General features: G+C 70.1%; 36 protein-coding genes and 1 pseudogene. 19 read left to right on the top strand and 18 right to left on the bottom strand.

Going from position 1 to position 45,946, the window contains the following annotated elements:
- Nucleotides 1-234: pseudogene (locus tag AB0B91_RS04920) on the top strand (penicillin-binding protein); the annotation flags it as partial.
- A gap of 4 nt (nt 235-238) precedes the next feature.
- Nucleotides 239-1,081: a PhzF family phenazine biosynthesis protein gene (locus AB0B91_RS04915; protein WP_358315645.1), complete on the top strand. Its 843-nt coding sequence runs from the start codon at nt 239-241 to the stop codon at nt 1,079-1,081.
- On the opposite strand, the gene AB0B91_RS04910 is transcribed toward AB0B91_RS04915, so the two are convergent.
- The 5 genes from AB0B91_RS04910 to AB0B91_RS04890 all read right to left on the bottom strand — a co-directional run bounded on the left by AB0B91_RS04910 (nt 1,059) and on the right by AB0B91_RS04890 (nt 5,242).
- The gene (locus AB0B91_RS04910; protein WP_358315643.1) at nt 1,059-1,925 is read right to left on the bottom strand and encodes a biotin-dependent carboxyltransferase family protein; all 867 of its coding nucleotides are present in this window, start codon (nt 1,923-1,925) and stop codon (nt 1,059-1,061) included. The two genes, AB0B91_RS04915 and AB0B91_RS04910, sit on opposite strands and share 23 nt — an antisense overlap.
- Nucleotides 1,922-2,545, bottom strand: a complete 624-nt coding sequence (locus AB0B91_RS04905) for an allophanate hydrolase subunit 1 (protein WP_358315641.1) — start codon at nt 2,543-2,545, stop codon at nt 1,922-1,924. The genes AB0B91_RS04910 and AB0B91_RS04905 overlap by 4 nt, the downstream gene beginning before the upstream one ends.
- Entirely contained in the window at nt 2,542-3,297 is a 756-nt protein-coding gene (locus AB0B91_RS04900) for a 5-oxoprolinase subunit PxpA (protein ID WP_358315639.1), read from the bottom strand. Before AB0B91_RS04900 ends, AB0B91_RS04905 begins: the two co-directional genes overlap by 4 nt.
- A gap of 64 nt (nt 3,298-3,361) precedes the next feature.
- Nucleotides 3,362-4,894: a hypothetical protein gene (locus tag AB0B91_RS04895; RefSeq protein ID WP_358315739.1), complete on the bottom strand. Its 1,533-nt coding sequence runs from the start codon at nt 4,892-4,894 to the stop codon at nt 3,362-3,364.
- A gap of 123 nt (nt 4,895-5,017) precedes the next feature.
- The gene (locus AB0B91_RS04890) at nt 5,018-5,242 is read right to left on the bottom strand and encodes a hypothetical protein (protein WP_214635673.1); all 225 of its coding nucleotides are present in this window, start codon (nt 5,240-5,242) and stop codon (nt 5,018-5,020) included.
- A gap of 155 nt (nt 5,243-5,397) precedes the next feature.
- Here AB0B91_RS04890 and AB0B91_RS04885 point away from each other — a divergent pair, with 155 nt between their 5' ends.
- The 3 genes from AB0B91_RS04885 to AB0B91_RS04875 all read left to right on the top strand — a co-directional run bounded on the left by AB0B91_RS04885 (nt 5,398) and on the right by AB0B91_RS04875 (nt 10,150).
- On the top strand, nt 5,398-5,967 hold the full coding sequence (locus AB0B91_RS04885) for an HhH-GPD-type base excision DNA repair protein (protein WP_358315636.1): 570 nt from the start codon (nt 5,398-5,400) through the stop codon (nt 5,965-5,967).
- A 194-nt stretch (nt 5,968-6,161) separates the two neighbouring features.
- Complete coding sequence (locus AB0B91_RS04880; protein ID WP_358315634.1) at nt 6,162-8,255, top strand: SpoIIE family protein phosphatase; 2,094 nt, start codon at nt 6,162-6,164, stop codon at nt 8,253-8,255.
- 242 nt (nt 8,256-8,497) lie between these two features.
- Nucleotides 8,498-10,150, top strand: a complete 1,653-nt coding sequence (locus AB0B91_RS04875) for an RNA polymerase sigma factor (RefSeq protein ID WP_358315632.1) — start codon at nt 8,498-8,500, stop codon at nt 10,148-10,150.
- 105 nt (nt 10,151-10,255) lie between these two features.
- Here AB0B91_RS04875 and AB0B91_RS04870 read toward each other — a convergent pair whose 3' ends face one another.
- A complete protein-coding gene (locus AB0B91_RS04870; protein ID WP_358315630.1) occupies nt 10,256-10,720 on the bottom strand; it encodes a MarR family transcriptional regulator in 465 nt (154 codons plus the stop codon).
- Between the two features lie 93 nt (nt 10,721-10,813).
- On the opposite strand from AB0B91_RS04870, the gene AB0B91_RS04865 reads away from it, so the two are divergent.
- Together AB0B91_RS04865 and AB0B91_RS04860 are read left to right on the top strand one after the other, a co-directional pair.
- A complete protein-coding gene (locus tag AB0B91_RS04865) occupies nt 10,814-12,544 on the top strand; it encodes an MFS transporter (protein WP_358315627.1) in 1,731 nt (576 codons plus the stop codon).
- A gap of 119 nt (nt 12,545-12,663) precedes the next feature.
- Nucleotides 12,664-13,485, top strand: a complete 822-nt coding sequence (locus AB0B91_RS04860) for an NAD(P)H-binding protein (RefSeq protein ID WP_358315625.1) — start codon at nt 12,664-12,666, stop codon at nt 13,483-13,485.
- Here the strand turns inward: AB0B91_RS04860 and AB0B91_RS04855 are convergent.
- Entirely contained in the window at nt 13,475-14,209 is a 735-nt protein-coding gene (locus tag AB0B91_RS04855; RefSeq protein WP_358315622.1) for a peroxide stress protein YaaA, read from the bottom strand. The genes AB0B91_RS04860 and AB0B91_RS04855 overlap by 11 nt on opposite strands.
- Before the next feature lie 519 nt (nt 14,210-14,728).
- Between AB0B91_RS04855 and AB0B91_RS04850 the strand changes: the two genes are divergently transcribed.
- Nucleotides 14,729-15,424, top strand: a complete 696-nt coding sequence (locus AB0B91_RS04850) for a GNAT family N-acetyltransferase (protein WP_358315620.1) — start codon at nt 14,729-14,731, stop codon at nt 15,422-15,424.
- Between the two features lie 127 nt (nt 15,425-15,551).
- Here the strand turns inward: AB0B91_RS04850 and AB0B91_RS04845 are convergent, their stop codons facing one another.
- Nucleotides 15,552-15,782: a hypothetical protein gene (locus AB0B91_RS04845; protein ID WP_308127153.1), complete on the bottom strand. Its 231-nt coding sequence runs from the start codon at nt 15,780-15,782 to the stop codon at nt 15,552-15,554.
- Between the two features lie 260 nt (nt 15,783-16,042).
- Here AB0B91_RS04845 and AB0B91_RS04840 point away from each other — a divergent pair, with 260 nt between their 5' ends.
- The 5 genes from AB0B91_RS04840 (at nt 16,043) to AB0B91_RS04820 (ending at nt 22,161) form a co-directional block, all read left to right on the top strand.
- Complete coding sequence (locus AB0B91_RS04840) at nt 16,043-18,109, top strand: DNA topoisomerase IV subunit B (RefSeq protein WP_358315617.1); 2,067 nt, start codon at nt 16,043-16,045, stop codon at nt 18,107-18,109.
- Nucleotides 18,110-18,209: 100 nt separating this feature from the next.
- On the top strand, nt 18,210-19,013 hold the full coding sequence (locus tag AB0B91_RS04835; RefSeq protein ID WP_358315614.1) for an AraC family transcriptional regulator: 804 nt from the start codon (nt 18,210-18,212) through the stop codon (nt 19,011-19,013).
- Nucleotides 19,014-19,166: 153 nt separating this feature from the next.
- Nucleotides 19,167-20,192: an aldo/keto reductase gene (locus tag AB0B91_RS04830; RefSeq protein ID WP_358315611.1), complete on the top strand. Its 1,026-nt coding sequence runs from the start codon at nt 19,167-19,169 to the stop codon at nt 20,190-20,192.
- Nucleotides 20,193-20,599: 407 nt separating this feature from the next.
- Nucleotides 20,600-21,166 carry an RNA polymerase sigma factor gene (locus tag AB0B91_RS04825; protein ID WP_358315737.1) on the top strand — a complete coding sequence of 189 codons (567 nt, stop codon included), beginning with the start codon at nt 20,600-20,602 and terminating at the stop codon, nt 21,164-21,166.
- Nucleotides 21,163-22,161, top strand: coding sequence for a CU044_5270 family protein (locus AB0B91_RS04820; RefSeq protein ID WP_358315608.1), 999 nt, complete (start codon nt 21,163-21,165; stop codon nt 22,159-22,161). Before AB0B91_RS04825 ends, AB0B91_RS04820 begins: the two co-directional genes overlap by 4 nt.
- A gap of 38 nt (nt 22,162-22,199) precedes the next feature.
- Here AB0B91_RS04820 and AB0B91_RS04815 read toward each other — a convergent pair whose 3' ends face one another.
- A complete protein-coding gene (locus AB0B91_RS04815) occupies nt 22,200-22,574 on the bottom strand; it encodes an ester cyclase (RefSeq protein ID WP_358315605.1) in 375 nt (124 codons plus the stop codon).
- Between the two features lie 87 nt (nt 22,575-22,661).
- Here AB0B91_RS04815 and AB0B91_RS04810 point away from each other — a divergent pair, with 87 nt between their 5' ends.
- On the top strand, nt 22,662-23,129 hold the full coding sequence (locus AB0B91_RS04810) for a MarR family transcriptional regulator (protein ID WP_358315602.1): 468 nt from the start codon (nt 22,662-22,664) through the stop codon (nt 23,127-23,129).
- A 94-nt stretch (nt 23,130-23,223) separates the two neighbouring features.
- Here AB0B91_RS04810 and AB0B91_RS04805 read toward each other — a convergent pair whose 3' ends face one another.
- Nucleotides 23,224-24,603, bottom strand: a complete 1,380-nt coding sequence (locus AB0B91_RS04805) for a DNRLRE domain-containing protein (RefSeq protein ID WP_358315599.1) — start codon at nt 24,601-24,603, stop codon at nt 23,224-23,226.
- 291 nt (nt 24,604-24,894) lie between these two features.
- On the bottom strand, nt 24,895-25,392 hold the full coding sequence (locus AB0B91_RS04800) for a carbonic anhydrase (RefSeq protein ID WP_358315596.1): 498 nt from the start codon (nt 25,390-25,392) through the stop codon (nt 24,895-24,897).
- A gap of 156 nt (nt 25,393-25,548) precedes the next feature.
- Here AB0B91_RS04800 and AB0B91_RS04795 point away from each other — a divergent pair, with 156 nt between their 5' ends.
- Nucleotides 25,549-25,860, top strand: a complete 312-nt coding sequence (locus tag AB0B91_RS04795) for a hypothetical protein (RefSeq protein ID WP_358315593.1) — start codon at nt 25,549-25,551, stop codon at nt 25,858-25,860.
- A 35-nt stretch (nt 25,861-25,895) separates the two neighbouring features.
- On the opposite strand, the gene AB0B91_RS04790 is transcribed toward AB0B91_RS04795, so the two are convergent.
- Nucleotides 25,896-26,459 carry a thioredoxin family protein gene (locus AB0B91_RS04790; RefSeq protein ID WP_358315590.1) on the bottom strand — a complete coding sequence of 188 codons (564 nt, stop codon included), beginning with the start codon at nt 26,457-26,459 and terminating at the stop codon, nt 25,896-25,898.
- Between the two features lie 83 nt (nt 26,460-26,542).
- Between AB0B91_RS04790 and AB0B91_RS04785 the strand changes: the two genes are divergently transcribed.
- Entirely contained in the window at nt 26,543-26,914 is a 372-nt protein-coding gene (locus AB0B91_RS04785) for a VOC family protein (RefSeq protein WP_358315587.1), read from the top strand.
- Nucleotides 26,915-26,967: 53 nt separating this feature from the next.
- On the opposite strand, the gene AB0B91_RS04780 is transcribed toward AB0B91_RS04785, so the two are convergent.
- Together AB0B91_RS04780 and AB0B91_RS04775 are read right to left on the bottom strand one after the other, a co-directional pair.
- Nucleotides 26,968-30,018: a glycoside hydrolase family 3 N-terminal domain-containing protein gene (locus AB0B91_RS04780; RefSeq protein WP_358315584.1), complete on the bottom strand. Its 3,051-nt coding sequence runs from the start codon at nt 30,016-30,018 to the stop codon at nt 26,968-26,970.
- A 163-nt stretch (nt 30,019-30,181) separates the two neighbouring features.
- Nucleotides 30,182-32,707, bottom strand: coding sequence for a DNA topoisomerase IV subunit A (locus tag AB0B91_RS04775; RefSeq protein ID WP_358315581.1), 2,526 nt, complete (start codon nt 32,705-32,707; stop codon nt 30,182-30,184).
- A 125-nt stretch (nt 32,708-32,832) separates the two neighbouring features.
- On the opposite strand from AB0B91_RS04775, the gene AB0B91_RS04770 reads away from it, so the two are divergent.
- Together AB0B91_RS04770 and AB0B91_RS04765 are read left to right on the top strand one after the other, a co-directional pair.
- Nucleotides 32,833-33,648, top strand: a complete 816-nt coding sequence (locus tag AB0B91_RS04770; protein ID WP_358315578.1) for a TauD/TfdA family dioxygenase — start codon at nt 32,833-32,835, stop codon at nt 33,646-33,648.
- Nucleotides 33,649-33,875: 227 nt separating this feature from the next.
- A complete protein-coding gene (locus tag AB0B91_RS04765; protein WP_358315576.1) occupies nt 33,876-35,963 on the top strand; it encodes a RecQ family ATP-dependent DNA helicase in 2,088 nt (695 codons plus the stop codon).
- On the opposite strand, the gene AB0B91_RS04760 is transcribed toward AB0B91_RS04765, so the two are convergent.
- Nucleotides 35,956-38,769 carry an ABC transporter substrate-binding protein gene (locus AB0B91_RS04760; protein ID WP_358315573.1) on the bottom strand — a complete coding sequence of 938 codons (2,814 nt, stop codon included), beginning with the start codon at nt 38,767-38,769 and terminating at the stop codon, nt 35,956-35,958. The genes AB0B91_RS04765 and AB0B91_RS04760 overlap by 8 nt on opposite strands.
- 59 nt (nt 38,770-38,828) lie before the next feature.
- Nucleotides 38,829-39,719 carry a sugar kinase gene (locus AB0B91_RS04755; RefSeq protein ID WP_358315570.1) on the bottom strand — a complete coding sequence of 297 codons (891 nt, stop codon included), beginning with the start codon at nt 39,717-39,719 and terminating at the stop codon, nt 38,829-38,831.
- 148 nt (nt 39,720-39,867) lie between these two features.
- Here AB0B91_RS04755 and AB0B91_RS04750 point away from each other — a divergent pair, with 148 nt between their 5' ends.
- Nucleotides 39,868-42,606, top strand: coding sequence for a GNAT family N-acetyltransferase (locus tag AB0B91_RS04750; RefSeq protein ID WP_358315566.1), 2,739 nt, complete (start codon nt 39,868-39,870; stop codon nt 42,604-42,606).
- A gap of 306 nt (nt 42,607-42,912) precedes the next feature.
- Here the strand turns inward: AB0B91_RS04750 and AB0B91_RS04745 are convergent, their stop codons facing one another.
- Both AB0B91_RS04745 and AB0B91_RS04740 read right to left on the bottom strand, forming a co-directional pair.
- Entirely contained in the window at nt 42,913-44,316 is a 1,404-nt protein-coding gene (locus AB0B91_RS04745) for an MFS transporter (protein ID WP_358315563.1), read from the bottom strand.
- Nucleotides 44,317-44,689: 373 nt separating this feature from the next.
- On the bottom strand, nt 44,690-45,775 hold the full coding sequence (locus AB0B91_RS04740; protein WP_358315560.1) for an NAD(P)/FAD-dependent oxidoreductase: 1,086 nt from the start codon (nt 45,773-45,775) through the stop codon (nt 44,690-44,692).
- Between the last annotated feature and the right edge of the window lie 171 nt (nt 45,776-45,946).

Here is a 45,946-nt window from a genome sequence, read left to right as displayed (position 1 = left end):
GACGACGACGGGAACGCGCACATGCGCTACGAGTTCGTCGACGGCATGAAGGACCTCTCCCCGCCCCTGGAGATGACCCTGGAGCCGGTCACGGACACGGTCTTCGCCGCCTCAGGCGCCGGCCCCTCCTTCAGCGAGGACTACATGCCCGTGGTCTTCTCCACCCTGGCCAACGGCACCGAGTGCGTGTACGTCGGCATGCGCGCCACCCCCAAGACCGCTCTGAGAGACTGAGCGCATGTTGCGCCCGTTCCGGCAAGTCGACGTCTTCACTGCCACGCCCTACCAGGGAAACCCCCTCGCGGTCGTCCTCGACGGCGAGGGCCTGAGCACCGAGGCGATGCAGCGGTTCGCCCACTGGACGAACCTGTCCGAAACCACCTTCGTCCTGCCTCCCACCGCGCCCGGCGCCGACTACCGGGTGCGGATCTTCACACCGACGACCGAGCTGCCCTTCGCCGGGCATCCGACGCTGGGCACCTGCCACGCCTGGCTGGAGGCCGGCGGCGTGCCGAAGGAGGCGGAGTCGGTCGTGCAGGAGTGCGGCGCCGGGCTGGTGACGCTGCGCAGGACGGACAGCGGGCTGGCGTTCGCCGCGCCGCCGCTGCTGCGGTCGGGGCCGGTGGACGAGCCGCTCGTCGAGCGCATCGCCGGCCTGCTGGGCATCGGCCGGGAGGAGATCGTCGACGCCGAGTGGGCCGACAACGGGCCCGGCTGGGTGGCGGTGCTGCTGCGGAGCGCGGACGACGTGCTCGCGCTGCGTCCCGGGCCGATCGACCTCGACCTGGGCGTGGTGGGCCCCTATCCGCAGGGGTCGCCGCTCGCGATCGAGCTGCGGGCGTTCTTCCCGCTCAACGGCAGCACGGTCGAGGACCCGGTGACCGGCAGCCTGAACGCCTCGGTCGCCCAGTGGCTGCTGCGCACCGGCCGCGTCACCGCCCCCTACATGGCCGGCCAGGGCACCGTGCTGGGCCGCGCCGGACGCGTCCACATCACCACCGGCCCCGAAAACGGTCAGGAACCCACGGTCTGGGTGGGCGGCTCCAGCGTCACGTGCGTCACCGGCCAGGTCGAACTGTGAACCGCACCAGGTCACCCGGCCGGAGCTGCGCGGCGATCGGCAGGTCCGCCGCCCGCACCACCCCGATCACCGGGTAGCCGCCGGTCGGCGGATGGTCGGCGAGGAAGATGATCGGCTGCCCGTTCGGCGGCACCTGCACCGCCCCCGTCACCATGCCCTCGCTGGGCAGCTCACCCGCCCGCGCCCGCGCCGGCTCCCGGCCGCGCAGGCGTACCCCCACGCGGTTGCTGTCCTGGCTCACCTCGTACGGCTGCGCGCAGAGCTCGGCCGGCGCGCCCGGCGCGAACCAGTCGTCGCGCGGCCCCGGCACGAGCCGCAGGACGGCGGGCGGCGGCTCCCCGGCGGGCGCCAGATCCACCGAGATCTCCACCAGGCTCCCCGAGTCACCCACCGGGAGCATGCTCCCCTGCCGCAGCGGCGCCGGGCCGAGCCCGGAGAGCGAGTCCGTCGACCGGCTGCCGAGCACCGGCTCGACCGCGATCCCGCCCCGCACGGCCAGGTAGGTCCGCAGCCCCCACTCAGGCGCCCCGAACCGCACCTCGGTCCCGGCCGGAACCCAGAACGGCACACCCACCCCGGCGCCCACGTACAGAGCCGACCGCACGGTCAGCGGACAGGGCGCGCCCGTGACCGCGACCCAGGCGCCCGCGTGGAAGACCAGCCGCGCCTGCCCGTAGGTCAGCTCGATCCCCGCCGCCTCCTGGGGGTTGCCGACGAGCCGGTTGCCCAGCCGCAGGCTCGCCTCGTCGGCCGCGCCGGAGCAGGGCACGCCCAGGTGCGCGTAGCCGTGCCGGCCCAGGTCCTGCACGGTCGCGTAGGGGCCCGGCGCGAGAATCTCGATCATGCCGGCTCGAACCGTACGCGGGTGCCCGGCCGGAACAGCGACGGCGGGTCGGCGTCGACGTCCCAGATCCGCGTCGACGTACGGCCCAGCAGCCGCCAGCCACCCGGCGAGGCGGTGGGATAGATCGCGGAGTAGGGTCCGGCGATCGCCACCGACCCGGCCGGCACCGACGTGCGCGGCGTCGCCAGCCGCGGCAGGTGGAGCACCGGATCCAGCCCGGTCAGGTAGGCGAACCCCGGCGCGAACCCCAGCCAGCCCACCACCAGCTCCCGCCCGGTGTGCCGCGCGATCACCTCGTCCACCGGGATCCCGGCCAGCCCGGCCACGGAATCGAGATCCTCCCCGTCATAGACGACGGGAATGACCACGGCCTGCCCGGCCCCGAGCGGAGCCTCGCGCTCCGGCCCCGACTCCAGCACCTCGCCGAGCAGCTCGTCCAGCCGCGCCCGCAACAGGCCCTGGTCCGCCCCCGGCGCCACCACCAGCACCGTCTCGGGCCCCGGCACGATCTCCACCACTCCCGCGGGCCGCGAGGCACGCAGGGCCGCGTCGAGCCGGTGCGACACCGCCAGCGACCCGGTCTCGACGAGCAGCCCGGCTTCGCCGGCCACCCGGATCATGCGAAGGCCTGCAGGACCACTCCCGCCTCCAGCAGCCCATCGCGTACGGCCTGCGCCAGGCGTACCGCGTCGGGCGTGTCGCCGTGCACGCAGATGGACCGGGCGGAGACCACCACCGGGCTGCCGTCCACAGCGGTCACCCGGCCCTCGACGGCCATCCGCACGGCGCGGGCGGAGACCGCGGCGACGTCGTGGATCACCGCCCCGGGCTCGCGCCGCGAGACCAGCGACCCGGCGGCCGTGTAGGCGCGGTCGGCGAACGCCTCGGCGATCGTCGCCACGCCCTCGGCGGCGGCCACGCCGTGCACCACCGAGCCGGGCAGCGTGAGCACCGGCAGCGAGGTGTCGTAGTCGGCCACGGCCTCGATCACCGCGGCCGCCTGGACCTCGTCGCGGCAGATGCGGTTGTAGAGCGCGCCGTGCGGCTTGACGTAGGAGACCCGGCCGCCCATGGCCCGCGCGATGCCGTCGACGGCCGCGAGCTGGTAGAGCACCTCGGCGCAGAGCTCCTCCGGCTCGACGTCCATCTCCCTGCGCCCGAAGTGGGCCAGGTCGCGGTAGGACACCTGCGCCCCGATGGCCACGCCGCGGTCCACGGCCGCCGCGCAGGTGCGCCTGATCGTCACCGGGTCGCCGGCGTGGAAACCGCAGGCGACGTTGGCGCTCGTGACGATGTCGAGCAGGGCCAGGTCGTCGCCCAGCCGCCACACGCCGAAGCCTTCGCCCAGATCAGCGTTGAGGTCGATCACCATGCTTCCCATCATGGCGGTAGCGGCCACCTCGGCGCGACGAACAGCGCCAGAGCCGGCCGCCGTACTAGATCTCGTCGGGGATGTCGGCGATGTCGTCGAGGGCGGAGGCGAGCTCGTCCGGGTCGCCGCCGATGCGCTCGGCGATCTCGATGAGCACGTGCAGCACGTCGTGGCGGTCATGGCCGAGGTCGAGCAGCCGCTGGGCCGCCTCCCACAGCTGCGGCGGGTCGCCGTCCCACAGCCGCGCGGCGATCTCCTCGTGCCAGGCCAGGTGCTCCTCGTCGATGGCGCCGACGTGGTCGATCTCCAGCAGGGTGCGCCGGTCGGCCTCGTCGGCCGGATTGAGCGCGTCGAGGTCGACACCGCCGTGCACGCCCTGCAGGAACGGGAACGCGAAGACCCGTCTGGCCAGCGCCGACAGGTCGCCGTCCGGCAGCAGCCGCTCCAGCAGCGGGCGGTCCAGGCCGAACGAGGTCGGATCCCGGTACGCCTCCGGGAACTTGCCGGTCGCCTCCCACACCGCGTCGAGCGTGGCCTTGAGCCCTCTTTCCGGCAGGCCGGTGCGGCGGGCGGCGAAGCGCACCCACGCGGACAGCACGTGCGGCATGGCCTCCTGTTCGGCCATGCTTAACATCACCTTGCGCGGCAGCCAGTCGAGCAGGAACGTCTCGCACTTGGTCGGGCTCACCCGCAGCGGCCGGTTGAAGTCCTGCTCGCAGCCGTAGTCGATGATGTGGTCGGCGCACCGCGAGGCCGCCGACGGGTCGGACAGGTGCTCGGCCGCGTCGGAGGCGAGGAACTCCGCGGCCAGCATCGCCCGCCGCTCGCGGCTGTAGGGGGCCTCGATGTGCAGGGGAGCGGGGCGCTTGCGGCCCGGCGGGAGGGCCTTGAGCCGGGCGCGGGCGAAGGCGTGGTAGGCGCTGTAGCTGTCGCTGACCGGCGGCGGGGTCTTCGGCTCCCTGGTGGCCTTCATGGCCGACTCAAGCAGCGCCCTGGCCTGCTGGGGCTCGATCTCCTCGAACAGCAGCATCGCGTTGCCGGCCGCCTCGGCGCGGGCCTTGTCCAGCAGCGTGTCGACCTGCGAGGACACCCAGGCGTCGCGCGCCATGCCCGACATGTTGTGATCGACGACCATGACCAGCGCGTGCCGGTCCTGCTCCTGCTCGACCACCGGCGCCGCGTCACCGGCCGCCGGATCCTCGCGGGCTCCGTCGCTCCAGCGATAGCCGAACGTGCAGATCACCGTGTCCTGGTCGCCGTAGGCGTCGCGGGAGACGTAGCAGCCGGTCGGCTTGACCGCGCCGACCCGCTCGGCCCAGCCGGGCCTGGCCACGCCCGACTCCATCATCGCCAGCGCCGCGCCCTCGGCCTTGGCGCCCTGGCGGGCCGTGCCGAGATAGGCCAGGCAGATGAGCAGCGTCAGCGACGCCGGAGTGCCGGCCTTGGCGGCGTAGTCGACCAGGCCCTCGCCGAGTACCTGTTCGACGTCACCACCCCGGACGCGCCTGCCCCACCAGGCCCCGATCATGTCGGAGACCATCAGCTCGGCGTCAAGGGGGCTGCGCACGGCCAGCAGCTCGCGAGCCGCCTGCACCATCTCCTTGAAGACATCGTCTGGCGGGGTGCTCTCCCGGGGATCTCGTCGGTGTCGGCGCACGCCCTCACTCTCTCGCATTCCAGGCTGAAACGGTGCGTAGAACGCGGCCTGGTGACCCCGATGTTATCGGGGAGTCCGGGGCGGTGGTGCGGAGTTGACGATCGCCAGCAGATGTTCGCGGGCGATGCGTTCGATGACATCGGGCGTCGGGGAGATGCCGAGATGCTGCGCGCAGGCGCAGACGTCGGCCACGCACCGGTCGATGGTGTCCACGGGTATGGTCAGGAACTCTTCGGCCAGCCTGAGACTGACCGGCTCCCTGAGGAAGCGTGTGGCCAGAGCGAGCATAGATGTGAGATTCCTCTGGAGACCCAGGGGCAAACCCCCCGGGAATGGTTGCAGGGCGACGTGCGCTCCCATTTCATCTTTTCTCGGCTGAGTGTCAAGCCTCCACAACGCTTGTGTTCGCTTCTTCGGAACCGCATTCGTGCGAAGCTGTTCCCATGCGCATCCAGCTCGCCCAGCGGACGGAGGCCGACGATCTTCTCGGCCGAAGTCCGCTTGCCCTGCTCGTCGGCATGCTGCTCGATCAGCAGATCCCGATGGAATGGGCGTTCACGGGGCCTCACACCATCTCCGAACGCCTCGGGCACGACCTCACCGCGGAGGAGATCGCGGCCCTCGACCCCGAGGAGTTCGCCGCGCTGCTGGCCGCGAAGCCGGCCGTGCACCGCTACCCGAAGTCGATGGCCGACAGGGTCCAGCAGTTGGCCGTCTACCTCGTGGAGCACTACGACGGCAAGCCCGAGGGCGTCTGGAGTGACGTCGCCGACGGCAAAGAGTTGCTCAACCGGCTTCTGGGACTTCCCGGCTTCGGCAAGCAGAAGGCTCAGATATTTTTGGCATTGCTCGGCAAGCAAATGGGGGTTCAGCCGCCAGGATGGCGCGAGGCGGCCGGACCCTATGGCGAGGAGGGGTCGTTGCGTTCGGTAGCGGATGTGGTCGACGCCGACACACTGGGTCGCGTTCGGGCCGCCAAGCAGGAGGCCAAGCGCGCGGCCAAGGCCAAGTAGCCTGATCTTGCTGCGCAACGTGGAGCGATTTTGACAGGATGCGTTGACCGTATGGCGGCCGGGGCTTCCGTCCGCGCCTGCCCATCGCCGATGATGTACTGCAGAATCCGGTCGCCCGGAGCTGCGCTACGCCGATACACAGTTATGGAGATGTGCCGCGTGGGAGACCCTGGCACGCGACGGAGGTGCCGACCATGAGCGCCGAGACCTCCGTTCCCCGTCCCCGGGAGTCGGATGTGGACATCTCAGACTCCGCCCTCTTCAAGGGCATGCTGTCGGAGGCCGAGTTCGCCTTCGCGTTCTTCGACGCCGCGGGCCACGTACAACTGGTCAACGACGTGTTCACCGACGTCGTCGGCGTGCCCGCCGAGCGGCTCGTCGGCCGCGCGCCCGTCGAGACGCTCACGGCCGATCTCAGCCAGCTCATCACCCATGCGGTCCAGGCCGTCACCGAGAGCGACGCACCGGTGACCGAGAGTCGCGTACGCGTGCGCTCGTCCGAGGGCGAGACCAGGCACTGGTCGCTGTCGTTCTCACCGGTGCACGACGACGCGGGCGAGCTGCGGGCGATCGCGCTCATCGGCCTCGACGTGACCGAGAGCCGCCAGATCGAAGAGGACCTGCGGCGCAGCGAGGAGCGCTACCGCTCGCTGGTCGAGGCGCAGTCGCAGCTGGTGTGGATCACCTCGCCGACCGGCACGGTGGTGGAGGACGCGCCGCAGTGGCGCGCGATCACCGGGCAGGGGCTGGAGGAATACCTGGCGGTCGGCTGGCTGGAGGCCGTCCATCCCGAGGAGCGCCAGCAGACCGAGGAAGCCTGGAAGGAGGCGCTGCGCGGCCGGACCATGTTCGAGTGGAACTACCGCGTACGCACCCGGGCCAGCGGTTTCCGCCACTTCGAGGTGCGGGCCGTCCCCATCATCAGGCATGGCAGGGTCGTCGAGTGGGTCGGCGCCAACACCGACGTGACCCCGCAGCGCGAGGCCGAGGAGATGCGCGGCAGGCTGACCGACCAGCTCGGCGCCGCGGCGCTGCGCACGGCGCGCCTGCAGGGCGCGACCGCGATGCTGGCCGAGGCGCTCACCGTCGAGCAGGTGGTGCAGGTCATCATCGACGTCGGCCGCACCGCCCTGGCCGCCGACCGTTCCGCGGTCGCGCTGCTCGACACCGACCGCGCCGCGCTCAAGCTGATCAACGGCGAGGGCGTCCCGGAAGCGTCGGGCATGTCCGGCGAGGAGATCCCGCTCTCCTCCTCCAGCGTGATGACCATGGCGGTCAACAGCCGCCGTCCGGTGTTCGCGGAGTCGCCCGACAGCCTGAAATCCCAGCTTCTCGAGGCCGGTGGCGACGAACAGGTGCTGGGCAATTATCTCACGCACAGTGACGAACGCGCCTGGGTCGGACTGCCGCTCCTGGCGGCCGGACGGGCCCTGGGCGCGCTGCGGTTCTCGTTCACCAGACCGCAGAAGATCTCCCAGGAGGACGGCGTCTTCCTGGAGGCGCTCGCCGGTCAGTGCGCGCTCGCCGTGGAGCGCGCCACGCTGTTCGAGCGCGAGCACAAGACCGCCGAGACGCTGCAGCGCAGCCTGCTGCCCGACCGCCTGCCGGTGGTCAAGGGCCTGGTGCTGGCCCAGCGGTTCCGCTCGGGCAGCCGCCACGTGCAGGTCGGCGGCGACTGGTACGACGCGTTCGTGCTGCAGGACGGCCGGGTCGCCGCGGTCGTCGGCGACGTCATGGGCAAGGGCGTCAAGGCCGCGGCGGGCATGGGGCGCATCCGCAACGCCATGCGCGCCCTCGCGCTGACCAACCCGCCGCCCGCGGCCGTGCTCACCGGTCTCGACCGGGTCTTCGACGCCACCGAAGAGGAGGAGCAGGTCACGACCCTCGCCTACATGGTGGTCGAGCCCGTCACCGGCGAGGGCACGCTGGCGCTCGCCGGCCATCCGCCGCCCGTCCTGGTCTCTCCGCAGGGCACGGCGATCCTCTGCGACGCCGAGCCCGGCACGCCGCTGGGCTGGCCGACCAGCCGCCGGCAGTTCCGGTTCGTGGTGCCGCCCGGTCACACCGCCGTGCTCTACTCCGACGGCATGGTGGAGAACCGGAAACGCGGTTTGGACGCAGGACTCGCAGAGCTTTGCAGTGTTGTGACCGAAGCGCCGCCTGAGGTCGTCAGTAGCCCGCATATGTTGCTGGACTTCCTGGTTGACCGCATGTTGTCGGGATATGAACAGGATGATGACGTTACCGCCCTGGCTATCCACGTGCCGCCCGCCACGAAGAGTGACTGAATGAATCAGTCATAAGGGTTGCTTTCGGGTATCAGTGCCGCGCTTACGTACGCACTACTGTCTGGGTCGGCCTAGGGTGGAAGTCAACCGCCGGGAGGTGGCCGTATGGAGTGCGTGGTCGTGCCAGAATGCTGGGCAGGTCCGTCGCGATCCGCACGGCCGCATCGTTCTCCGAGAGAGGCAACAGCCCCCCAGCGGGCATCTGGGTCCATTGTCGCCACGCGTTCGTTCGAGAGGTGTTCGTGTCGCCTGCAAGTTCGACTCGCTCGAAGCCACAAGAGCTGAACGAGCCCGTCATTCAGCGACTGCTCGAGCGTGGGCGCTCGCAGGGTTTCCTCGAGTCTGAGGATGTCCGTCAGGCCTTCGAGGAGGCGGACATCCCCATGTCTCACGCCGCCGCATTTTTGCGGAACCTCAGTAAAGAGGGCGTGACCGTGGTGGTGACCGCCGCGGATTCGGCTGCGCCGAAAAAGTCTCGTGGTCCAGCAAAGCGCCGTACCGCTGCCCCCGTCAAGACCAAGGCCGCAGCGGCCGCCAAAGAGCAGCAGCCTGAGACCGTGACCGCGGTCGTGGGCGCCGCCGAAGCCGAGCCCGCCCCCAAGAAGGCGGCTCCCGCCAAGAAGGCCGCTCCGGCGGCGAAGAAGGCGGCCGTGCCCGCCAAGAAGGCCGAGCCGAAGAGCGGTGGGCCTGCCGAGACCAAGCCGAAGAGCCCTGAGGGCGTCGACGACGACGAGGACATCGAGATCGAGGCGGATGTCGACCTCGAAGACCTCGAAGACATCGTGGTCGATGACGAGGAGATCGTCGCCGCGGACGACTCCGACACCGAGGACGCTCCCGAAACCGACGACGACACCGAGGAAGAGCCCAAGGCCGCCGACGTGGCCGCCGTGGCCGCCACGGAGAAGACCGAGGACGAGGTCCTCATCCTCTCCGACGACGACGATGACGCGCCGGTCGCGCAGGTGGCCGCCGCCGGCGCCACCGCCGACCCGGTCAAGGACTACCTCAAGCAGATCGGCAAGGTCCCCCTGCTCAACGCCGAGCAGGAGGTCGAGCTGGCCAAGCGCATCGAGGCGGGACTGTTCGCCGAGGAGCAGCTCGGCGGCGGCGAGACCGAGGTCCTGCCGGTCGACGTCCGGGCCGAGCTCGAGTGGATCGCCGAGGACGGCCGCCGAGCCAAGAACCACCTGCTGGAGGCCAACCTCCGACTGGTGGTCTCGCTGGCCAAGCGCTACACCGGGCGCGGCATGCTGTTCCTGGACCTGATCCAGGAGGGCAACCTCGGTCTGATCCGCGCGGTCGAGAAGTTCGACTACACCAAGGGCTACAAGTTCTCCACCTACGCCACGTGGTGGATCCGGCAGGCGATCACCAGGGCCATGGCCGACCAGGCGCGGACCATCCGCATCCCGGTCCACATGGTCGAAGTGATCAACAAGCTCGCCCGGGTTCAGCGGCAGATGCTGCAGGACCTCGGCCGCGAGCCCACGCCGGAAGAGCTGGCCCGCGAGCTGGACATGACCCCCGAGAAGGTGGTCGAGGTCCAGAAGTACGGTCGCGAGCCCATCTCGCTGCACACCCCCCTCGGCGAGGAGGGCGACAGCGAGTTCGGTGACCTCATCGAGGACTCCGAGGCCATCGTGCCGGCCGACGCCGTCAGCTTCACGCTGCTCCAGGAGCAGCTGCACTCCGTTCTCGACACGTTGTCGGAGCGGGAAGCGGGCGTCGTGTCGATGCGATTCGGTCTCACGGACGGGCAGCCGAAGACACTCGACGAGATCGGCAAGGTCTACGGGGTGACGCGCGAGCGCATCCGGCAGATCGAGTCGAAGACGATGTCCAAGCTGCGTCACCCGTCTCGGTCCCAGGTGCTCCGCGACTACCTGGACTAAAGCGCAAGTCTCGCTTCACCCCTGGCCCCGCACAGCGCTCGCTGTGCGGGGCCAGGTGCGTTTACGCCCCCTGCGCTTGCGCCCCTGAGTTCACGGCCCCTGAGTTCACGGCCCCTGAGTGAGGCGTTCCGCCTGGGCGCGGCCTACTGCGGTGGCTCGGCGCAGGTAGTCGGCGATCACGGCCAGCTCCGCGTCCGTGTACGCCTCCAGCACCTCGCCGAACGCCTTGCCCGGCGTATCCCAGGCTTCCCCGATCCTGGCCCGGGCCGTTGGGGCCAGGGCGACCAGTGCCCGCCTGCGGTCGGCGGGGTCGGCATGCCGTACGACCAGGCCGGCCTTCTCCAGCCGGTCCACCAGGCGGGTGGCGGAGCCGGGCGTCAGGCCGGTCAGCCGGGCGATCTCGCCGGTGCTCACCGGCCCGGACTCCACATCCAGCAGGGCCACGCACTGCAGGTCGGTGGGGTGAAGGCCCAAATGGTCAGCCAGCGCCTGATTGAACAGGACATATGCCGCATAGTGCCGCTGGCTCTCGTCGATGATCTGCTTCAGCGTTTCCGCTCGGTTTGACACCAGGCCGCTCCATGCCTCACATTTACTTGCGTCGCACAATGTTTGTGCGACGCACTCTTTGTGTCACGTACGCATTCTATCGAGGGGATCCCCATGTCCACACTCATCCGCGCCTCACCAGCCCGGGCGGACCGGCGGTGGGCCGTCCTGGCCGTCATCCTCGCCGCCGCCGTCCTGGACCTGCTCGACGCGACGATCACCAACGTCGCCGCCCCGACGATCGCGGCCGACCTCGGCGGGGGAGCGGCCCTCATCCAGTGGCTCGGCGCCTCCTACGCGCTGGCGCTCGGGGTCCTGCTGGTGGTCGGCGGGCGGCTCGGCGACCGGTACGGCCGTCGCCGGCTCTTCCTTCTCGGCATCACCGGCTTCACACTCGCCTCCGTCGCCTGCGGCCTGGCGGTCGACCCCGGCACGCTCATCGGTGCCCGGCTGGTGCAGGGCGGGTTCGGGGCGCTGATGATCCCCCAGGGCTTCGGGATCCTGGGGGCGGTCTTTCCGCGGGACCAGCTGGGCAAGGCCTTCAGCGTGTTCGCCCCTGGGCTCGGTGTCTCTTCGGTCGGGGGGCCGGTGCTGGCCGGCTTTCTGATCGAGGCCGATCTGGGTGGGCTGGGGTGGCGGGCGATGTTCCTGATCAACATCGTGCTCGGAGGCGCCGCCCTCCTGGCCGCCATCCGCCTCCTGCCCGCCGACGGCCCGCGTTCCGCGGATGCCTCTCGCTCCGCCGGGGCCGCGCGCTCTGCGGACGTCGCCAGCTCCGCTGGGGCCTCGCGTCTCGCTGACGGCCCGCGTTCCGCTGACGCCACACGTTCCGCTGGTGGCCCGCTTCCCGCTGACGGCTCGCGTCCTGCGGAGGTTTCCCGTCCCACCGGGGCCGCGGATTTCGCGGACAGCTCCCGCTCCTCCGAGGCCGCGTGCTCCCCTAGGACCCCCAGTTCCGGCGTGGTCTCTATTGCCGGCCGGGTTTCCGACGGCCGCGATCGCTCCGAGGGCCACTCCGCAGACCGTCTCCAGAGCCGCCCTGAGGGCCGTTCTGGGGCGGTTGCGGTGGACGGTGTGGGTGCCGGGGTGTTGGCGGTGGCCATGGTGGGCCTCCTGCACGGGCTGATCGACGGCTCGGCTCACGGGTGGACGCTCGTCCCGATCCTGTGTCTGGCCGGTGGGCTGGTGTTCTTCGGGCTGTTCTGCCTGCGCCAGCGCACCGCCGCCAGCCCGCTGATCGAGCCGTCGCTGCTGCGCAACCGCGGCTTCACCGCCGGCCTCGTGCTGGGCGTCGTCTTCTTCGCCGCCGTGTCCGGCCTGCTGTACGTGCTCGTGCTGTACATGCAGTACGGCCTGCGCTTCACGCCCGTGCGGGCGGCGCTCGGCCTGGCCCCGGTGGCGGTGGGGATCGTCATCGCCTCGATTGCCTGTCACCGGCTCATCGCCCGGCTCGGCCGCACTCTGATCGTCATCGGACTGGTCATCGGGCTGATCGGCACCGGCTGGCTGCTGGCCGTCGTCCGCGGCGTCGCCGACGGCGTCTGGCCGCTCGTTCTCGCCGCGCTCGTCATCGGGCTGGGCATGGGCACCTGCTTCGGCACCGTCTATGACGTCACCGTAGGCGACATCGACCCGCATGAGGCCGGCAGCGCCAGCGGGGCGCTCGCCGCGACCCAGCAACTGGCCAACGCCATCGGCGCCGCCGCCGTGACCACCGTCTACTTCCGTACCGGCGACCAGGCGCAGGCCGCAACCGGCAGCCTGCTCGTCGTGGTCGCCGCCACGATCGCCTGCTGCGGCCTGGTGTGGCTCCTGCCCCGCAAAGCCCAGCCCCACCACGGCTGAGCAGCAGCCCGCACAGCGCTCAGCTGTGCCGCTGAACCAAGGCTCAGCCGCACCACTGCTGAGCAGCCCGCACAAAACCCATCAAGACATGATTCATCACCAGAAAGGCACATCCCGATATGACCACCCTCGTTACCGGTGCTCGCGGCGCCGTGGCCACTGAGCTCATCGCCCTCCTGCGCCGACGCGGCCTGCCCGTCCGCCCGGCCTCCCGGCAGCCGGTCGACCCGTCGATCGCCACGTGCGATCTCAGCGACCCCGCGACGTTCCCCGCCGCACTGGCCGGCGTCACCTCGGTCTTCCTGTACGCCGAACCGTCGCACATCGACACCTTCGTCAAGGAGGCGACCGCGGCCGGAGTCGAGCACATCGTGCTGCTCTCGTCGTCGTCGGTTCTCGGGTCGGACGCCCAGGCCAGCCCTCTCGCCAAGTCCCATCTGGACGTGGAGCGCGCCGTGACCGCCGCGCCCGTCCGCGCCACGCTGCTGCGCCCGGGTACGTTCGCCGGCAACGCGCTGGCCTGGTCCTGGCCGGTCAAGGCCGGCAACCCGGTGAGCCTGCCCTTCCCGAACTCCTCCAACGACCCCATCCACGAGGCCGACATCGCCGAGGCGGCCGCCGCCGTGCTCACCGACCCGGCCCTGGCCGGCCGGCCGTACTGGCTGACCGGGCCTGAATCGATCACCTTCGCCGAGCAGATCGCCATCCTCAGCGACGTGACCGGCAGGGACATCGCCATCAAGAACGTCACGCGCGAGGAGTGGAAGGCGGAGATGGCCGACTACATCCCCGAACCCTTCGCCGACTCGTTGCTGGACTGGTGGCAGTCGAACGACGGCGTCCCGGCCGAGATCACCACGGACCTCGAGCGGTTGATCGGCCGCCCCGGCCGTACGTTCGCGACCTGGGCAGCGGACCACCTGGGTGACTTCAGAAGCTGACGTCCAAGGTCCAGGGACGGTTGGGGCGGGCGGGCTCGATCAGGTGGACCGCGTAGCCCTGGCTGGAGAGGAACTCGGCGAGTTCGCCGGGCGTGGCGGGATCTGCCCCGATCTCCAGCAGGGTGCGGGCGATCTCGCCACGGGTCGCCTTGGCCATGTGGCTGACCACCTTGCCCTCGCGGAACACCCGTACTGCCACAGAACGCTCCCCAGGCTGCCAGGCGCCGGCGTACGTGGCCGAACGCAGGTCGACCACCAGCCCGTCCAGGCGCTCCAGTTCCTTGGACACCTTGGGCCGCCAGAAGGCGGCCAGCCCGCCCAGCGCGGGCAGGTTCACCCCCATCGACAGCCGGTACGGGGGGATGCGGTCGATGATCCGCACCACGCCCCAAAGGCCGGAGAAGATGAGCACCGACTCCTCGGCCCGCTTCCTGGCCTCGTCCGTCAGGGTGCCGAGTCCGAGCTTCTCGTACAGGACACCGGTGTACAAATCGGAGGCCGGAAGGGCGGGGGCGGTTTGGAGTTCCAGGTTTTTGGCCAGCTCGCCGGCCAGGCCGGGCGACAGGCTGAGGACGTCGAGGGCGTCACGCCGTTTGGACGCTCTGATGAGCGCGGTCAGCACGCGTTTGCGCGGTCTGTCCAGGGCGGGGAACGAAAGCTCGCCCAAGGGGGGACCGCTGCCCTCCCCGGCCTTCCCCTCCGAGGGCGGCAACAAAATCAGCACGCCACAGCATAGTCAATGCCCGCCGCCCCTCGTGGGACCGCCCGGCGTGCTCCCTCCTCGGCGAAGGCCATCCGACGCCGAGGTGCCGCCCGCCGCGATGGCCCGCCGGTGCACGGCGCCGGCGTCGTCCACGTACAGGTGCGGGAACACGGGCGTCGGCCCCTTCTCGGAGAGGCCACCCGCTCTCGCCGGCGAGACGCCCGGCTCTCCGGCGGGAACACTCGCTCTCGCCGGGGAGACGCCCGTCCGGCGAGAATCACCTGCTCTCTCCGAGGAGGAGCCCCGCTCTCCGGTGAGAACCATCCGCCGCGATGAATGCCCGCCGTGCGTGGTCTCACGCTCTGTGTTGTCGCCGCTCTTTTCCCATCCTGTACGGCAAGCCCGGCCGGCCGCCACCCGCCGTCCGTGGCCGGGGGCCTCCAGGAATACGGCCGCTGAACCCGCACGTGGCCGGCCGCCGATACGACGCGTCCTTGGCCGCCTCCATGGCAGGTCCGGCTGGTTGGGTAGGGTGCGCGAATGGACTTTGACCTGCTTGTTCATGAAGCCTGGCCGGCCTATGAGCAGCGGACGCACGACGGTTGGATCCTTCGCTACGCCGGTGGCGTGACCAAGCGGGCGAACTCCGTGCTCGCCCTGGGACGGCCCGCCGATCTCGCCGGTGCGATCGAGGTGGCCGAGGCTTTCTATGCCGAAAAGGGGCAACGGAGTGTGTTCTCCGTTGGAGTGGGGGCCATGCCGGGGCTTGACGACGAGCTGGCCGCCCGGGGGTACGGGGTCGTCGATCCGACCGTGATCATGGTGGGGGGCGGCGTGCCGGAGCCGGTTCATCAGGTGCGGGTCGAGGAGCGGACCTGGCCGGAGTGGCTGGCGACCTGGTGGGCCGTGGACGGGCGGTACGCCGAGGGCGTGGCGGCGGCTGAGCGGATCTGCGAGGGGGTGCCCGCTCTGTATGCCGCGGTCGAGGAGGACGGCCGGGTCGTCGCCGTCGGGCGGGGTGTGCCGCAGGGGGAGACGCTCGGGATCTACTGCATGGCCACGTTGCCGCAGGCGCGACGCCGTGGGCTGGCCAGAAGTGTGCTGCGCGCCCTTGTACGGCGCGGTGGGGCGCGGTCGGCCTATCTGGTGACCACAGCGCCCAACGAGGCGGCTCAGGCCCTGTATCGAAGCGAGGGCTTCGAGGTGCGGGCCCGCTATCACTACCGGGTGAGATGAGGCCGCACGAGATGAGATCGGGCGGGATGAGCCCCGCTGAGACATGACGGAACGGCGGCCCCGGGCATACCAGGACCGCCGTTTCGCTTTGCGCAATATGTTGTTATGTCATCACGACCAGCGCGGGTTAGCGCTCGTCGTTGGGGGCCACTACTGGGGTTTCGCTGAGCCGAGCGGACTCGTCCAGGATGTCGGCGCCCTTCTCGCGAAGCGCCGCTATGTGCTGACGCCCGTGATGAGCGCAGAACAGCAGCTCCCCACCCACGGGCAGGGTCGCGCGAATGTATGCCTGGGCGCCGCAACGGTCGCAGCGGTCGAGGGCCGTCAGCGGCTTAACGGGGGCGAGAGCTCCAGTCACGTATCGCCTTTCGGGTCACCCCCGCCGAAGCGAGGATCTGGCGTCAGTCACTTGGACAACATCTAACCGGACGTGGACGTTCCCAATCACAGCCTCGCTACGCCGAGAGCAGAATGTGGCCGGAAGTAATGACGAGCAGCCGCCTGGTAACACCAAACCTGCCGTCATGGCAAGCTTGTACGCGTGCGTAGGGGAAGAACGATAGGCTACGCACACATGTTCGATGCTCGGATTCGACGCTTAGACGCAGGGGAGCCGGAGTGACGCTAGTGGAGGCGGGTTACACGGCTCGCCACCTGTCGGTGCTTGAGGGGCTGGAAGCGGTCCGCAAGCGCCCGGGCATGTATATCGGGTCGACCGACAGCCGCGGGCTCATGCACTGCCTCTGGGAGATCGTCGACAACGGCGTCGACGAGGCGCTCGCCGGGCACTGCACCCGCATCGAGGTGGAGCTCTATCCCGACGGCTCCATCGAGGTGCGTGACGACGGCCGCGGCATCCCCGTCGACATCGAGCCCAAGAGCGGCCTGGCCGGAGTCGAGCTCGTCTACACCAAGCTCCACGCGGGCGGTAAGTTCGGCGGCGGCTCCTATGGCGCGTCCGGCGGCCTGCACGGCGTGGGCGCCTCCGTGGTCAACGCCCTGTCCGAGCGCCTCGACGTCGAGGTCGACCGCGACGGCATGATCCACGAGATCAGCTTCCGCCGCGGCGTGCCCGGCGTCTTCGACGGCGACGGCCCGAAGGCCAAGTTCAAGAAGAAGTCCGGCCTGCGCGACGGCGGCAAGCTGCCCAAGCGGGTCACCGGCACCAGGGTGCGGTTCTGGGCCGACAAGCAGATCTTCCTGCCCGACGCCGAGGTCTCGCTCGACGAGATCCACGTCCGGCTCCGCCAGACCGCCTTCCTGGTGCCCGGCCTGACCCTGGCCGTGATCGACAGCAGGCACGAGGAGCGGGTCGAGGAGGAGTTCCACTTCGACGGCGGCATCTCCGAGTTCACCGAGTTCCTGGCCCGCGACGAGGCCGTCTGCGACGTGCTGCGCCTGCAGGGGGTCGGTCACTTCCACGAGACCGTCCCCGTGCTCGACGACCAGGGTCACATGACCTCCACCGAGGTGCAGCGCGAGCTCACCGTCGACGTGGCCGTGCGCTGGGGCAAGGGTTACGACTCGACCGTCCGCTCGTTCGTCAACGTCATCGCCACCCCCAAGGGCGGCACCCACCTCACCGGCTTCGAGCGCGGCCTGGTCCGCACGATCAACGAGCTGCTGCGCGAGTCCCGCCTGCTGAAGAACGGCGATGACCCGGTCAACAAGGAGGACATCTCCGAGGGCCTCACCGGGGTCGTCACGGTCCGGGTGCCGGAGCCGCAGTTCGAGGGCCAGACCAAGGAGGTGCTGGGCACCTCGGCGGCCACCCGCATCGTGTCCCACGTGGTCTCCCGCGAGATCAGAGAGCTGTTCGCCAACCCGCCGCGCGGCTACAAGCAGCCCCTGCGCGCCGTGCTGGAGAAGATCGTCACCGCGGCCAAGGCCCGCATCGCGGCCCGCGAGCACCGCGACAACCAGCGCCGCAAGAGCGCCCTGGAAAACTCCGCGCTCCCGGCCAAGCTCGTCGACTGCCGCAGCGACGACATCGACCGCAGCGAGCTGTTCATCGTCGAGGGCGACTCCGCCCTGGGCACCGCCAAGCTGGCCCGCGACTCGGAGTTCCAGGCACTGCTGCCGATCCGCGGCAAGATCCTCAACGTGCAGAAGGCGTCCGTGAGCGACATGCTCAAGAACGCCGAGTGCGCCGCGATCATCCAGGTGGTCGGCGCGGGCTCCGGCCGGTCCTTCGACATCGAGGCGGCCCGCTACGGCAAGGTCATCCTGATGGCCGACGCCGACGTCGACGGCGCCCACATCCGCTGCCTGCTGCTGACCCTGTTCCACCGCTACATGCGGCCCATGGTCGAGGCGGGCAGGGTGTTCGCCGCCGTCCCGCCGCTGCACCGCATCGAGCTCACCAACCCCGGCCGGGGCAAGGAGAAGTACATCTACTGCTACTCCGACGCCGAGTTGCACAAGGTGCTGCGCGACCTGGAGCGGCGTGGCCGGCGCTGGAAGGACCCCGTGCAGCGCTACAAGGGTCTGGGCGAGATGGACGCCGACCAGCTGGCTGAGACCACCATGGACCCCCGCCACCGCATCCTGCGCCGCGTCCGGATCGAGGACGCGGAGACGGCGGAGGGGATCTTCAGCCTGCTGATGGGGAGCGATGTGGCTCCACGTCGCGAGTTCATCGTCAACAGCGCGGCCGAGGTCGACCGCGATCACATCGACGCCTGAGCGCTGCTCGCCGACGCGGTGATCCAGTCGTGGGCTCGCTGGAAGCGGCGAGGCTAGGCTGGTGGCCGTGTCGGGTGTGGATCGGGCTGAGGTTCCATGGGTGTCCGACGACGTGCCGGACGTCGTCGTGGTGGATGGGCAGGCGCAGTCCTACAGCGGCAATGTCCATGAAGAGCTCAAACTGCTCCTCATGATCGACTCAGGTCTCACCTTGCGCAGACGCGGCACGACCTACCGGGCCGCTCCTGGGCAACTGGTCGCGCTCCACCCGGACGACGCGCATTCCGGGCAGCCGGACGATCTCGAGTCGGCGCGTTGGCTGATCATGTGTGTGTCGCCCTCCTTGATCGCCGAGGTCGCCACGCCTGAGGCGGTGCGCTACGGGGATCCGGTGATCCGGGACAGCGGGCTGGCGGCCCGTTTCCGGTCCGTACACGGCTCCCTCTACCGGCCTTCCGGGCAGCCCGGTTCGGCGCTGGGGCGGGAGACACAGATGCTGGAGTTCGTCTCCAGGCTGGCGCGGCAGTCCTACGGTGCCGAGGGCAGGAGGGACACGGCGCAGCGTGTCCCCGAGACTCTGCGTGCGTACCTGCGGGCGAACCTGTCCCGCAACGTGACGCTGGACGAGCTCAGCGCGGTGACGGAGCTCAGCAAGTACCGGCTCGTGCGCGTGTGCACCGCCTGGTTCGGTCTGCCGCCGCACAAGCTGCATCTGCGTCTTCGGCTCGATCGGGCCAGGCAACTGCTCCGGCGCGGTACCGGGATCGCCGAGGTCGCCTACGAGACGGGATTCCACGATCAACCCCACCTGACCCGGGTGTTCGCCCGGACCTACGGGATGACCCCCGCCCTGTACCAGTCGACATATCGCGGCACGGCGTGGACCGGCTGGACCGCACGCTGATCCAGGCGGGGCAAGAACGTGCAATACGGATGTCGACCCCGGCAGGTAGTTTCCTCGGCGACGCCAACTTGGTACGAGCGCGACGGAGATACGGCGAGTTGCACGACGACTGCCCTGTCCCTCGGGCTGTGTGCTTTTCGATGGGAGCATGTGATGCGTTACCGGCTGCTGGGCCGCACGGGGCTGCGGGTGTCCGAAGCGTTCCTGGGAACGATGACCTTCGGCGAGGACTGGGGGTGGGGCGCCTCGGTCGAGGAATGCCGCAAGATGTTCAGCGTCTACGCCGAAGCGGGCGGCAATGTGATCGACACCGCCAACCGGTACACCGAGGGCAGCAGTGAGCGGATCGTCGGGGACCTGCTCGGCTCCGACCGCGACCGTTTCGTGCTGTCCACGAAGTACACACTGACCATGGACGGCACCGACCCCAACGCCGGCGGCAACCACCGCAAGAACCTGGTCCGTTCGGTGGAGGCCAGCCTGCGGCGGCTGGGCACCGACTACATCGACCTGCTGTGGGTGCACATCTGGGACCCCAACACCCCGGTCGAGGAGACGATGCGAGCGCTGGACGATCTCGTACGGGCGGGCAAGGTGTTGTACGTCGGGATCTCCGATGCGCCCGCCTGGCTGATCTCCCGCGCGCAGACCATCGCCGAGTTCCGCGGGTGGACGCCGTTCGCCGGCCTGCAACTGCCCTACAGCCTGCTCAAGCGTGACATCGAGCGGGAGTTGCTGCCCATGGCCGCAGCTTCGGAACTGTCGGTGGCCGCGTGGTCGCCGCTGGCCGGCGGTGTCTTGTCGGGCAAGTTCACCCGCTCAGGAGCCGACGGCCCCTCCCGGGTTGACCGGGCAACCGTCTCCGAACGCGACCTGGGCATCGCGCGCACTGTGGACACCGTGGCCGACGAACTGGGCGTTTCCTCCTCGCAGGTGGCCATCGCGTGGACGCGAGCGCATCGTCCCTGGATCCACCCGATCCTCGGCGCCCGCAACCTGGACCAGTTGACCGACAACCTCGCCGCGATCGACCTGCGACTGCCCGACGAGGCGGTGCGCCGACTGGACGAGGCCAGCGCGATCGACCTGGGCTTCCCGATGGAGTTCATCATGGACACCACGACCGACTTCGTCTACGGGCCCAGCGGAAAGCAGGTCGACGGCCGCCGGGTCGGATGAACGCGGCGCCGACCCGTCCAAGGCCTCCCCCGAGGGCTTCCTCCCAGGCGTCAATCCGGGCGCTCAGGTCCTCGGGCAGCACGCCAAGACCCGATGCACACGCCCTGCCAAAGGCGAAAGATCCTTTTGGGAACCCCCTCAGGCCAACCGCCGCGATGCGTGCCTACGGCCCGCTGGACTCGCCGTAGACCAGGCCTCGGAGCCGTCATCGCCCCCGCACGGCCGATGGTTCTCCAGGGGCACACTCCTGCGGTGCGATGGGCTGGGCGCCGTGGCGTGCGTGCGGTTGGCTGTGGCTTCTGTGCGGTCAGGGGGCGGCGCGGTTCATGCGGTCAGGTCCGGCGTGAACACCTCCCGGTCGATCGGTGAAGGAGAGGTGTGAACCCAAGGACCGAGAGGTGACCGCGATGACACGGGCGTTACCCGCTCAAGCCGGGGACGCCGTGATCATCGAGCAGTCCTGGCGGGAGCCCGAACGTTTCGCCGCCATCTTCGACCGCTACTACTCCGAGATCCACGGCTACGCCTCACGCAGGCTGGGCGGCGGTCTGGCCGACGACGTCGCCGCGGAGACGTTCCTGATCGCCTTCGACAAGCGCGCCGGTTACGACGTCTCCCGCGCCGACGCGCGGCCCTGGCTGTACGGCATAGCCTCCAACCTGATCGCCCGGCGCCGTCGCGCCGAGGAGCGCCAGTACCGGGCGCTGGCCAAGGCCGGCCCGGAGAATCCCGTAGAGGATCACGCCGAGCGGGTCGCCGGAGAGGTGGACGCGGTCGCGCGCAGACCGGCGCTCGCCCAGGCTCTGGCCAAGATCGCCCACGGCGACAGGGACGTGCTGCTCCTGGTCGCCTGGGCCGAGCTCACCTCGGAGCAGGCGGGCCAGGCGCTCGGCATTCCGGCGGGTACGGCGCGCTCACGGCTGCACAGGGCCCGTAAGAAGATCCAGGACGCACTGGGAGGGGACCGATCATGAACGACGTGGAGACGCTGCGTGAGGCCTGGGACGGGCCGGAGCCTCCCTCACCGGCCGCGCAGGCGGCGGCCAGGGCCGCCCTCATGGCGCGAGCCGCCGGACGCCGTCCCAAGCGAAGGTGGGCGATGCGGGCGCTGGCGGTGGCCGCCTCGGCGGTGGTGATCGCGACGGGGGCGACCCTGGTGCAGTCTGTGGGCGGGGGAGAGCCGACGCTTCCCGCCGCCAACGCGCAGGTGGTGCTCACCAGGATCGCGGCGGCCGTACAGAAGAAGGACTTCACGCCGCCGCGCGACGATCAGTGGATCTACATCGAAGATCACACGCAGAGCCGTGGCAAGGGGTACGCGAGGGGCACGCGGTTCACCCCGCAGACGCCGTTGAAGAACACGGTGGACGAATTCTGGACTCGAGCCGACGGCAAGCGGGTCGGCTACATGGTGAACGGCAAGCTGATGACCACCAACCCTGGAGCCCGGACGCCGGAGAACACCTACGCCCTGGTGGCCGCGCTGCCCACCGATCCCGACAAACTGCTGGCCAGATTCCGCAAGATCAACGCCGTGAAGGACAAAGATCCGGATGGCTGGGTCTTCCAGCGGTTCGAGGTGACCCTGAACCAGAACATCGTCCCCCCGGCCCAGGAGGCGGCCATCTTCCAGGCGATGGCCAAGCTCCCCGGCGTGCAGGTGGACGAGTCGGCGGTGGACGTCGAGGGCCGTCCGGCGCTGTCGGTCTCCCGCATCCTCGACGGGTGGCGCAAGTTCGAGATCCTGCTGGACCCGGCGACCTACGCCTACCGGGGCCGGCGCGAGACCGCGATCACGGATCATGAGGAGCGATACCCGCAGCGGGGGATCGAGCAGTTCACCGTGAAGAACGGCAAGCGAGTTCCCGAGCCCCCCTACGTGGCGTGGAGCATCGAGAAGGGGACGGTCTGGATGATGTTCACCCGCGCCGCCGTCGGTGTGGTCGACAAGGCCGGGCAGAAGTTGTAACCATCCCCGGCTGAGGCGGAGGCGGAGGCGCGAAGAGACTAGGCGGGGCGCAAGGCGCTGGTGTCGAGGACCGGCCACAGGTTGGTGATCTGGTCGTCCCTGAGCTCGAAGATGACGCAGGCCCTGATCTCCACGGGCTGGTTCGTCGGCGGGACGCCGAAGAAGGTGCCGGTGTGCGTCCCCGTCAGGGTCCATCTGGTGGCAACCCTGTTGTCTTCTGCGATCATGTCCTGGACGTCGAAGTGCATGTCTGGGAGGGCTGAGCGGATGTGGGTGGAGATCTGCTTGACGCGCTCCGGGCCCGGTGGGTCGCCGGGAGCGGTGGAGAGGGTGCTGGCGATGATCTCGTCGGCCACGTCCAGCCTGCCCTGGTTGAGCACCTCGTCGTACAGGCGCATGACGACGTCCTTCATCGGTATATCCTTTCAGTTGGCTAGTAACTAGAAACAGATATTTCTAGTTTTCCTAGACACTTGGAACGTTAAGGAGTTTGGTGGGCGATGTCAAGACGTGCGGCGTTGGTGACCGCGTTGCTGGAAGCGCTGCGCAAGACCAACGTGCTGTCGGTCTCCATGAGTCAGGCGGCCGCGGTCCGCATCGGCATCAACACCACCGATCTCCACTGCCTCAACCTGTTGAGTGAAGGGCCGCTGACCGCCAGCGAGCTGGCGCGGCGAGCGGGGATCACCACCGCGTCCGTCACCGGCGTCATCGACCGGCTCGAATCCGTGGGGTATGTACGGCGGGAGCGGGACGACACCGATCGGCGGAAGGTCGTGGTGACGCTCGTACTGGAGCGGGCGGCGGTGGACGTGGCGCCGGTGTTCACGCCGCTGCTCAAGGCCTGGCGCGAATCGCTGAGTGAGTACAGCGATGAGCAGCTCGAAGTGATCACCGACTTCATGAGCAGGACACAGGCGGTGTTCCAGGACGAGGTCGAGCAGATGCGCGCCGGCCCGCCGAGCTGACCCGGCCAGGTCCGGACACGCGAAAGGGGGCCGGGATGTCCCGGCCCCCTTCGGTGTTTCAGCTGGTCAGCCCCGGTAGATGGCTGTCAGGTGGTCAGCGCCAGTAGATGACCGTCAGGGTCGGGGGCTTGACGCCCGCGTCCTTGTTCTCCGACGCGGCGAAGGCGCGCCAGTTGGTGGCCTCCGACTCGTTGGCGCCCTTCAACTGGACGCCGTAGTTGGCGGCGCCGGAGGCCCAGGCCTTGGCCATGGAGGTCACCGGCCACGACAGGTACCCGGCGCCCCCGGCGCACGGGGCGGTCCAGGTGCGGCCGCGGCCCTGCCGGTTCGTCACCTGGCCCGCCGTTGTGGTCGAGGGCTTGTTGTCCCAGTTCAGGTCGGTCTCGTCCCAGGCGCTGGTGATCCGCTGGGCGGTGAGGCCGGAGCCCACCACGAGGCCGCAGGCGTTCGTCTCCAGGTTCCACATCGCCATGTTGGCGAACAGGACCCGCTTGCCGGTCAGCTTGTGGGTGTCGAACTTGACCAGGCTGCGCATGACGTCGCCGCCCTGCCCGTTCTCCCACGGCATCGTGCCCGCGATGATCATCGGGTCACCGGGGTGCGAGGCCCAGGAGGTGGCGACGTCGGTGTCCGTCACACTCGGCAGCGTGATCACCGGGTCGACGGTCACCGGGTAGACGCGCGACGGGTCCGCCAGGAACTTGGCGTCCGGCTTGAGCACCAGGACCTTGGTCCCGTTCTGCGTCTCGACCGTGGTGTCGATCTTCGAGAGCGAGTCACCGCGGGGCTTGCCGTGGCCCTTGGAGTCCCACATGACCGGCTGCGGCGCCGCGGCGACCACCTTGTCGTCGGCCGTGCTGGTCAGGAGCAGGCGACCCTCGGCGGACTCGGACAGCTCCACGCCCTCGGTCTGCACCGGGATGCGGAGCTCCAGCGGGCCTGAGGGCTTCTCGCGCAGGACCACGTCGTGGCGGAACCCCGTGGGCAGGACGGTGACGACGAGGTCGGCCCCCGGACCGGCCGCGTCGGTGAAGGTGGCGACGTTCTCCTTGACGACCGGCTTGGGCAGCGCGGTCGGCCACTTGAGCGAGAACACGCGGCCGTCGTCGTCGGTCATCTTGGCCAGCGTGCCCTCGCCGCCGTTGGAGACCTCGACCTTGGCGCGCGAGGCGCGCGGCTTCAGGACCGCGCCGTCGGCGACGAGTGAGGTGTCGATGGGCACCCACTGGCCGTCCTGCTGGACCTGGGAGGGGCCCGAGGTGATGGTCGCGGTGAGGCTGCCGTCAGGGTTGGCGACGGTGGTGCTCGACTCGTCCGACAGGCTCGGCACGGGTACGGGCTGGCCGTCGGCGGCGGCCTGGGCCAGGGCGATCTCCTCGGCGCTCTGGCCGGTGGGGGTCGCGGCCGAGGCCGGGAAGGCCGTGGCGCCGGTGAGTACGGTCACGGCGCTCAGTCCGAGGGCCAGACGGCCCATGGAACGGTTGAGAGACTTACGCAAAATCTACGTCCTAACGATTCGGTGGATGCGGAGCAGCGCGCGAATGCGCTGACTTCAGGGCGTCGGCGGGGGTCTGGCCCCCGGCGACGATCACCGATCGTTAGGCGGTGCCGGATTGATCGTTAACATGACGTCCCCGTTTCTGTGGCGGCGAACAAGATCGCCGACGGGTCACAGGAATATCACAAGCGGCAGTCCGGCAATGCGAAAGATCGTTTTGGTGCGATATTTATCACAAAACGTAGAGTTATCGGGAAATACGGAAAGTCAGCTCAGAGCGACCGGCAGCAGCTTGCCCGTGTGCACGTCGTAGATCGCACCGCCCACCGGCAGTCCCGGGGGCAGGAAGGGCGAGGAGTTGATCCGCGTCAGGTCGTGGCGCAGGGCCGCGTCCTGGTCGGGGACGGTGTGGAACTCCAGGCTGCGGGTGTCGACGCCGTGCCGCTGGGTGAGCTCGTGCACGTCGGCGTCGGTGACCTTGGACATGCCGCAGTCGGTGTGCGGCATCACCAGGACCCGTTCGACGCCGAGCAGGTAGATGGCCAGGACGAGGGTACGCAGGACGTCGTCCGTCACGCGCGCGCCCGCGTTCCGCAGGATCTTGGCGTCGCCCGGCTTCAAGCCGAGCAGTCCCAGGGGGTCGATGCGGGAGTCCATGCAGGTCACCACGCCCAGCCCGCGAGCTGCCCGACCGGTCAGATCGGAATTTCGGAATTTAGCAGCATATTTAGCGTTGCCGGCAATCAGGTCGTCAAACGCACTCATGGGACAGATGATCCCTCATACCCGTTTCGTGGTGTTTCTCGGGGTGGCGACACGGCCGGAGTTGCTCAAGGTCCCACGCGCGACCCTCACTTTGCGTGATGATGTCGTAGCCCAACGTGTGAACTCTGCTCAGAACGTGATCGAAGAAGGTTTTTCGTGAGTAGGTCCGAATCGCTCGCCGCGTACCTGCGTACCCAGGCCAGGCGCCGCCTCGACCGTGTGGAGACCCGAGACGACGGCCGCAACGCGAAGTGCGCGCTGGCGCTCCTCGACGCGGCCGCCTACGCGAGCGGCCTCCCCGACGACGACCCGCTCCTCACGCTGCTCGACCAGGCAGGCTGCTTCGGTCCGCTGGGCTGTGACGACTTCGAGCCCGGAGAGGTCGGCTATCGGCTGATCCGGGAGTGGCAGGGCGAGCCCCACGAACTCCTGCTCGCCCTGCCGGCCGCCATCGCGACCACCGCCTGATCACCGCCTGATCACCGTCTGACCGCCGGCCGCCGTCAGACGGGGGCGTTGCCCGGCTTCCACTTGATGCCGCAGCCGAGTGACGGGTTCTGCTCCTCGCTCACCGGCTCGCCCGCCAGCAGGGCGTCGATCGCCGCGCGCAGCGCGGAGCCCGTCACCGGTACGGAGTTGCCGGGCCGGGCGTCGTCGAACTCACCGCGGTAGGCCAGCCGGAACGCGGCGTCGTACAGGAAGAAGTCGGGCGTGCACGCCGCCCGATACGCCTTGGCGGTCTCCTGCGTGTCGTCGAGCAGGTAGGGGAACGTGAAGCCTGCCCGCTTCGCCTGTTCTGCCAGGTGTGTCGGGTCGTCGTCGGGGTAGTTCACGCTGTCGTTGCTGCAGATGGCCACCATCGACAGCCTGGCCCCGTAGTCGGTGGCCAGGACCCCGAGGCCCTGCTCGATGTGGCGCACATAGGGGCAGTGGTTGGACAGGAACGCCACGAGGATGGCGGGCGAGTCCTTGAGATCCGCGAGCGAGACGCTGCCGCCCTGAATAGCGGTCAGGTGGAAATCGGGCGCTGGGGAACCGAGAGGGACCATGAAGGAGTTGGCAGCCATGGCATCTATTGTCGCCTGTACCTCCACGTAGGAACGGTTTCCTGTTGGTGGGCGGTAGTTAAAGGGATATCGGAGGAAAGTACATGAACGGCATCGCAGAGTTCCGCACGACGGTCCTCGACTGCACCGACACGATGGAGCTGGCCCAGTTCTACTCGCGGCTGCTCGGCTGGCCCGTCCTGGATGGGTCCGACGAGGAGTGGGCCGTCATCACCGATGGGGGCCCGCCCGCGCGGCTGGGCTTCCAGCGGGTCGCCGACTACCGGCCGCCGCTCTGGCCCGGTGCGGAGCACCCCCAGCAGGTGCACATCGATGTGACGGTCGACGACATGGACAAGGCCGAGGCCGCGGTGCTGGAGATCGGCGCCACCAAGCACGATTACCAGCCGAGTGAGGGCGACACCTTCCGCGTCTTCCTCGACCCGGCCGGCCACCCGTTCTGCCTCTGCAGATAACCAGCGGCGGATTCCGGCTCCTGGCGCGCCGGCGCCAGGAGCCGGTTTCTGCCTCAGCGAGCCGCCTGCGTCAGCAGGTCCACCGCCTTGCGTACGTTGCCGGCCGCCAGTTCGTGGTCGGCCGACGCCTGCAGATCGGGCCGCCTGCCGGTGGCCTGCGCGATGTCCCTGGCCACCGAGACGACGGCGTCGTCCTGGGCGTACGCGTCCGTGGCCGAACGGTCGAGCAGCGCGGCCGCGGTGCCGAGCGCTCCCAGCACGACGCGGGTGTTCCGCACTGAGCCGTCGGCGTTCCAGTTGTTGGCCGGCAACGCCACCAGCAGCGTCGCCGAAGCCGCCCTGGAGGCCCCGTCGCCGTCGGCGAGCCGGTCGTAGGCCGCCTTGAGCCGGTCGCGGGCCCTGTCGGTGCGCAGGCCCCAGCCGTACGGGTAGAGCGGGTCGTAGCTCGCGTCGCCCACGTTGATCGGCACCTGCTCCGCCGTACGGAACCAGGTGAACGGCAGCCGCCCGGTGTACGGCACGGCCCCGAACAGCGGGTCGGCCACGCCGGCGCCCTCGGTGCCGGGCAGCCACGACGCCACCAGCGCCTTGACCTTCGACAGGTCGCCCATCAGCAGCGGGCGGCCGGAGACGACCAGCACGGCGCACTTCATCGCCGCGCACACCCGGTCGATCGCCGCCCGGTCGGCTGCCGACAGGTCGAGCGTGTGCCCGTTGACGCCCACGTCGCCCATGCCCTCGGCGTACGGCTTCTCGCCCACCACCACGACCCCCACGTCGTGCCCGGTCAGCGGCGCGGAGGCGTCGGCCGAGTAGGTGACCGAGGCCGCCCGGCCGCGGATCGCCGACAGGATCGTGGTGCCCTGCGTGGTCGGACCGGACGAGCCCTGCCAGGTGATCGTCCAGCCGCCGGTCTGGTTGCCGATGTCGTCGGCGTTGGACCCGGCGACGTACACCTTGGCGTCACGGCGCAGCGGCAGCAGCCGGTCCTCGTTCTTCAGCAGCACCTGGGACTTCGCGGCGGCCGTGCGGGCCACCGCGCGGTGCGCGGCCGAGCCGACGTCGCCGATGCCGGAACGGTCGGCGTACGGATGCTCGAACAGGCCGAGCCGGAACTTCTGCGTCAGGATCCTCGCGACCGCGTCGTCGATCCGCGCCATGGGCACCCGTCCGGCCGCGATCTCGTCCTTGAGCGTGCTCGTGAACAGCGGGTACGCATACGGCACCATGATCATGTCGAGCCCGGCGTTGATCGAGGTGCGCACGTCGCTCGGGTAGTCGCCGGGGATCTGGTCGATCGCCTGCCAGTCGCTGATCACGAAGCCCTTGAAGCCGAGCCGGCCCTTGAGCACGTCGGTGATCAGCTCCTTGTGCGCGTGCATCTTGAGCGGCCCCTGGCCGAAGTCGACGCTGGAGAACGACGGCATGACGCTGCCCACGCCGCGCCTGACCGCCTCGGCGAAGGGCGCCAGGTGGACGGCCGCGAGCTGTTCCCTGGTGACCTGGGTGACACCCTGGTCGATCTTGTAGTCGCCGCTGGTCGAGGAGCCGTACGTGGTGCCGCCGTCGCCGACGTAGTGCTTGGCCGTGGCCAGCGCCCCGTTGTCCTGCAGGCCGTCGATGATCGTGGCCATCCGCGACACCAGCGCCGGGTCCTCGCCGAACGACTCGTACGCGCGTCCCCACCGGTCGTCGCGCGACACGCACAGGCACGGCGCGAAGTCCCACGGGACGCCCGTGGCCTTGACCTCCTTCGCCGTGACCTTGCCCGCCCGCTCGACCAGCTCGGCGTCACGGGTGGCACCGAGGCCGGCGTTGTGCGGGAAGATCGTCGCGCCGAGCACGTTGTTGTGCCCGTGGACCGCGTCGACGCCGTAGATGAGCGGGATCTGCAGCCGCGTCTGCTGGGCGCGCAGCTGGAACCCGTCGATCATGTCGGCCCACGCCTTCGGCGTGTTCGAGGGCGGGGTGGAGCCGCCGCCCGACAGCAGCGAGCCGAGCAGGTAGGTGGCGATGTCGTTCGGTGAGCCGAGCGCGAGGCGTTCGGCCTGCGTCATCTGGCCGACCTTCTCCTCGGTGCTCATCCGGCCGAGCAGGTCGGCGACCCGCTGCTTGACGGGCTTACGGGCGTCGAGGTACGGCAGGCCATGCGCGTTGATCACGATGGCCGGTACCTCGGCCGGGGGCCTGGTGCCGGTGCCGGACAGCACGATCGGGATGGTCTCGGCCATCTCAGCCGTGTTGTCGGCCAGCGTCTTGACCGTGAACGCCTTGGCCGAGCCAGAGGCGGTGCCCGCGGGGAAGGTCAGCGTGCCCTCGACCGGCGTGTAGTCCTGGCCGGGTGTGGCCGTGCCGGTGCCGGTGCGGTAGCCGACGGCCAGGTCGGCGGGGAGCGGGCCGCCGGTGGCGGTGGTGACCGAGACGCGTACCTCGGCCGTGCCCTTCTCGTTCACCGGATAGACCGGCTTGTCCGTGGCCAGTCGTACCGGCCGGGGCGGGGCCGTGCCGTACACCTGCACGTCGTCCCAGAACAGCGTGCCCGAGGCGGCGGGGAGGCGCATCGAGTAGCCCCACATGGCGACCAGGTCGAGCTCACCGTCGGTGGGGGCGCCGCCCGGCTGGTAGTCGGCGCGGCGGGTGAAGCCGGAGAACGGCACCTGCACCTGCCGCCACCCGGCGGTGTCGTCGGTGAAGGACGACTCGAACAGCTCGGCGCTGCCCGCTCCGCCGCCGCCGTCCTTGACCTCGAAGAACACCTTCTGCCCTGATCCGGTGCCGTTGACCCAGAAGGAGAAGCCCGCGTAGGCGGACCAGTCCTGGGCTGTCGTCAGGTCGTGGGACCAGCCGCCCCACTGGCTCACGTTGTAGACCGCTTTGAGCACCCGGTTGGTCGTGGGGGCGCCGGGCCGGGTGGCGTCGGGCTCGACGGTCAGGGTCGGGGTAGAGGCGCCGTCGTTGCCCCAGGCGGAGACGCCGGCGGGCAGGGTCGTGGCTTCGAAGTCGGTGACGGTCAGCGGTTCGGCGGCGGCCTGGGCCGGGGGAGCGGTGACCAGGGCGGCTACCAGGGCCAGCGCCGCCCATAGCGGGGTTCTTAATCGGAACACGGTTCCTCCCAAGAGCAGAGAGAGCGCTCTCTCCTAGAGGGGATCGTGTCACGGGAGCGTTTTATAACAACCCATGCGAACCCAAGTGAAGCCGCCCGGCCACACGTGGGCCGCCCGGCCACACGTGGGCTGGGCGCCCGCACGTGGGCCGGGCGGCAGCACGCTAGAACAGCGGCGCGTCCTCGGCCGGCTGAGCCGGCGCGTCCGAGTCCGCTGAGTCGGCCGCTCCGGCGCCGAGGGCGCCGCCGACGGCGCCGATGGTGTTGGTGAGGCGGACGCCCGATCCGTCGCGGCGCCCGATCTCGTCCGGCAGCGGCACCGGCTTGCCCACCGAGGACACCGCCTTGGCCGGCGCGGGCCCCGCCCAGGCCAGCAGCAGCACGTCTTCGCCCTTGAGGAAGCGCTGGGCCCGGACCCCGCCGGTGGCCCGGCCCTTGGCCGGGTATTCGGCGTAGTCCGACACCTTGCCGCCCCCGACCTGAGTCCCCGGCAGAGCGGTGGACGAGCCCGCCACCGTCACCACCTGGGACGGCCGCGACGGATCGACCACGCCGAACCAGACCACCCGGGCCGCGTCGTCGAGCCGGATGCCCGCCATGCCGCCCGCCGGACGTCCCTGCGGGCGTACCTGCGAGGCGGGGAAGCGCAGCAACTGCGCGTCGGAGGAGATGAAGACCAGGTCGTGCGCCTCGGATTCGAGCTCCACGGCGCCCAGCACGCTGTCGCCCTCCTTGAGGGTGATCACCTCGAAGTCGTCGCGGTTGGCCGGGTAGTCGGGCACCACCCGCTTGACCACGCCCTGCACGGTGCCCACGGCCAGGCCAGGGCCGTCGGGGTCGAGTGAGCCGAGCCCGACGACGGTCTCGTCCGGCTCGAGCGCGACGAACTCGGAGACGGGATGGCCACCCGACAGCGACGGCGGGTTGGCGGAGGGCGGCAGCGTCGGCAGATCGACCACCGCGACGCGGATCAACCGGCCCGCCGACGTCACCACGCCGACCTCACCTCTGACAGTGGTGCGGACCACGGAGACCAGCACGTCGTGCGCGGAGCGTTCGTCGCCGCCCGACAGTGGCGAGGCGTCGGAGGTGCGGGCCAGCAGCCCGGTGGAGGAGAGCATCGCCAGGCACGGGTCGTCGGCCACCTGCAGGTCCACCACCGCCGCCGCCGTGCGGGGCGCGCCCGACGCCTCCAGCAGGACGGTCCGGCGCGGTGTGCCGTACTTCTTGGCCACGTCGGCCAGCTCGCCCGAGACCACCTGGCGCAGGCGGGCCTCCGACGACAGGATCCCGGTCAGCTCGGCGATCTCGTCGCTCAGCGTCTGCTTCTCGCGGTCGAGCTCCAGCTTGTCGAAGCGGGTCAGGCGGCGCAGCGGCGTGTCGAGGATGTAGGCGGCCTGGATGTCGCTCAGGTCGAAGACCTCCATCAACCGGGCGCGCGCCTGCGCCGAGTCGTCGGAGGTGCGGATGACCTGGATGACCTCGTCGATGTTGAGCAGCGCGATGATGAGGCCGTCGACCAGGTGCAGGCGCTCCTCGCGCTTGCGGCGGCGGAACTCCGAGCGGCGGCGCACGACCTCGAGCCGGTGGTTCACGTAGACGCTCAGCAGCTCACGCAGGCCCAGCGTGCGCGGCTCGCCGTCGACGAGTGCCACGTTGTTGATGCCGAAGGTCTCCTCCATCGGCGTCAGCCGGTAGAGCTCCTCGAGCACGGCCTCGGGGATGAAGCCGTTCTTGATCTCGATGACCAGGTGCAGGCCCTTGTGCCGGTCGGTGAGGTCCTTGAGGTCGGCGATGCCCTGCAGCTTCTTGCTGGTGACCAGCTCTTTGATCTTGGCGACGACCCGCTCGGGGCCGACGTTGTAGGGCAGCTCGGTGACGACGAGGCCCTTGCGGCGCGGGGTGATCTGGTCGACCCTGCACTTGGCGCGCATGCGGAAGGTGCCGCGGCCGCTCTCATAGGCGTCGCGGATGCCCTGCAGGCCGATGATCGAGCCGCCCGTGGGCAGGTCGGGGCCGGGCACGAAGCGCATGAGCTCGTCGAGCGTCGCGTCGGGCTTCTTGATCAGGTGACGGGCGGCGGCCACGACCTCGGCGAGGTTGTGCGGCGCCATGTTGGTGGCCATGCCGACCGCGATGCCGGTCGTGCCGTTGACCAGCAGGTTGGGGAAGGCCGACGGCATGACCGTGGGCTCGGTCTCCTGCCCGTCGTAGTTGGGCTTGAAGTCGACGGTGTCCTCGTCGAGGGACTCGACCATCAGCATGGCCGCCGGGGCCAGCCTGGCCTCGGTGTAACGCATGGCGGCCGGCGAGTCGTCGGGGGAGCCGAAGTTGCCGTGGCCGTCGACCAGGGGCAGGCGCATCGAGAACGGCTGCGCCAGCCGGACGAGGGCGTCGTAGATCGCGCCGTCGCCGTGCGGGTGGAGCTTGCCCATCACATCGCCGACGACCCGGGAGGACTTGACGTGACCGCGCTCGGGGCGCAGGCCCATCTCGCTCATCGAGTAGAGGATGCGCCGCTGCACGGGCTTGAGACCGTCGCGCGCGTCGGGCAGCGCACGCTGATAGATCACCGAGTAGGCGTACTCGAGATAGCTTGCGCGCATTTCCGAGGAGACGTCGATGTCGACGATCCGCTCCTCGAAGTCCTCGGGTGGGGGTGCAGTCGTACGTCGGGCCATGTCGAACATTGTGCCGAAGAAAGTTGAGTGCCCGCGACGCATCGGCCGCGCCGGTCGGAACGAGTATGCTTGACCAAGCAATTGCTTGGGCGTTACGTTCGGAAATAAGCGGCACACTCGCTTCCGGAGGCGTCATGATCGAATTCCATCCCGTGACCAAGCACATCGGCGCCGAAGTGACAGGTGTAGACCTGCGCAAGCCGCTGGCCCAGGAACAGGTCGAGACCCTGCGGGCCGGTTGGCTCAAGTACCTCGTGCTGTTCTTCCGGGACCAGGAACTCGACGATGAACAGCACCTGCAGTTCGCCCTGAACTTCGGCACGCTCAACCACCCGGCCTTCAAGAAGGACAGCGCCAGCCCGATCCACGTGCTCGACCAGACCGACCCCAAAGGCGAGGGCGGCGACGAGTGGCACAGCGACAACACCTTCGAACCGACGCCCCCGATGGGGTCGCTGCTGCGCTGCGTCCAGTTGCCGAGTGTGGGCGGCGACACGTGCTGGGCCAACACCTACCTGGCCTACGAGACGCTCTCACCGTCGATCCAGCGGCTCTGCGACGAGCTCACGGCGGTGCACGACATCACGATGTCGATGAAGAAGGCCATCTCCAAGGGGCATCCGTTCGACCTGGCGGAGGTCCAGGCGAAGTGGCCGCCGCTCGAACGGCCCGTCGTGCGCGTACACCCCGAGACCGGACGCAAGGCGCTGTTCGTGAACCGCGCGTCGACGACCCGGCTGGTCGGGCTGACCGATCGGGAGAACGAGGCGTTGCTGCCCCTGCTGATCGACCACATCCGGTCGCCGGAGTACCAGCTCCGGCTCCGCTGGCGGCCGGGCACGCTGGCGTTCTGGGACAACCGCCCCACGCAGCACTACGCGGTCGCCGACTACACGGAGCGCCGCCGCATGCACCGCGTCACGATCAACGCCTTCCCGGAGCACCAATAACCCCTGTGGCCACCGGCCGGGCCACTGGCCGCCACCGGCCGAGAACGCGCACGTAACGGCGGCCGGCCCTGTGCGGGTTCAGCGGCCGTTTTCCTGGAGGCCCTCAGCCATGGACGGCGGGTGGCGGTGGGTGCGGCTGTGCCGTAACGGAAAGAAGAGGTTTGTCGGTCCGTGCGGTGCCGGTGCGGTGGGCGCAAAAGTCGGTGGGAGGTGGTAACAAGGACCACATGATTGACGCCCCCGATTCGGCCATGTTGCGTGAAGAGGCTGAGGCTCGGCTGCGAGCGCTCGCCGGTGACCATGCCCGGCTGCGTGATGACCAGTGGGCCGCCATCGAGGCGCTGGTCGTGGATCGGAGCCGGGTGCTCGTCGTCCAGCGCACCGGGTGGGGCAAGTCGGCCGTCTACTTCGTGGCCACCGCCCTGCTGCGCGGGCTCGACGAGGGGCCCACGGTCATCGTCTCGCCACTGCTCGCCCTGATGCGCAACCAGATCGCCGCCGCCGAGCGGGCCGGGATCCGGGCCGTCACCATCAACTCGGCCAATCCCGAGGCGTGGGAGGAGATCTACGCGCAGGTGGCCGAGGGGCAGGTCGACGTGCTGCTGGTCAGCCCCGAGCGGCTCAACAACCCCGACTTCCGCGACAACGTGCTGCCCGAGCTCGCCGAGAGCGCGGGCCTGGTCGTGGTCGACGAGGCACACTGCATCTCCGACTGGGGGCACGACTTCCGGCCCGACTACCGCAGGCTCGCCACGCTCTTCAACGAGCTGCCGCCCGGCATACCGGTGCTCGCCACCACCGCCACCGCCAACGCGCGGGTCACGCGTGACGTGGCCGAGCAGATGGGCGAGGGCACGCTGGTCCTGCGTGGGCCGCTGGAGCGGGAGAGCCTGCACCTGAGCGTCGTACGGTTGCCGACGGCCGAGCAGCGGCTGGCGTGGCTGTCCCAGGCGCTGCGGGAATTGCCCGGGTCCGGGATCATCTACACGCTGACCGTGGCCGCGGCCCACGAGATCTCCGGATATCTGCGCGATCAGGGCTACGAGGTGGCCGCCTACTCCGGGCAGACCGATCCCGCCGAGCGGCTGGCCGCCGAGGAGGCGCTGCTCAACAACAAGATCAAGGCGCTGGTGGCGACGAGCGCGCTCGGGATGGGGTTCGACAAGCCCGATCTCGGGTTCGTCGTCCATGTGGGGGCGCCGCAGTCGCCCGTCGCCTACTACCAGCAGGTCGGCCGGGCGGGGCGCGGGGTCGAACGCGCCGAGGTGATCCTGCTGCCCGGCATCGAAGACCGCGATATCTGGGCATATTTCACCTCCTTGGCGTTCCCGCCCGAGCCGGTGGTGCGGGCCACGCTCCAGGCGCTCGAAGAGCGCGGCGTGCTCTCCACCCCCGCGCTCGAGACGGCCGTCGACCTCAGCCGGGGGCGGCTGGAGATGATGCTCAAGGTCCTCGACGTCGACGGCGCCGTACGCCGGGTCAAAGGCGGCTGGGAGGCGACCGGCCGGCCATGGGACTACGACGCCGAGCGCTACGCCCGCATCGCCGGCGAGCGCAAGGCCGAGCAGGAGGCCATGCTGGGCTACCTGACCACGACCGAGTGCCGCGAACGCTACCTGCGCGGCCACCTCGACGACGAGACGGCGGGCCCCTGCGGCAGGTGCGACAACTGCACCGGCCAGCACCGCTCGCCGGAGATCGCCGAGCAGGCCGTCGCGGGCGCCCGCGAGCGGCTGACCAGGCCCGGCGTCGAGGTGGACGCCCGCAGGCAGTGGCCGACCGGTCTGTCCGACCTGTCCGGCCGGATCAAGCCGGAGCTCGGCGCCGAGCCGGGCCGGGTGCTCGGGCGGCTCACCGACATCGGCTGGGGCAACCGGCTGCGCGAGCTGTTCCACGGCGCCGACGGGCCGATGGCCGACGACATGTTCAAGGCCGTGATCCAGGTGCTGTCCGCGTGGGACTGGCGGGAGCGGCCCGTCGCCGTGGTCAACGTGCCGTCCGCGTCGCGGCCGCTGCTCGTGCGCGGCTTCGCCGAGCGGCTCGCGCAGGTCGGACGGCTGACCTATCTGGGTGAGCTCGGCTACCGCGACGGCTCGCCGGGCAAGCAGTTCAACAGCGCCAAGCGGGTTCAGGCGGTCAGGGCGACGCTGGCCATGCCGAAGGAGGTCGGTGCCGCCATCGCGGCGTGCGGTGGTCCCGTCCTGCTGATCGACGACCGCATCGACACCGGCTGGACGATGACGCTCGCCGCCGCCCTCGTACGCCACGCGGGCGCCCCCGCCGTGCTGCCGCTGGCCCTGGCGACGGTCAGCTGACGCCCATCGTCAGCAGGTCATAGTTGGCATAGACCGGGCTGACGTACACGTTGGTCGTCTTCTTGCCGCGTACGAGCAGGTTGCGCTCCCAGGAGAGCGGCACCAGCACGGCCTCGTCGGCGATCTTCTGTTCGACCTCGCTCCAGCGCTGGGCGCGCGTGGCGGCGTCGAGTTCCTGCCTGGCCGTGTCGATGAGGGTGTCGAGCGCGGGCAGGCGGACGTTCACGTTGATCGAGTGGCCCTTCTCCAGGATCTCCCTGCTGTCGGCCAATGGGGTGACGAACGACTCCACGTCCGGCCAGTCGGGCACCCACGCCCTGGCGATCAGGCCGACGTTCTCCTTCTTGAGGTATTCGGGGTTGCCGCCGTACTTCGCGTGGAAGTCCGCGAGCGAGAAGCCCCGGATCTGGAGCTTGATGCCGGCTTTGGCCAGCGACGCCTGTACGGCCTGCGCGGCGGCGGACTCGCCGAAGGTGTCGCGGTAGATGTAGGTGGTGGAGAACCCGCCGGGTTTGCCGCAGGCGTTGAGTGACTCCTTGGCCGCGTCCACGTCGCCGGACGGAGTGAGGCCCGGCAGGAGCGCGTGCGTGCCGGGGATCAACGGCGGCACGAGCGCGTTCGGTATCTGGCCGCCCTCGTTCAGCCCTCCGACGAAGGCCCGGTTGATCGTCGCCAGGTCCAGGGCGCGGATCACCGCGCGGCGGCAGTCGACCTTGTCGAACGGCGGGACCTGCGGGTTGATCGCCAGGTAGCGGATCTGGGTGCCGACCGGGGCGTCGGCGCGGCTCTTGACCGCCGGGCTGCCGTAGACGTTGGCCGAGTCCAGGTCCGGGATCGGCGAGCCGACCTCCGTGTCGCCGTCCAGCAGTTTGGTGCGCGCGTCGGCCGCGGGCAGCTCGTACTGGAGCTCGTACCGGTCCGGGAGAGCCTTGCGGTTCGGGTCGGTCGCGGGGTCCCAGTTCGGGTTGCGGACCAGGACGATCTTGTTGTCCGTCGCGCTGTCGAACTTGTACGGTCCCGACGAGGTCACCACGTATCGGTATTTCTCACGGGTGTCCTTGGCCCGCGGCACGGGGACGGTCTCGGGCAACTGGACGACGGCGTCGAAGGCACCGTACGGCTTCTTGAGGTGGAACACGATCGTGCGGTCGTCCGGCGTCGCGATGGCCGAGTCCGTGTTCGCGTCGGGCGACTTGTACGGTCCCTGGTAGCCGGCGGGCAGGTCGAGCATGGTGTCGAAATAGGTGGGACCGTTGCTGAAGTCGCTGTCCATGCTCCGCAGCACCGCGTACTTCACGTCCGCCGCGGTGACCGGTGCGCCGTCCTGGAACTTCACGCCGCTACGCAGCCGGTAGGTCCACGTCTTGCCGCCGTCGCTCACCTGTCCCAGAGACTCGGCCAGGTCGGGAACGAGCTCGGTGCCCGCTTTCCCCGGGACCGGCTTGAACATCGTCAGCGACCGGCCGTAGAGGCGGATGGCGTTCATCACGTCGGGATAGTAGGTGTTGCCCGGATCAGTGGAGTCCAGGCTGTACGCCGAGGCTAGGCGGAGCGTGCCGCCGGTCTTGGTGGACGGGTTCGCGACCGCCGCGACCGCGGCGTCGAAGCGGTCGGACCAGGGGGTGGCCGGGTCCGTCGGCCCTGCTTCCGGTCCCGTCAGGTTGAGGGCGCGGGGGATCAGCCACACCCCGAGGCCCACCATGAGCGCCGTGGCCACCGCCGCCACCGACACCAGCACACCGCGCCGCCGGCCGCCGGGCGCGGTCACGGGCGTGACGCCGCCGGGATCCGTCCCCGAGGGTCGTAGGTACGGCGAAGGCGCCTGCGGTCCGGACTCCCAGCGGGGCCCGACCGGTGGCGCGGCCTGCGGATAGGCCGCGCCGGGTGACGGGGCCTGCGGGTACTGAGGGTGCGCCGCACCAGGTGCCGGGGTCTGTGGGGACGCCGCGCCGGGTGGTGCGGTCTGCGGGTACGCCGCGACCGGTGGTGGCGGTGGTGGGGCGCTCGTCCGGATGAGCTCGCCCAGCACCTGCTCCGCCGTGGGCCGCCGCCGGGGATCCTTGCCCAGCGCGGTCCAGAGCAGCGCCGCGAGTGGCTCCGGTACCCCCGACAGGTCCGGATCCATACTCAGGATGCGGTGCATCACCACCGGAAGCGCCCCAAATCCGAACGCGCTGTGCCCCGTGGCCGCGTACACCATCGTCCCCGCCCACGCGAACACGTCGCTGGCCGGAGACGGCTCGCCGTGGAACTGCTCCGGCGCCATGTACGCGGGCGTGCCCACGATGCTGGTCGTCAGGCTCTGGCTCACGTCGAGCGCCCGCGCGATGCCGAAGTCGATCACCCGGGGCCCGTCGGGAGCGAGCAGCACGTTGCTCGGCTTGAAGTCGCGGTGCATCACCCCGGCCCGATGGATCGCGGCCAGCGCGGTGGCGGTCGCGATGGCCAGCCGTACCAGCGCCTGGTCCCGCAGCGGGCCCTCCCCGGACACCTGGCGCTGGAGCGACGGACCGTCCACGTACTCGCCGACGATGTACGGCTGGTCGTTGACGGCGCCCACGTCGAGCACCCGCGCCGTGCAGAACTCGGCCACCCGCCGGGCGGCCTCAGCCTCGCGGCGGAAGCGTCGTACGGCCTGCTCGTCGTCGGCGAACCTGGCGTGCAGCAGCTTGATCGCCACCCGCTCGCCGGCCGGGGAGGTGCCCAGATAGACGCTGCCCTGGCCACCCTCGCCGAGGAACCCGGTGACCTGGTAGGAGCCAACCGACACAGGGTCGCCTGGCCGTAACGGACGCACGCCCAGCATCCGGCTCCTTATCGTCCTTTTTCGGGACTCCTACGATAAAGGGCGCCGGAAAGATCGCACTAGAGGCGCGGACGCGCTCCCAGGTGCACGATCGCCTGTGCCGCCAGATGGCAGCCGGCGGTCAGCGCCTCGGACGGCGGCTTGCCCTCCAGCCACGGCGGCAGGAACCCGGCGCAGAACGCGTCGCCCGCTCCCGTGCCGTCGATGATCCGGTCGACCGGCTCGGCGTCCACCCGGACCGGCTCGGAGCGGCTGTTGCCGAACCAGAGCGCGCCCTCGTCGTTCATCTTGATCACGACCTGCGGGAACCAGGCGGTGAGCACCTTGGCGGCGGCCTCGGGATCGTCGCGGCCGGTCAGCACCTTCGCCTGGTCGACGTTGGCGAACAGCAGCTTGGCCCCGTTGGTCCACTCAAGGAACGGCTCGGCACCCGTACGCTCCAACGGCGCGGACGACGAGCAGTCGACCGAGATCGACATCCCGGACCGGCGAGCCATGTCGAGCGCGGCCAGCCCCGCGTCGCGGGACCCCTCGTTGATCAGGGTGTAGCCGGACAGATGCAGATGACCCCCGCCGAACAGGTCGCGGGGCAGGTCCTCCGGCGAGAGCGCCGCGTTGGCGCCCGGGTCGGAGAGCATGGTCCGCTCACCCTTGTGCGTGACGAGCACCACGCAGGTGCCGGTCGGCCGCTCAGGGTCCATGACGAGCCGGGCGTCCACGCCGTAGCCCATCAGCTCCATGTCACGGTTTCGACCGGTGATGTCGGCGCCCCGGCGGCCGATGAAGGCCACCTCCGCACCCTCGACGGCGAGCCAGGAGGCGATGTTCGCCCCTGATCCACCGCCGTGCATCGTCACGATCGCCGGAGTGTCGCTCGCCCTGGCGAGTGCATAACGGGCGCGCGCGACCGCGTCGGTCATGAGATCGCCCACCACGACGACCCGCGTCATGATGCCACCACCTTGCTGCCTTCAGAACGAGCCTGGCCAACGGCAAAACTAACAGCTTCCGGGCTACCCGTGGGGCGTACCCCGGACACAGGGGGTCAGTCGATGCACAAGCGTTGCCCAATAGGCCCTGCGGAGCCCGGCAACCGGGATGCGGTCTACGCTCGGGACTGTGGAGGCTCAGTACCCCGCCCACTGGGAGGCCGACGTCGTCCTGGCCGACGGCGGCACCGCTCACGTGCGCCCGATCAAGCCCGCCGACGCCGACCGACTGCGTGCCTTCTACTCCCGGCTCTCCGACGAATCCATCTATTTCCGCTTCTTCGGCCCGAGGCCGCGGCTCTCCGACAAGGAGGTCGCCTGGTTCACCACCGTCGACTACGCAGACCGGGTCGCGCTGATCGCCACCATCGGCACCGAGATGGTGGCCGTGATCCGCTACGACCGGACGGGGCCCGGCGAGGCCGAGACGGCCTTCCTCGTCGAGGACGCCCACCAGGGCAGGGGAGTGGCCTCGGTGCTCCTGGAGCACCTGGCCGCCACGGCCCGCGAACGCGGCATCGAACGCTTCGTGGCCGACGTGCTCCCCGCCAACATGAAGATGATGGGCGTGCTGCGCCAGGCCGGATACACGGCCGAGAGCCGCTTCGCCGACGGCGTCGTCCGCATGACGCTCGACCTCACCCCCACCGACACCTCGGCCGAGGTCACGACCGCCCGCGAACACCGCGCCGAGGCCAGATCCATCGCCCGGCTGCTCGCGCCCGGCTCGGTGGCGGTCATCGGCGCCTCGCGCGAGCCGGGCGGCGTCGGCCACACCGTGCTGCGCAATCTGCTCGCCGCCGACTTCAGCGGCCCCGTCTACCCGGTGCATCGGGAGGTACGGGCGATGGCGGGCGTACGGGCCTATCCGAGTGTGACGGCGATCGACGACCAGGTGGACCTGGCCGTGGTGGCCGTGCCCGCCGCCGGCGTCGTCGAGGTGGTCAAGGAGTGCGCGGAGAAGGGCGTGCACGGGCTGGTCGTGGTCTCCTCCGGGTTCGGCGAGACGGGCACCGAGGGCCGTGAGCGGCAGGACGAGCTGGCGCGCATCGCCCGTGCGTACGGCCTGCGGGTCGTCGGGCCCAACTGCCTCGGCATCGCCAACACCGACCCGGCCGTCAAACTCAACGCCACCCTCGCCGCGACCGTGCCCGGCCGGGGCCGGGTCGGCTTCTTCAGCCAGTCGGGCGCGCTCGGCACCGCCCTGCTCCAGCGGGTGGCGCAGCGGGGGATGGGCATCTCGTCGTTCGTCTCGGCGGGCAACCGGGCCGACGTGTCGGGCAACGATCTGCTCCAGTACTGGGAGGAGGACGCCTCGACCGAGGTGATCCTGCTCTACCTGGAGTCGCTGGGCAATCCCCGCAAGTTCACCCGGCTGGCCAGGCGCCTGGCGCGGAGCAAGCCGATCGTGGTGGTCAAGAGCGGCGGCACGCCCGACAGCCACTCCGCGGAGGCGCTCGGGCTGCCCGACTCGGCGATCAGCTCGCTGTTCTCGCAGGCGGGGCTGATCCGGGTGGACGACCTCATCCAGCTCTTCGACGTGGGCCAGCTCCTGGCCTACCAGCCGCTGCCCGCCGGTCCGCGCGTCGGGCTGGTCACCAACTCCGACGCCCTGGGCCTGCTGGCCGCCGACGCCTGCGTCGCCGCAGGCCTGGAGCCCCTGCCTCCGGTGAACCTGGGCGCCGGCGCCGGAGCCGCCGCCTTCGGCGCGGCGCTCGCGGACCGGCTCGGCTCGTCGTCGGTGGACGCGGTGGTGGTGATCTACATGCCGCCGATCCCCGGCGAGGACGCGGAGGTGGCGGCCGAACTGCTGCGGGTGTCGGAGGGCTCGGCCAAGCCGGTGCTCGCCACCTTCCAGGGGCATCTCGGCATGCACCCCGATCTGCGGGTGGGCGCCGTGCCCTCGCGGGGGTCCATCCCCTCGTACGCGGCGCCGGAGGAGGCGGTCAGGGCACTGGCGTACGTGGCCCGGTACGCGCGGTGGCGAGCTCAGCCGTCGCTGCCACCGCCCGAACTGCCGGACATCGACCCGCCCCGCGCCCGCACCCTGATCAACCGCGTCCTCCATCCGGAGGCCACCGCCGTGGCACCTTCCGCGGAATCCGCGGCGGAATCTCCCGCCGCGGATTCCGCTTCCGCTGCCGCGCGGAGTCTCTTCGCCGAGCCAGGGCCGTCGGTCGAGGCCGAGGCGGCCGACGTGGCCGAACTGCTCGCCTGCTATGGGCTGAGCGTCTGGCCCGCCGAGGCGGTGCGGTCCCCGGACGAGGCGGTCGCGGCCGCCGAACGGCTGGGCTGGCCTGTGGTGCTCAAGGTGGCCGGTCCTGAGGCCGCCCGCCGCGCCGGCACCGTACGCCTCGGGCTGGCGGGGCCCGACAGCGTGCGGCACGCTTACGCCGAGTTCGCCGGCCAGTTCGGCGAGGACGTGGAGCTGGCGGTCCAGCGGATGGCGCCGCAGCCCGCCGTACCCACCGTGGTGAGCGTCACTGACAACCCGGCGTTCGGGCCCATCGTCTCCTTCGGGCTCGGTGAGGTGACGGCGCGGCTCCTCCTCGACCAGGGCTTCCGGCTGGCGCCCCTCGCGGGCGAGGACGCCGCCGGGCTGCTGCGCTCCGTCCGCGCGGCCCCGCTGCTGTTCGGCGAGTACGGCTACCCGCCCGTGGCGGTCGACGCCCTGGAGGATCTCCTGGTCCGGGTGGGCCGCCTGGCCAACGACCTGCCGGAGGTGGCCCGCCTGGACCTCGACCAGGTGCTGGTGGGCAGGGAGGGCGTCATCATCCTGGGCGCCCGGGCGACGATCCGCACCCCACCCGGCCCCCGCCCGGACGGCGGCCCCCGCAGACTGTCCTGACCGCTGAGGAGACGGAGCGGCGGTCGTGCGCTTGCCCATCTCCCCGATCCCTCGTTTGCCACGCGGACACGGGAACGCCGAGGGAGGCGCACAGGGCTCCCATCCGTCGCGTACGTCGTCGACCAGCAGGCGCCTCTGCGCCCACGGCGGCGACATGGTCCTCGAAGGCCTTGATCAGGTGATCCTCGCTCGCCGTGTCCCCGGAGAAGCAACCTGGCCGAGGTCATCCGCGGTCAGTCGTACTCCTTGAAGACGTGTGGAAGGACACGTTCCGCACGGCGACTTCGCCGGTGAACACGGTCGCGGTCATGGAGTGGAGTGGAGTTTGCGGCGGTCGGCGTACTCGCGGGCCAGGTCGTACAGCGCCGCCGCCAGCGCGATCGAGACGAACAGCGCCACCACTCCCAGGCCGTGCCGGAACGCGGTCGGCCAGCCCTGCCCCAGCGCGCCGAAGAACACCGACCCCGCGGCGGCGATGCCGATGGCCGAGCCGAGGCGCTGACCCGTTTGAAGGACTCCGGCCGCACTCCCGCCCTGTTCCGGGGGAACCTCCGACAGGCTGATGGCCTGATTGGGAGAGATCACCAAGCCGCTGCCCATCCCGGCTACCAGCAGGGGCAGCGCCGTCGCCGCGCCCACACCGGCGCCGGGAACCAGCATGGTGGCGACCATCGTCGCCCCCAGTCCGGCCAGTACGGCGACCAGGCCGATGGCCACCAGGCGGCGCCCGGCTCGCGAGACCAGGCGCCCGCCTGCCACCGACGCGCCCGCCGAGCCCAGCGCGAAGGGGCTGATCGACATCCCGGCCAGGAGCGCGCTGTAGCCGAGACCGCTCTGCAGGTACAGGGTGAAGATGAAGAAGATGCCGGTGAATCCGGCGAAGTAGAAGAGCGCTATGGCCGTGCCGAGGCTGTAGGAGCGCTTGGCGAACAGCCCGAGGTCAACCAGGGGCTCCTTGCGGTACGTCCGTTCCCAGACCACGAAGCCCACCAGGACGAGCAGCGCGGCCGGGAGCAGCAGCCACTTGGTGCTTCCCGGCCACTGGTGCTGCTGGATGAAGGGCAGGAGCAGGGCGGCCACGCCTGTGCCGAGCAGGAGTACGCCGACGGGGTCGAGGCTCTCCTGCCGCCGTGGCAGGCCGGGATGCGGAGCGGGGAGGAATTTGTAGGCCAGGGGAAGGAGCGCGATGCCGATCGGGAGGTTCACCAGGAACACCCAGCGCCAGCCCTGCTCAGGCCCGAAAGCCGAGACCAGCGCGCCCCCTATCAGCGGCCCGAGCGCCGTGGACACGCCGATCGTGGCGCCCAGCGCACCGAACGCCCGCCCTCGTTCGGAGCCGCGGAACATCTGTTGGATCAGCCCCGACACCTGCGGGTTCAGAATGCCCGCCGCCATGCCCTGTACCAGGCGGGACACCAGCAGCACCGACATGCTCGGCGCGAAGCCGCACGCCGCGCTCGCCACCGTGAACAGGGCGACCCCGACCATGAAGACCGCTCGACGGCTGCGCGCGTCACCGAGCCGCCCGGCGGGCACGAGCAACAGCCCGAACGTGAGCGCGTACCCGGACACCGTCCACTGAAGACCGTCCTCGGAGGCCCTCAGGCCCGCCCGGATCGAGGGCAGTGCCACGTTGACGATGCTCACGTCCAGTCCGGCCATGAACGCTGACACGAGACAGACGCCCAGCGCCCGTGTCCGGTCGCTCATGGTGGCCTCCCCTGCCAGCCCGGCCTTCCCCAAACGAGCATGATTCCCACTAGAAAGTGAAATATCGGCCCGGCAGCGCTCCGATAGACCCGCCAACCACCCAGAACCCCCGCTCAACCTGCCCTGCATCCGGGTCCCCCGCAACCCGTCCCGCTCGGCCACTCGGGCTTGCTCCGCCACCCGGCGGTCCCTCACAGCCAACGGCTTCCCGCTTCCCGCTTCCCGCTTCCCGCTTCCCGCTTCCCGCTTCCCGCCTCCTGCGGTCCGCTTCCTGCCTCCCGCCTCCCGCCTCCCGCGGTCCGCCGTCGGCGGTCCGCCGTCGGCGGTCCGCCGTCCGTGAAGTGGTGGCGAATGTGTACGACGGCCTCCGTTGTCACAGGCCGTGGCGGCGATCGCCGAGAACGCGTTCGCACAGCTCCGCTTCCACCTCGGCGGAGAACGGATAGTGTGCGGCCGCCTTCCGTGCCCGGTACGCGGTAACGGCCCGAGCCGTGTCCTGCGCGATCAGGTCGGCGTTGATCGCCGCTCCGGCCTTCAACCCCGCCGTGGCGGCGCCGATGACCTGAGCCATCGGGTCGGCGACGTTGCCCGCCACCCACACCCCGGGCACGGAGGTCGCCCCCGTCGCATCGGCGGCGATGTGGCTGCCGATCACGTGACCACGTACCTCCAACTCGGCCGGCTCCAGGCCCAGCCCGACGAGGACGTCGGCGCGGGCGGTGAAGCGCGGGATGACCACCAGCGCCTGGATGGGGATGACCCGCCCGTCGGCCAGGTTCACGCCGGTGAGCCGGTCGTCGGTCACCTCCAAGCCGGTCACCTGACCGTCGACGACGGAGATGCCACGGGCGGCGAACTGCTCACGTTCCTCGTCGCTGAGTTCGGGCGCGGTGTGCGAGAACAGCGTCACGTCCGCGCTCATCTGCCGCCACATCAAGGCCGCGTGAACCGCCATCGCCCCGGTCGCCAGGATGCCGATCGCCTGATCACGTACTTCCCAGCCATGGCAGTAGGGGCAGTGCAGCACGTCCCGCCCCCATCGCTCGGCCACTCCCGGCACCTCGGGCAGTTCGTCGACCAGGCCCGTGGTCACCAGCAGCCGATCCGCCTCGACCCCGGTCCCGTCGTCGAGGACGACACGGAAGCCCCCGTCTGTATGACGTTCAGCGGTCATGACGGTCCCGTCCAGGAACTCCCCGCCGTACGCGCTCACCTCCGCTCGCCCCGAGGCCAGCAACTCGGCGGGAGAAGTGCCTTCACGCGTCAGGTAGTTGTGAACACCGGCCGCAGGGGCGTTGCGCGGGTGCCCGGCGTCGATCACCAGCACCGATCGCCGTGCCCGCGCCAGAGCCAGCGCCCCGCTCAGCCCAGCGGCTCCACCCCCGAGCACCGCTACGTCATAGCGCTTCTTCAGAGGTACGGAATCGGCGGCCGGAGACTGCAGGTTTTGTGTAGTCATGCCGCGTACTCTCACCCCGCATCCACCAACCTGACAAACTTCCTTGCCGCATTGGTAAATAGTTAGATCCCGGCACCCGGCACCCGGCACCCGGCACCCGGCACCCGGCACCCGGCACCCGGCACCCGGCACCCGGCACCCGGCACCCGGCACCCGGCACCCGGCACCCGG

This window comes from Nonomuraea sp. NPDC049141 (genome assembly GCF_040648415.1).
Taxonomy (GTDB): Bacteria; Actinomycetota; Actinomycetes; order Streptosporangiales; family Streptosporangiaceae; genus Nonomuraea.
This window is presented reverse-complemented; position numbering and strand designations above follow the sequence as displayed.

Bases quoted from the DNA above. Each gene is read 5' to 3' on its own strand.
- AB0B91_RS04915 (WP_358315645.1), top strand. From the start codon at position 239: ATGTTGCGCCCGTTCCGGCAAGTCGACGTCTTCACTGCCACGCCCTAC.
- AB0B91_RS04910 (WP_358315643.1), bottom strand. From the start codon at position 1,925: ATGATCGAGATTCTCGCGCCGGGCCCCTACGCGACCGTGCAGGACCTG.
- AB0B91_RS04905 (WP_358315641.1), bottom strand. From the start codon at position 2,545: ATGATCCGGGTGGCCGGCGAAGCCGGGCTGCTCGTCGAGACCGGGTCG.
- AB0B91_RS04900 (WP_358315639.1), bottom strand. From the start codon at position 3,297: ATGGTGATCGACCTCAACGCTGATCTGGGCGAAGGCTTCGGCGTGTGG.
- AB0B91_RS04895 (WP_358315739.1), bottom strand. From the start codon at position 4,894: ATGGTGCAGGCGGCTCGCGAGCTGCTGGCCGTGCGCAGCCCCCTTGAC.
- AB0B91_RS04890 (WP_214635673.1), bottom strand. From the start codon at position 5,242: ATGCTCGCTCTGGCCACACGCTTCCTCAGGGAGCCGGTCAGTCTCAGG.
- AB0B91_RS04885 (WP_358315636.1), top strand. From the start codon at position 5,398: ATGCGCATCCAGCTCGCCCAGCGGACGGAGGCCGACGATCTTCTCGGC.
- AB0B91_RS04880 (WP_358315634.1), top strand. From the start codon at position 6,162: ATGAGCGCCGAGACCTCCGTTCCCCGTCCCCGGGAGTCGGATGTGGAC.
- AB0B91_RS04865 (WP_358315627.1), top strand. From the start codon at position 10,814: ATGTCCACACTCATCCGCGCCTCACCAGCCCGGGCGGACCGGCGGTGG.
- AB0B91_RS04860 (WP_358315625.1), top strand. From the start codon at position 12,664: ATGACCACCCTCGTTACCGGTGCTCGCGGCGCCGTGGCCACTGAGCTC.
- AB0B91_RS04850 (WP_358315620.1), top strand. From the start codon at position 14,729: ATGGACTTTGACCTGCTTGTTCATGAAGCCTGGCCGGCCTATGAGCAG.
- AB0B91_RS04830 (WP_358315611.1), top strand. From the start codon at position 19,167: ATGCGTTACCGGCTGCTGGGCCGCACGGGGCTGCGGGTGTCCGAAGCG.
- AB0B91_RS04825 (WP_358315737.1), top strand. From the start codon at position 20,600: ATGACACGGGCGTTACCCGCTCAAGCCGGGGACGCCGTGATCATCGAG.
- AB0B91_RS04820 (WP_358315608.1), top strand. From the start codon at position 21,163: ATGAACGACGTGGAGACGCTGCGTGAGGCCTGGGACGGGCCGGAGCCT.
- AB0B91_RS04815 (WP_358315605.1), bottom strand. From the start codon at position 22,574: ATGAAGGACGTCGTCATGCGCCTGTACGACGAGGTGCTCAACCAGGGC.
- AB0B91_RS04810 (WP_358315602.1), top strand. From the start codon at position 22,662: ATGTCAAGACGTGCGGCGTTGGTGACCGCGTTGCTGGAAGCGCTGCGC.
- AB0B91_RS04805 (WP_358315599.1), bottom strand. From the start codon at position 24,603: ATGGGCCGTCTGGCCCTCGGACTGAGCGCCGTGACCGTACTCACCGGC.
- AB0B91_RS04800 (WP_358315596.1), bottom strand. From the start codon at position 25,392: ATGAGTGCGTTTGACGACCTGATTGCCGGCAACGCTAAATATGCTGCT.
- AB0B91_RS04790 (WP_358315590.1), bottom strand. From the start codon at position 26,459: ATGGCTGCCAACTCCTTCATGGTCCCTCTCGGTTCCCCAGCGCCCGAT.
- AB0B91_RS04785 (WP_358315587.1), top strand. From the start codon at position 26,543: ATGAACGGCATCGCAGAGTTCCGCACGACGGTCCTCGACTGCACCGAC.
- AB0B91_RS04775 (WP_358315581.1), bottom strand. From the start codon at position 32,707: ATGTTCGACATGGCCCGACGTACGACTGCACCCCCACCCGAGGACTTC.
- AB0B91_RS04770 (WP_358315578.1), top strand. From the start codon at position 32,833: ATGATCGAATTCCATCCCGTGACCAAGCACATCGGCGCCGAAGTGACA.
- AB0B91_RS04765 (WP_358315576.1), top strand. From the start codon at position 33,876: ATGATTGACGCCCCCGATTCGGCCATGTTGCGTGAAGAGGCTGAGGCT.
- AB0B91_RS04760 (WP_358315573.1), bottom strand. From the start codon at position 38,769: ATGCTGGGCGTGCGTCCGTTACGGCCAGGCGACCCTGTGTCGGTTGGC.
- AB0B91_RS04755 (WP_358315570.1), bottom strand. From the start codon at position 39,719: ATGACGCGGGTCGTCGTGGTGGGCGATCTCATGACCGACGCGGTCGCG.
- AB0B91_RS04750 (WP_358315566.1), top strand. From the start codon at position 39,868: ATGCGGTCTACGCTCGGGACTGTGGAGGCTCAGTACCCCGCCCACTGG.
- AB0B91_RS04745 (WP_358315563.1), bottom strand. From the start codon at position 44,316: ATGAGCGACCGGACACGGGCGCTGGGCGTCTGTCTCGTGTCAGCGTTC.
- AB0B91_RS04740 (WP_358315560.1), bottom strand. From the start codon at position 45,775: ATGACTACACAAAACCTGCAGTCTCCGGCCGCCGATTCCGTACCTCTG.